Here is a 48,410-nt window from a genome sequence, read left to right as displayed (position 1 = left end):
ATGGTGCGTTCCGGTTACCCGCAGGCGTTCGGCGCCGGCATCGTGTGTAACGCCGGTACCCTGGGCATCCTGATTCCACCGTCGATCGTGATGGTGGTGTACGCCGCTGCCACCGAGCAGTCGGTGGGCAAGCTGTTCATGGCCGGTGTGATCCCCGGCATCATGCTCGGCCTGGTGCTGATGATCGCGATCTACATCGTCGCGCGCATCAAGAAGCTGCCGGCCCTGCCGCGTGCCAGCTTCCGCGAGTGGCTGCGTTCCGCCCGTGAGGCGTTCTGGGGCCTGCTGCTGATGGTGATCATCCTCGGCGGTATCTACACCGGCATGTTCACCCCGACCGAGGCTGCGGCCGTGGCGGCGGTATACGCCGGCTTCGTCGCCCTGTTCGTGTACAAGGACCTGACCATCCGCGAGTGCCCGAAGGTGCTGCTGGAGTCCGGCAAGCTGACCATCATGCTGATGTTCATCATCGCCAACGCCATGCTCTTCGCTCACGTGCTGACCACCGAGCAGATTCCCCAGCAGATCACCGCCTGGGTGGTGGAGCTGGGCCTGCAGCCATGGCAGTTCCTGCTGGTGGTGAACATCGTGCTGCTGGTCGCCGGTGCCTTCATGGAGCCGTCGGCGATCATCCTGATCCTGGCGCCGATCCTGTTCCCGATCGCCATGCAACTGGGCATCGACCCGATTCACCTGGGCATCATCATGGTGGTGAACATGGAGATCGGCCTGATCACGCCGCCAGTGGGGCTGAACCTGTTCGTGACCTCGGCGGTAACGGGAATGCCGCTGACGGCAGTGATCCGCGCGGCGATGCCATGGCTGATGCTGCTGCTGAGCTTCCTGATGATCATCACCTACATCCCAGCGGTATCTATGGCGTTGCCGAACTGGTTGGGGATGAGCTGAGCAATTATGTCTACCTCTGTGCCCGGCCTTGTGCCGGGTTTTTTTATCTGCGTGCCTCGACGTATCCATGACGCTGTCGAATTGGCTCGCCATATGCCAGGCAGGGCTTCAAGACCATGGTCTTAGAGCGGTAAGACCATGGTCGAATGGCCTCACGAAGGGTCGGGGGATACAAAAGGCACCATACAAAAACAACTCCCCGTCGAGGTGATTTCATGAGTGCTGCGTCCCTTTACCCTGTGCGTCCCGAAGTGGCCGCGCGGACCCTCACTGACGAGGCCACCTACAAGGCCATGTACCAACAGTCCGTGGTCAACCCCGAGGGTTTCTGGCGCGAGCAGGGCAAGCGCATCGACTGGATCAAGCCCTACAACAAGGTCAAGCAGACCACCTTCGACGATCACCATGTCGACATCAAGTGGTTCGCCGATGGCACCCTGAACGTCTCCTACAACTGCCTCGACCGTCACCTGGAAGAGCGCGGCGACCAGGTCGCGATCATCTGGGAGGGCGACGATCCGTCCGAGCACCGGGAAATCACCTACCGCGAGCTGCACGAGCAAGTGTGCAAGTTCGCCAACGCCCTGCGTGGCCAGGACGTGCACCGCGGCGACGTGGTGACCATCTACATGCCGATGATCCCGGAAGCCGTGGTAGCCATGCTGGCCTGCGCGCGCATCGGTGCAATCCACTCCGTGGTGTTCGGCGGTTTCTCGCCGGAAGCTCTGGCCGGGCGCATCATCGATTGCCAGTCCAAGGTTGTTATCACCGCTGACGAAGGGCTGCGTGGCGGCAAGAAAGTACCGCTCAAAGCGAACGTCGACGACGCCCTGACCAACCCCGAGACACGCAGCATCCAGAAGGTCATCGTGGTGCAGCGCACCGGTTCCGAAATCAAGTGGAACCAGCATCGTGACATCTGGTACGAAGACCTGATGAAGGTGGCTGGCAGTGTCTGCGCGCCGAAGGAAATGGGCGCCGAAGAAGCCCTGTTCATCCTCTACACCTCCGGTTCCACCGGCAAGCCCAAGGGCGTGCTGCACACCACCGGCGGCTACCTGGTATACGCCTCGCTGACCCATGAGCGCGTGTTCGACTACCGTCCGGGCGAAGTCTTCTGGTGCACCGCCGACATCGGTTGGGTCACCGGCCACACCTACCTGGTCTACGGGCCGCTGTCCAACGGTGCCACTACCGTGATGTTCGAAGGCGTACCGAACTATCCGGACGTTTCGCGCGTGGCCAAGATCGTCGACAAGCACAAGGTCAACATCCTCTACACTGCCCCGACCGCCATTCGCGCCATGATGGCCGAGGGCAAGGCCGCGGTCGAAGGCGCCGATGGTTCCAGCCTGCGTCTGCTTGGATCGGTCGGTGAGCCGATCAACCCGGAAGCCTGGCAGTGGTACTACGAGAACGTCGGTCAGAGCCGTTGCCCAATCGTCGACACCTGGTGGCAGACCGAGACCGGTGCCTGCCTGATGACCCCGCTGCCGGGTGCCCATGGCCTAAAGCCGGGCTCCGCTGCACGTCCGTTCTTCGGCGTACAGCCGGCGCTGGTGGATAACCTGGGCAACATCATCGAAGGCGCTGCCGAAGGCAACCTGGTGATCATCGATTCCTGGCCGGGCCAGGCGCGCACCTTGTACGGCGACCATGACCGCTTCGTCGACACCTACTTCAAGACCTTCCGTGGCATGTACTTCACTGGTGACGGTGCGCGCCGCGACGAAGACGGCTACTGGTGGATCACCGGCCGTGTCGACGACGTACTCAACGTCTCCGGCCACCGCATGGGTACCGCCGAAGTGGAAAGCGCCATGGTCGCCCACCCGAAAGTGGCCGAGGCCGCGGTGGTCGGTGTACCGCACGACATCAAAGGGCAGGGCATCTACGTCTACGTCACCCTCAATGCGGGCGAAGAAGCATCGGAACAACTGCGTCAGGAACTGCGCAACTGGGTGCGCAAGGAGATCGGTCCGATCGCCACGCCGGACGTGATTCAGTGGGCTCCGGGCTTGCCGAAGACCCGCTCGGGCAAGATCATGCGCCGTATCCTGCGCAAGATCGCCACCGCCGAATACGATTCCCTCGGCGACATCTCCACGCTGGCCGATCCTGGCGTGGTGCAGCACCTCATCGACACGCATCGCCAGATGCAAGCCGCCTGCGCCTGATCGGTAACGGCAAACGAAAACCCCGCCCGGCCAAAAGCCCGGCGGGGTTTTTCATTTCTGGGAGGAGTGAAAGCCAGCAGGGTGGATCTTGTTGTACGTTTTATTTATTTGTACAAGTTTTGTATAGGTATGCATAATGGCGCTGCGCCATGTCTCTCGGGGCATCACTTCCTTGTGCGTGTCGCCGCTATCCCATAGTCAATGCCTACCTTTGCGCTCCGAGGACGTCTTCATGTTTGCCAATCTCAGCATTTCTCAAAAGCTGTATGCGGGTTTCGGCGTTGTTCTGCTGATCATCCTGATCCTTGTGTTATCTACCTGGCGTGGTTTCAGTGAGGTCGACAGTACGGTCAAGCGCAACATCCATACCTACGATGTGATCAACGAGTCAGCCGATCTGTTGGCGAGCCTGATCAATATCGAGACCGGTATGCGTGGTTTCGTCATCACCGGCCGCGAGCAGTTCCTCGCCCCCCTAACCGAAGGTGAGCACGCATTTCAGGAACATTTCGCCAAGTTGCGCAATCTGACCGCCGACAACCCGGCTCAACAGCAGCGTCTCAATCAGTTGCTGAGCGCGCATGACCAGTGGATGCGGGAAGACATCGACAGCAATGTCGAATTGCGCCGCAAGGTGAGCGCCGGTTCGCAGCCCATCGAGGCAGTAATCGAGCAGGTCAGTGCGGGCCGCGACAAAGCCAAGATGGATGGCATGCGCCTGTTGCTCAAAGACCTGCAGGCCGAGGAGAGCGCATTGTTGGAGCAACGCTCGGCATCCATGCAATCGGCCAAGTCTTCGTCGCTGGTGATTCTCCTGCTGGGTGGGCTGGCCGCTGTAGTACTGGCCCTGAGTGTTGCCTTCGTGCTGTCTCGAAGCATTGCCGGGCGCTTGCAACAGGTCGTCGACGTCGCCCGCAGCATCGCCCAGGGGCGCCTGGATTCGAGCATCAGCCGTGCCGGTGGTGACGAGATCGGCGTGCTGCTGGATGCCTTCGCTACCATGCAGGAGCGTCTGCGCGAGATGATCGGGCAGATTCGCTCTGGCGCCGAGCAACTGGTCGCCTCGGCGCAGAACATCTCCAGCGCGTCAACGCAGCTGTCGGTGTCGACTCAGGAGCAGTCACAGGCAGCGTCCAGCATGGCGGCGACGGTCGAGGAGCTGACGGTTAGCATCAATCATGTCGCTGACAACGCCAACGAGGCCCATGGCCTGTCGAGTGAGTCGGGACGGCAATCGGCCGATGGCGGTACGGTGATTCAGAGCACGTTGTCGAGCATGCAGCGCATTGCCGATACCGTGCAGGGCGCCGCTGTGCAGATTAGCGAGCTGGGCCAGCATTCGGACCAGATTTCCTCGATCGTCAACGTGATCAAGGAGATTGCCGATCAGACCAACCTGCTGGCCCTAAACGCGGCGATCGAGGCCGCGCGTGCCGGTGAGCAGGGCCGTGGCTTTGCCGTGGTTGCCGACGAGGTGCGTCTGCTGGCGCAGCGTACTGCCAATTCCACCCAGGAAATCACCGAGATGATCAAGAAGATCCAGACCGGTACGCGCAATGCGGTGGGCAACATGGAGATCGGCGTGCAGCAGGTCAGCAGCGGGGTGGAGCAGGCCAACCAGGCAGGCGATGCCATCGTCACTATCCGTCAGGCCTCCGAGCGCGTGGTTGGTGTGGTCGATCAGATTTCTCTGGCACTGCGTGAGCAGACGGTGGCCAGCCAGGACGTGGCGCGCAACGTCGAACGCATCGCGCAGATGTCGATGCAGAACAGTGAGGCAGTGGCCGATACGGCAAGCACTGCGAGAGATCTGCAGCAGCTCGCCCTGTCTCTGGAAAGACAGGTGGATTACTTCAAGCTCTGATTCGTTAGCAGCCGGTGTCGTCTCCTGGTCAGGACCCGTTCAATGGACATTGTCAGCCCCAGTATTTTCCCTGAACCCTTTCGTTCGGTTGGCTGTAACGAGTGCCGCAATCCCGAAGCGCTGGGGTTCGATTTCACCATGGCGTTCCAGCTGATTCTGGATGTCGAGGAACAGCGGCCATTCGCCTACGAGGCATTAGTGCGTGGTCTCAATGGCGAGTCTGCGGGGGAAATACTCGGGCGGGTCAACGACGGCAATCGCTATCGCTTCGATCAGGCGTGCCGGGTCAAGGCCATCGAGTTGGCGGCTGGCCTCGGCCTGCACAAGATTCCCGACTGTCTGCTCAGCATCAATTTTCTGCCTAATGCGGTTTACCGGGCCGAGACCTGTATTCGCGCCACCTTGGAGGCAGCCAGGCGCTTCGACTTTCCACGCGAACGGCTGATGTTCGAGGTGACCGAGGGAGAGCAGATCCACGATGCGGAGCACCTCAAGCGAATCTTCGCCGAGTACGGCAAGCAGGGCTTCACCACCGCCATCGACGATTTTGGCGCGGGCTATTCCGGGCTCAATCTGCTGGCCGAGTTTCAACCGCACCTACTCAAGCTGGACATGGCCCTGACCCGCGGCATCGATCAGGACCCGGTGCGCCAGGCCATCGTCGCCGGTATCGTGCTGGTCGCACAGCGTCTAGGCATTCGCATCATCGCCGAGGGCATCGAAAGTGTTGGTGAGCGTGATGCGTTGATCGAGCTTGGTATCCGCTACATGCAAGGCTTTTTCTTCGCCAGGCCTGCGTTGGACAGGCTCTGCTGCGTCTGATGAAGCGTGAGGTGGGCATGGGTAGGTATTGTGGCACCCACCCGGCCATTTGGCTTTCGTCTTGCAAGTTGATGGGGCTGCAGTGCTTCACCCGTCGAGATTAGCCGGTGGCGGCACGCGTCGGCTGTGCAGAATCATCCAACGCAGCAGATCAGTTAGCCTGACCTGGTGATGGCTGACCATTTCCCATTGCGTGCATTCGTTGACGTAGAGTTCGACGTAACGACTGAGCACCAGATGGCAGCGGTCATCGCTCAGACGCAAATCGACCTCCCGGCAATGCAGCGATAGCGAGTCGGGATTCCTGATCCGCTGATAGAGCAGCAGCGAGTCTTCAGTTCTACTCATCGGCCGTTTCCGCTTCGCAGTTAACCGACGCTTCCAGTGCCGCGCCGAGCTTGCCTTCCGCGACGAACTGCGCGCGGCGTTCGGCCACGGTATCGCGCAGTGCAGCGTAGTAGTCAGGCTGCCGTTGCAGCGCGTCGGTCATGGGCAGACGCTGCGCACGACCGTCGATCGTGCCGCCGACAGTGCTGATGGTGCCGAGCGTATCCAGGGTATCGCTGTTGCTGCCGAACGGGTCTATGGCAAAACCCAGCACACGGCCGGTGGCGTCGCGCAGGTTGGACGTACCGAACAGCGGCAGTTCGACGATAGGGCCGTCGGCAATGTTCCATACGCTGAAGGTCTGGCCGAAGTCGGCTCGGTGACGCTCCAGGCCAAAGCGGCTCGATACGTCGATCAACCCCACCACACCCACTGTGCTGTTGGTAATGAAGCGCGTGGCCGTGACCATCGAGCGCTTGGGGTTGCCTTGCAGCAGATCGTTGATGAACACCATCGGTTCGCCAAAATTGGCCGAGAAGTTGTGCACGCCGCTCTGAGCGAATTCGGGCAACTGTCGATAGCCGCGGGCAGCGGGGGCGAGCAGGTAGTCGTCGAGTGCTCGGTTGACCACGAATATGCCACGGTTGATCGATTCGGCTGGGTCGTTCACCACATAGTCCGGCGTAGCGACGCAGCCCGCCGAATCGATGACAGGCGGCGGGTTACTGGCACAACCACTGGCTAGCAGCATGGTCATGGCGAGCGTGAGAGGGCGCGCGGCAGGGGGTACAAATGTTGTGACGGACATGCGGAACACCTCGATAGGAAACTGCGCCGAGGCTGCCAAGATATTTTTGCCCGTGAATGTCCGCTCTGTTGCCAACAGGAAGCTTTGTTGCCGGATTGAAATATATGACGGCAGGCGTTCGATGGTTTTAGATAGGCGCTCGCAAACGTATCGAGGGTGTGCTGACCGTGAGTCGCTTGTTGCTGGTGGACGACGACACCGAAGTTCTTGCTTTGCTGAAGAAGTTTCTCGAACAGCATGGCTACAGCGTGGACGTTGCCACTGACGGGCAGGCGTTGTGGCGTGCGCTCGAGCGGCAACTGCCGGATCTGGTGATTCTCGACGTGATGCTGCCGGGCGACAGTGGCCTGGTATTGTGTCAGCGCCTGCGCACCGAGCATTCGATGGCGATCATCATGCTGACGGCGATGAGCGAGCTGAGTGACCGCGTAGTGGGGCTGGAACTGGGCGCTGATGACTACCTCAGCAAGCCTTTCGATGCCCGCGAATTGCTGGCGCGGGTGCGTGCGGTTTTGCGCCGTACGGGCGAGGTACGCAGCGTGCTGCATGAGCGGCCACGATCGATTCTGGAATTCGCTGGCTGGCAGCTCGACGTGACCCGCCGTGAGCTGCGCTCACCGGACAAAGTTCTGATTCCACTGTCGGCTGGCGAGTTTGAACTGCTGTTGGTCCTCGCCGAGCATCCGCAGCGTGTGCTCAGTCGCCAGCAACTGCTCGACATGGCACGCGGTGAAGCCTATGACGCTTTTGATCGTAGCGTCGACGTGCAGGTCAGTCGGCTACGGCGCAAGCTCGATGCCGAACCCTCGCGTAGTTCGATGATTCGTACCATCCGTCATATCGGCTATCTCTTCACGCCCAGCGTGGTAGTGAAACGATGAGATGGCTGACGCGACTCAAGGGTGGTGTCTGGCTGACGCGTGACACCGTCGCACGCTGGATCGCCCTGACTACCCTGGCATCGATGCTCACCGCCTTGCTGCTGAGTTCACTGCTCAGTCTGCTGGCGGGCGTATGGGCGCGACCGCCGTTGCAGGAGGCGGGCCTGATGGAACGCATGGCCAGTATTGCCCGGATTGCCGATGCGCTGCCGCCCGAGCAGCGGCAGAAGGTGGCTGATGCCGCTAGCGATGAAGCCTTCAACGCCCGATGGTTACGGCAGCATAGTGACGCTCAGCTGCCGGCGATCGATGACTCTGCTTTCCGTTACGGTGCTGAGCTTTTGCTGCAGTTGTTGCAGCGGCCGCAAGCCAGGATCGAGGCCTATGAGCCGAAGGACTGGCCGTCGCCGCGTGATGAAAGCCGTTACGTGTTGATGATCGAACTGGCCGATGGCAGCTGGATGGAGTTCTCCACACCGTCACGCGTCTGGGGGCTGGAGAGGGTGCCACGCAGTTTGGTGTATCTGGTCTTGATGATGATCTCGACCATCATCGTGGCACTGGTTGCCACACGCTATCTGGCTGCTCCGCTGGAGCGCTTCGCGCAGGGAGCAAGGCGCTTCGGCGTGGACTTCAGGGCGCCGCCGATAACCCCAGAGGGGCCTCAGGAAATCCGTCAGGTCATCGTTGCGTTCAATGCCATGCAGTCGCGGCTACGGCACTTTCTCGATGATCGTACGCAGATGCTGGCGGCCATTTCCCATGATCTTCGAGCGCCGCTGACGCGCATGCGGCTGCGCGCTGAGTTCATCGAGGATGCGCAGCAGCAGGCGAAGCTGTTCAGCGACGTCGACGAAATGCAGACCATGGTCAACTCGGCGCTGGATTTCTTTCGTGACGAGGCTCGCCTCGAAACGGCGACAGCTTTCGACCTGAGTGAGTTGTTGCACACCATCGTCGACGACTTCAAGGATGCCGGCGAACAGGTGGTGATACAGGTACCTAGGCGCCAGGTGTATGTCGGTCGGCCAATCGCGATCAAGCGCATGCTGGTCAACCTGCTGGAGAACGCCGTCAGATACGGACGTGAGGCGCAGGTGACGCTGCAGGCCGATGACGAGGGCGTCGAAATCCGCGTGCTCGACCGTGGGCCGGGTATCCCCGTGGAACAGCAGGAGGCGGTATTTGCGCCGTTCTACCGTCTGGAGGCCTCACGCAACAAACACACTGGCGGCGTTGGCCTGGGGTTGTCGGCTGCGGGTGCCACGGTGCTGGAGCATGGTGGTCGGCTGAGTCTGGGCAATAGAACGGAGGGCGGGCTGGAGGTGCGGGTGGTGCTGCCATTCGCCTAGCAGGCTGTTGAAAAACTACCTACGTTGCCATTGCTACGTTAAAAACAGGCTCAAAATGCTCATTTACAGCTCGTAAATTCCGCTTTTTCGCCTGCTTTTGCCTTGCACTGGCTGCCTCGCCTACGTTTTTCAACGGCCTCCTAGCGTGGCGACGGAGAGCATCCGCCGCCATGGCATTCAGAGTGCGCCAAATACCTTCTTCGCCAGGCTGGTAGCAGCGCCGGCCGGGTTCTGGCGGATATTGGCCTCCTGCTTGGCAATCATCTCGAACAGGCCATCGAGCGCCTGTTCGGTGACGTAGCTTTCTACCGTGCTGTTCTTGGCATCGCCCACGCCAAAGCTGGCGGCTTGGCCGGCGAAGGCGTTGTATTGCTGGGCCAGGCCGACCTGATCGGTGGCCTGCTTGACGATGGGTAGGAACTTGGCGCGGATCTGCTCGCGGCTGCTCTTGTTCAGGTACTGGGTGGCCGAGTCCTGTGGGCCGCTGAGAATCGACTTGGCGTCTGCCACGGTCATCTTCTTCACCGCGTCGACCAGCAACGCCTGAGCTTGAGGCACGGCGGCCTCGGCGGCCTTGTTCATGCTCGCTTCGAGCTGATCGACCTGGGCGCCCATGCCCATCATTTTCATGGTCTTGGCGGCTTTGCCGAGTTTGCCGGGCAGTTCGATGCGTACGTCCGGGTTGTTGCTGAAACCGCCGGGCGTGCCCAATTGCTTGACGGCCACCTGGGCGCCCTGGATCAGCGCATCCTTGAGGCCGCCGCTGGCGTCCTGCTGGCTCAGATCGGAGAGGGACAGTGCGAAGACGTTGGCCGATAGCAGCAAGCTAGCGGCGAGAGTAGTGAGGCGCAGCATGATGATGATCCTTGCATCGGGGGGAAATGCTGTGAGCTTAACGGAGTCTGCAGCGTAGACAAGCCAACCGATAAGCGTGGATGGGCAGCACGCTCAGCTATGGCTATGATCGGCGCCATGAATTCACCGCTTCCCCTCCGAAACTCTTGCCCTCCGGGTGCCTGCGACAGCCAGCGCGATGAGCTGCTGGGGGTGCCGGGTGCCGACACGCGCGTGCTGTTACTAACGCGTAACGAGGAGCAGCGCCTTCTGGAGCGTCTGGAAAGCCTGCAGAGCCTGGAAGACCTCGAGCGTATGCAGCAGCGTATGTTCGAAAACCTGGGCATTCGCCTGCATATCGAACCCGCACATGGCGAGGTACGCAGCATGCGCGGCATTCACATGCGCTTCGACGCGCATCCTGGTTTGTGTCGTAAAACGCGGCAAAGCATCCCGGCAGCGATCCGCCGGGCCATGGAGAAAAGACCGGAAATCGCCTGGCGCCTGCTCGATGCCAACGATTTGCTGGGAGCCGGCTAGGTCGAATACGCATTGATCGAAAACGACAACGCCACGCATAAGCGTGGGGTTGTCGTTTGTAGCGGGTGAGCAGATTAGGGTTTGTACGAAAAGTCGTCGAGCGAAGGTCAGGCGAGGCAAAAACGGGTGAGGAAGCGGAGTTTACGTGCTGTAAATGAGCATTCCGAACCCGTTTTTAACGAAGCATCACCGAGCGCAGGCACTTTTCGTACAGAGCCTAGCGCTGCCAGCCACCGCCTAGCGCCCGGAACAGATCGGCCAGCGCCAGTTGGCGGTCGGTGCTGATCTGGATCAGCGTGGTCTGGTCGTTGAAGCTGCTGCGTTGCGCATCCAGGTAGCGCAGATGGTCATCCACACCGCCTCTGTAGCGGGCTTCAGCCAGGGCTTCGGCCGCTCGGCTGGACTCGGCCAGGGCACGCCGCGCGGTTTCCTCACGGCGCAGTGTGTCGGTGGCGGCAAGAGCGTCGGCGACTTCGCGGAAGGCGGTCTGGATGGTGCCTTCGTAGTTGGCCACGGCGGCGTCCTGGCGGACTTCGGCGAGATCCAGATTGGCGCGATTGCGACCGCCAGCGAAGATCGGCAGCGACAGCGTCGGGGCGAAGCTCCAGGCCCGCGAGCCGCCCTCGAACAATCCGGATAGCTCGGTGCTGGAACTGCCGACCGAACCGGTCAGGGTGATGCGCGGGAAGAACGCCGCGCGCGCCGCACCGATATCGGCATTGCGTGCCTTGAGACGGTGCTCGCTGGCAACAATATCGGGACGGCGCTCGATCAGTTCCGAGCTGGTGCCGGGGGCGATGTCTTGCAGCACCATCAGCTCGTCGCGTGGAGTCGACGGCAAGAATTGCCCGGCGTCTGGCGTGCCGAGCAGTAGTGCCAGGGCGTTGTCCGCCTGGCGCAGCTGGCGTTCGGTGCTTTCCCGTTCGGCCTTGGCCTGCTCGGCGAGGCCGACCGCTTCTTGGTAATCCAGGGCGGTGGCGGCGCCAACTTCACGGCGTTTGCTGACCAGTTCCAGCGAGGCCAGGCGGCTTTCCAGGGTCTGCTCCACCAGCGCTTGGCGGCGCAGCGCGCCATCGCGGGTCAGGTAGGCCTGGATCACTTCGGCGATCAGGCTGATCTGCGTGGCGCGGGTCGCTTCCTCGGTGGCCAGGTAGGTTTCCAGGGCAGCCTCGGACAGGTTGCGCACGCGGCCGAACAGGTCGACCTCGTACTCGGCCAAACCCAGGCCTACCTGATACACGCTGGCGACCTCCGAACGGCCGGTCTGCGACTGGTCGGCCGGCAGGCGCTGGCGGTTGCCCGTGGCGTTGGCGTTGATCGACGGCAAACGGTCGGCACGCTGGATGCGGTACTGCGCACGCGCCGCCTCGATGTCCAGCAGGGCCTGACGCAGGCTGCGGTTGTTGTTCAGCGCGGTATCCACCGCGCGGCGCAGGTCGGCATCGACGATGAAGGTCTGCCAGTCCAGCGCTTGCGCACGGGTGCCATTGGCGTTGGCCACCTGCCAGTCTGCCGCCACCGGCGCAGCCGGGCGTTCGTAGGTCGGCGCCAGGGAGCAGCCGCCTAGGGCGATGGCCAGTGTCAGCAGAGCGGGGCGGAGCATGAGGTGAGAGGTCATCGCATTACTCCGCTTTGTGCAGGGGATGGTTGTCGGTTTGCTGAGGTTTGGCACGCATTAGCGACAGCACCCAGACGAAGAAGATCGGCACGAAAATCACCCCGAGAAGCGTCGCGCTGAACATGCCGCCCAGCACACCGGTACCGATGGCGCGCTGGCTGGCGGCGCCGGCGCCGGACGCGATCACCAGTGGCACCACGCCGAGCATGAACGCCATGGAGGTCATCAGGATCGGGCGGAAACGCATGCGCGCTGCCTCGATGGCGGCGTCACGCAGTGAGTAGCCGTCTTCCCACAAGTCCTTGGCGAACTCGACGATCAGGATGGCATTCTTCGCTGCCAGACCGATCACGGTGATCAGGCCGACCTTGAAGTACACATCGTTGGGCAGGCCGACGGCGGTCACTGCCAGCACCGCGCCGAGTGCGCCGACCGGTACGATCAGCATCACCGCCAGCGGAATCGCCCAGCTCTCGTAGAGTGCGACCAGCAACAGGAACACCACCACGATGGCCAGCGCGAACAGCATCACCGCCTGGCCGCTGGCAACCCGCTCCTGATAGGACAGCCCCGTCCATTCGTAGCCGATACCTTCCGGCAACTCGGCGGCGATGCGCTCCAGTTCGGCCATGGCGTCACCGGTGCTGACTCCGGGGGCGGCGTCGCCGGAGATGCGGATCGACGGGTAGCCGTTGTAGCGGGCGATCTGTACCGGGCCTTCTTCCCACTGGGTGGTGACGAAGGCGCTCAGCGGCACCAGGCTGCCGCTGTCGTTGGGCACATGCAGCTTGAGCACGCTTTCCGGGGTCATCCGCGCGGCCTGTTCGGCCTGCACGACGACCCGCTGCTGGCGACCCGCGTTGGCGAAGTCGTTGATCACCGCAGAGCCGAAGGCGGTGGACAGCGCGGTGCTGATCGAGTCGAAGGCGACGCCCTGGCTACGCGCTTTCTCGCGGTCGATGACCAGGCGCAATTGTGGCGCTTCGGCCAGGCCCTCCATCATGCCGTAGAGGAACAGCGGGTTGCCGTTGACCTCGCCGAGCAGTTGGTCGCGGGCGGCGAGCAGCGCTTCACGGCCCAGGCTGCCACGGTCTTGCAGGCGCAGCGAGAAGCCGCCGGAATTACCCAGGCCTTCGATAGGCGGAGGCGGCACGGCCATCATCGCGCCGTCATCGAGGTTGGCGAAGTGAGCGTTGACCGCCTCGGTTTCCGCCTGCACGGATTGCGAGCTATCGCGCTCGGACCAGTCCTTGAGCAGGGGGAAGGCAATGGCGGCGTTTTCGCCCATGCCCGAGAAGCTGAAGCCCATCACCAGGAAGGAGGTGGCTACCGCTTCGCGAGACGCGAGGAAGGCTTCCAGTTCTTCGCCTGCTGCCGACGTACGCTCGCGGGTGGCGCCCGGTGGCAGTTGGATATCGACGATCATGTAGCCCTGGTCTTCCACTGGTACGAAGGATTCCGGCAGGCGCAGGTAGAAGAAACCCATCAGCACGACGATGCCGATATAGATGAACATGAAGCGCCCGGCGCGCGGCACCAGGGTCTTGTTCACAGCGGTATAGCGGCCAGTCAGTCGGGTGAACTGGCGATTGAACCAGCCAAAAAAGCCGGTTTTTTCATGGTGACCCTGAGGGATCGGCTTGAGCAGGGTGGCGCACAAGGCCGGGGTGAAGGTCAATGCCAGGAAGCCGGAGAACAGGATCGATACCGCCAGCGACAGTGAGAACTGCTGGTAGATCACCCCGACCGAACCGGCCATGAACGCCAGTGGCAGAAACACCGCCGACAGCACCAGGGTAATACCGATGATCGCCCCGGATACCTGGCCCATCGCCTTGATGGTTGCCGGCAGCGGCGCCAGACCTTCTTCGGCCATGATCCGCTCGACGTTCTCCACCACCACGATGGCGTCGTCGACCAGAATGCCGATGGCCAGCACCATGCCGAACATGGTCATCATGTTCACCGAGAAACCCAGCAGGTACATGAAGGTCAGTGTGCCGAGCAGGCACACCGGCACCACGATGGTGGGAATCAGCGTGTAGCGCAGGTTCTGCAGGAACAGGAACATCACCAGGAACACCAGCACCATGGCTTCGGCCAGGGTGGTGATGACTTTCTGGATGGCCACGTCGACGAAGCGTGAGGTGTCGTAAGGCACCGAAAATTCGACATTGTCCGGGAAGTTCGCCGACAGCTCGGTCAGACGCTCTTTGACAAGCTTGGCGGTCTGGATGGCGTTGGCGCCAGGCGCCAGCTGCACGGCTGCGGCGACGGAGGGCTTGCCATCCTGGCGCGAGCCGAAGTTGTAATCCTGGCGGCCGACTTCGATGCGTGCGACATCGCCCAGGGTCAGTTGCGAACCGTCCTGGTTGGCGCGCAGCACGATGGCGGCGAACTCCTCCGGGTTGTCCAGCGTGCCCTTGACAGTCAGCGTTGCGGTCAGCTCCTGCTCGCTGGAGCCCGGTGTGCTGCCGAAGGCGCCGGCCGGCACCTGAACGTTCTGGGTGCGGATCGCTTGATTGACGTCGTCGATGGACAGGCCATAACCGACCAGTTTCTGCGGGTCGATCCACACGCGCATGGCGGCTTCGGAGTCGAAGAACTGCAGCTTGCCGACGCCGGGCAGGCGGCGAATCTCGTTGTTGACGTTACGCACGGCATAGTCCGCCAACGCCGTGGTGTTGGCGTTCTTGTCGCCGTCCTTGTAGCGCAGCGAGTAGACCAGCAGGAAGCCGGCGGTGGCCTGCTCGGTCTGAATACCGAGGGTGAGTACCGCCTGCGGCATGCGTGACTCGGCCTTCTTCAGGCGGTTCTGCACATCGACCTGGGCCAGATCCGGGTCGGTGCCAGGCTGGAAGGTCACGGTGATTTCGGCGATGCCGTTGGCGTTGCTGGTCGACTCGAAGTACAGCATGTTCTTCGCGCCGTTGAGCTCGTCCTCGATAACGCTGGTCACAGAATCGGTCAGTACCTGAGCCGAGGCACCGGGGTAGGTGGCGGTGACGGTGATTTGCGGTGGCGCCACGTTGGGGTATTGGGCCACCGGCAGAAACGGGATGGCCAACAAGCCTGCCATCGAGATGAACAGCGCGACCACCCAGGCAAAGCGCGGGCGTTTGATGAAAAACTGGGGCGTCATGTCATGGACTCCGGCTTATTGCGCCTTGGGTTGGCTGGCGGCGTCGGACGCGGGCGCGCCTTCTTCGCGGGGCACCACCTTGGCACCGGGGCGGATCGCCGACAGCGAGCTGACGATGACCTTGTCACCCGGCTTGAGGCCTTCACTGATCTGCCAGCGCGAACCCTGCATGGCGCCAGTGGTGACCGGGCGTGACTCGACGGTATCGTCAGCGCCCAGCAACATCACGCTGGCCTGGCCATCGGCAGAGCGCTGAACGGCGCGTTGCGGCACCAGAATGGCGTTCTGGTCGAGGCCTTGCGGGGTGCGCACACGTACGTACATACCGGGCAAAAGCACGCCTTGCGGGTTGTCGAAGCGCCCGCGCAGAGCGATCTGGCCGGTGCTGCGATCTACCGAGATATCGGTGAACAGCAGGGTGCCGTTGCTCTCGATGTCGGTGCCGTCGACGCGCAGCGACAGCTGCTTGTCGGCCTCACCGGAGACCTTGCCATCGGCGATAGCGGCACGCAGGCGCAGGGCATCGGCGGCTGGCTGGGTGAAGTCGGCATACACCGGGTCGAGCTGCTGGATGCGCGCGAGCAGGGTGGCTTCACCCTGGCCAACCAGGGCGCCTTCGGTCACCTGGGCACGGCCAATGCGCCCGGCAATCGGCGCGCGCACTTCGGCGTAACCCAGATCAAGGCGTGCCGTTTCCACGCTGGCTTGTGCCGAGCGCTTGTCGGCCTGGGCGCTTTGCAGGGCGGCCTTGGCTACATCGAAGTCCTGCTTGCTGACGGCATCGATCTTCACCAGCGGCTCGTAGCGCTTGACCGTGGCCTGAGCCTGGAACAACTGTGCCTCGGCACGCGCCAGTTCGCCTTGAGCACGGGACAGGGCGGCCTTGAACGGCGCCGGGTCGATCTGGAACAGCAGGTCGCCGGCCTTGACGTCGCTCCCTTCCTCGAAGGTGCGCTTGAGCACGATGCCGGCGACCCGGGCGCGTACTTCAGCGGTGCGCACCGGTTCGATACGGCCTGGCAGTTCGGCGATCACGGTGAACGGCTCGGGCTTGACGGTCAGTACGTCGACTTCGCGTGGCGGTGCCTCGCCCCAGCCTTGCTCACCTTTGTCGCAGCCGGCCAGGCCGATTGCCGCCAGCAGAGTGACCACTGAAAAAACGTAACGTCCGCGAATTCTGCTCATGCCTGTCACCTGGATTGAGATTCATTTTCCCTGAAAGGCGCGAATGATCGTACTTTGGCTTAAATGAGTCAATATTGACTCATGTGGGTCTTCTGTGAGCAAAATTGTAAGTCCCCGTTGAGTCTGGGGACTTTTTCTGCACAATGCGCGCTGCTCAAGCTGGAGGCCTTCGATGTCCAATGATGAAAAGCTGCTCAAGGCCCTGGCTGTTGCCATCGTCGATCGCCCGCGGGCGACGCTGAAAGACCTGGCCGAAGCCGCGGGCGTCAGCAAGGCCACCTTGCATCGTTTCTGTGGCACGCGTGACAGCCTGGTCGAGCGCCTGATGAATCACAGCCAGGCAGCGCTCAATAAGGTGATCGAAGACGCCAACCTGCAGGTCGCCGATGTGGCGCAGGCATTGCGCGACCTGATCGAGAACCACCTCAGACACCGCGAATTGCTGGTGTTCATGATCTTCCAGTACCGCCCGGACAGCCTCGATCCGGACCAGGACGGGGCGCGCTGGATCGCCTATACCGATGCGTTGGACCGCTTCTTCCTGCGTGGCCAGCAGGAGGGGTACTTCCGCATCGACATCACCGCCGAGCTGCTGACCGAACTGTTCGTATCGCTTGTTTATGGCATGGTCGATGCCGAGCGACGTGGCCGCGCCACCAGTGCGCGTTCGCTGGCGGTGCTGGAGCAGTTCTTTCTCAAGGGTGCCGGGCAGCAACGGCCCTGATGCTCAAGCCTGTCACCACGGCAGGGGCTGGCCGTCGTAGGCGTGAAAGCTGCCGCTGTGCTCGGGCCCCAATGCATCGATCACCCGCAGCATTTCCGCTGCTGCCTGTTCGGCCGGTCGTGCGGCTGCGGCGCCGCGAAAGGGCTGTGACAGGGGCGAAATCACTGTGCCGGGATGCAGGCTGAGCAGTCGAGCTTTGGGCTTGCTGCGTGCCAGCTCGATGGCGGCGGTCTTGATCAGCATGTTCAGCGCCGCCTTGGACGCACGGTAGGCGTACCAACCACCGAGACGGTTGTCGCCGATGCTGCCGACCTTGGCCGAGAGCATGGCCATGGCGCCCTGTTTGTCCAGCAGAGGCAGAAAGTGGCGCAGCACCAACGCCGGTCCCAGTGCGTTGACCTGGAATACCGCCTGCAGTGCATCGGCTTCGATGGCAGCCAGGCTCTTCTCCGGTTCGATTCCGTCGCGGTGCAATAGCCCGGCCGTATGCAGGATCAACTGATACGGCCCTTCGTCGGTCAGTGCCGCTGCGGCTTCGACGATGCTGGTTGGAAGCTCCAGATCGAGTGACGGCGAGCTGCTGCGGCTCAGCTCGCGCACACTGGCGCAGTTGGGGTCGGCACGCAGCGCCTGGCAGAAGGCCTGACCGATGCTGCCGCTGGCGCCAATCACCAGCGCCTTGTAGCCGCTACCGAGGCTGTGCAGGGTCATGGTGTGGCAGCGCCCCGGCGGAAGAACAGCGTGACCTGGCCCAGTTCGATGCCGAACTTGCTCATGGCCGAGCGGTTGATCAGGGTGTCGTCATCCATCAGGTACATCCAGTCGTCGAAGTAGACGACGTAGGTGCTGTCATCCACCGGCAGGTTGAGGTGATAACGCCAGCGCAGAGCATTGCCAGCCACTTCACCGATGGCTTCGCCGACCACGTCGTCGGCGGTGCCGATCCAGCGTCCGTCACCGTCCGGGGTCAGGGTCCAGACCCGGCGCTGGCGGGTGCCGTCGCTGTAAAGAAAACGCTCGTCGAGGATCAGCTTGTCGCCCTCGCGGCGGCTCTGGATATCGACGTGGAAGCGCTTGATCACCTCACCGGAGCGATCCTGGAACATGCCCCAGGCCTGCACCGGCCCGGAGAAGTAAGTGGGCAGATCCAGCACGGGTTTCTCGTTGGCGTAACGCTCGACCGGGACCTGGCCGCAGCTGATCAGCAGCAGAGTGCTCAGCACGATCAATAGGGCTTTCATGTAGTACCTCACGGGTTAAGGCCAAGCAGAGCGGCACGCAGTTTCGGGCTGCGGGTCTGCGGGTCGAGCCAGATGGAGAAGAAGGCACGGGCGAACTCTTGATCATTGATGACGTGTTGCAGCTTGCCATCGACATAGAAACGGCAGCCCTCGCCGGGCAGGAATACGCCGGTGATGCGCGTGCCATCCTTCACGTCGACGAAAGCCTGGCTCATCTGTTTCGTCCAGACGATCTGCTGTTCGCTGTCGAGGGGCTCGCCGTTGATCCGGCGAATTTCGTCGAGGCTGGTATCGACCAGGGTTTCCCGGCTGATGGTGCGCCGGTAGGTTAGCTCCAGAGCGAAGGGCTGGGAGAAATCCACGCGCTGCACTGGGCTCCACAGCTTGGCGTTGTAGACCGAGAAACCGAACCAGCTGAAGTCGCCGCTGCCCACCAGACTGGCCTGCGGTAGTTGTTCACGCCAGCCGTCCTGGATGGTGGCCTGCACTGGCTGGCCGAGCAGCAGCAAAAACAGCAATACGGCAGGGGGCAGAGGTCGAATCAGGGTGGCCATGGTCGTTGCCTCTGAGGCGGCTGACGGGGGCCGCGTCCAGCCGTTGATTCGGCGCCCGGCGGCGACGGGCATTGAGTAAAAAAATCCGGCAACCAAAAAAGGGGAGAGAGTGTTGCCGGATTGCGCAGCTTGTTTGGGCTGTCGTCGGTCGTGGCAAGCAGGCCTGGAGCAAGGTGTGCAAGCGTTGTACGAGCCCTGTTTGAATCTAATATATGTACAAAAAATGAAGTTGTACAGCTTTTGTATAGATATGGGGCGCGAAGGTCGGCCTTACCGTTCATATGCGCGGCGCGTCTGGCGCGGCGGTAGGTGGGGCAATAGCAGCGCACGGAGGCGCTGTAGGCGGTGGGAGGGGTATCACTATGGCGGAGACCGATGGACTTGATGGCCGAACGCTTGGCCAGTGAGGCGCACTGGCAGCATTAATCGCCTGTTAAAAGCTGCGCCGGAAACTTGCATTCGGCCAGGCAGCTTCAAGAATGAAGTGATCGAATCAGGATTTCATCATGCCATCACTCTCCAGCTTCGGCAGACGCGTTCGCAAACTCTGGCATGGTGCAGACCTGGCTCTGGTCGGCCAGCGACGTGAGCGCCGGATGCGCATGCTGTCGAGCGTGGTGATGATCGTGATGGGCCTGCTCTGGGGGCTGTTCTTTTCCTCTCGCGGCTACTGGGCCATCGTCATCATGGATGTGGCTATCGTCTGCAGCGGTGTGGCGGTTTTCGCGCTGACCCTGCGCAACCAGGCGCGCAGCGCCAACCTGATTCTGTTCGGTGCGCTGATCCTTATCGTCGTCGCCTCGACCCTGCTGCTCGACCCGCCGACGCTCACGGCGCCGCGTGCGACTCATCTCTATCTGCTGCCGGTGGCCGTCGGTGCGTTGATGGCCTTCCGCGATGAGCCCTTGTGGCTGCGTTACGGCATGTGCCTGTTCTGTCTACTGCTGTTCGTTGCACTGGCCGCGTCCAACTGGCGGCCCACCGATCTTTATGCGCTGCCGGACGATGTGCGCATCGTCGGCTCCTGGGTGCAGGGCGTTGCCGCCATGGCGCTGTTTTTCCTGCTCCTGCACATCCTGCAAAGCGATACCGCCGAGCGCTCGGAGCTGGATCGTGACTTGCGCGCGGCCGTGCGTGAGCGGCAGTTCGTGCTGTATTACCAACCGCAGCTCAATGACGCGAACCGGGTGATCGGTGCCGAATTGCTGATTCGCTGGCAGCACCCACAGCGTGGTTTGCTGGCGCCGGGTGAGTTCATCGACCACGCCGAGAACACCGGGTTGATCATCCCCATTGGCCAGTGGGTGCTGGAGCAAACGGCCGCGCGCTTGCGGCAATGGAAGGATGACCCGCTCTTTGGCGATGTAGGGCTGGCGGTGAACATCAGTCAGAAGCAATTCTCACAGAGCAGTTTCGTCGCCGAAATCCTCGGCCTGATCGAGCGTCACGGTATCGATGCCCAGCGCCTGGAACTGGAGTTGACCGAGACGCTGATCGTCCGTGACATGGAGGACCTGACGCGCAAGATGGCGGCGCTGGTCGAGCAGGGCGTGCGCTTCTCGCTGGATGACTTTGGTACCGGTTTTTCTTCCCTCAGCCACCTCAAGCGTCTGCCGCTGAGCAAACTGAAAATAGACCGGTCGTTCATCTGCGACGTGCTCACCGATGCCAACAGCGAAACCATCGTGCGTACGGTGATTGCCCTGGGGCAGAGCATGGGCATGACGGTGATCGCCGAGGGCGTGGAAACCGAGGCGCAGCGGCGGTTTCTGGCTGATAACGGCTGCAGCCAGTTCCAGGGCTACCTGCTTGGCCGGCCGATGCCGTTGGCGGACTTCTGCTCCTTCGTGCAGCGCCACAGCGCCTGAGAAACTGTTCACGATCTGCTGCGCGTCGGCCATGCTGCGTTGAAACCACGCTCAAAATGCTCATTTACAACTCGTAAAGTCGAACGCGACTCCGAGCGTTATTCGCCTGGTTTCGCCTTGCCTGGCTCTAGCTCGCGAGATCGTGAACAGGTTCTGAGACGACGATCCGTCCATCTACCATCTCTTGCTGCGAGTGAACTCGAAGCAAGTGGCCAATGTCTGTCTGCTGTCGGCCCGTACCGGCAGGAATTGATGGCTATTGGCCGTTAGTGTGGCGTCTACGTCGCGGATTCTGCCTGAATCGTGCTTGAGCATGTGCTCGTGCGTGTGGCCGGCATCGTTCATCCCGTTCGCCGGGTTCGTCTGACTGCCATGTGAAGATCGCCCCATGTTTTTATCTCGTCATGCTCCACTCCAACCCCGCATTCTCGGTGCCTGCCTGCTGCTCGGTGGCCTGCTCGGCGGCGTGCAGCCGTCACTGGCGGAAGAGGCCGCCAGTAACCAGCGCTGGGTCAGCGACAGCCTGAATACCTACGTACGCAGCGGCCCCACCGATGGCTACCGTATCGTCGGCACGCTGGTTTCCGGGGAGAAAGTGGAGCTGCTGCGCACTCAGGGCGACTACAGCCAGGTACGCAGCGCCAGTGGCAGCACGGTGTGGATTCCCAGCCGCGACCTGCAATCGGTGCCAGGCCAGACCGAACGTCTGCCGCAACTGGAACAGAAAGTCGCCGACCTCAGCGCTGAGCTCAAAGGCATCGACGATGCCTGGAAGGCTCGTGTGCAAGGCATGCAGGAAACCCTCGACACGCGCAAGAACCTGATCGACGAACTGCAGGCCGCCCGCGGCGCGCTGGACGCCGAGCTGACCACCACCCGTTCGCAGCTGCGTGATGCCCAGGCGCAACTGGGTGAGGAGCAGCAGCAGGTACTGATGCGCTACATGGCCTATGGCGGCAGCATCGCCGGCGCCGGGCTGCTGCTCGGGCTGATCCTGCCGACCATGCTGCGGGTCAAGCGCAAGCGTAATGATCAGTGGGTCTGAGCGCCCTCAGAACTCCTGCTGTCCCTGATGCTCGCAGCTCCCGCTGCACGTACCGGGGCAGGCGCAGCCGCGGGTGCTGCGCCCGGTATCGCGCTCGACCCGTCGGGCCACTTCGGGATCGTCGGCAAACGGCAGCATGGTGGCTTCGTTGAGGTCACGCTGGCTGCCGCGCCCGAGGCTCAGTTGCACGCCGAGGAAGAACACCGCCAGGGCGATCATCCACCAGGCTTCAGCTAGCATGAGCGGCCTCTGCGGCATCGTGCGACTCGGTGGCCGGGCGACGCAGCGTCAGCCAGGTGTTGAGCGCCATCAGCAGCATGCCGGCGAGGAAGCACAGACCGCCGACCAGGCGTACCACGAAGCCGGGGTGACTGGCCTCCAGCGCCTCGACGAAGGAGTAGGTGAGGGTGCCGTCCTCGTTCACCGCGCGCCACATCAGGCCCTGGGTGATGCCGTTTACCCACATCGAGGCGATGTACAGAACGGTGCCGATGGTCGCCAGCCAGAAGTGCGCGTTGATCATGCCGGTGCTGTACATGCTGTCGCGAGCGAAGACTTTCGGGATCAGGTGATAGAGCGAGCCGAAGGTGATCATCGCCACCCAGCCGAGGGCGCCGGCATGCACGTGGCCGATGGTCCAGTCGGTGTAGTGGGACAGGGCGTTGACCGTCTTGATCGCCATCATCGGGCCTTCGAAGGTGCTCATGCCGTAGAACGCCAGGGACACCACTAGAAAGCGCAGGATCGGGTCGGTGCGCAGCAGGTGCCAGGCACCGGACAGCGTCATCATACCGTTGACCATGCCGCCCCAGCTTGGCGCCAGGAGGATGATCGACATCACCATACCCAGGCTCTGCGCCCAGTCCGGCAAGGCGGTGTAGTGCAGGTGGTGCGGGCCAGCCCAGATGTACAGGGTGATCAGCGCCCAGAAGTGGACGATCGACAGGCGGTAGGAATACACCGGCCGGTTCACCTGCTTGGGCACGAAGTAATACATCATCCCCAGGAAACCGGTGGTGAGGAAGAAGCCCACCGCGTTGTGCCCATACCACCACTGCACCATGGCATCGGTGGCACCGGAGTAGATCGAGTAGGACTTGAACCAGCTCACCGGCACCGACAGGTGGTTGACGATGTGCAGCATGGCGATGACCACGATGAAGGCGCCGAAGAACCAGTTGCCGACGTAGATATGGCGGGTCTTGCGCTGCGTCAGGGTGGTGAAGAAGACGATGCCGTAGGCGACCCAGACGATGGCCATCCACACCGCGCCGGTGAATTCGATCTCGGCGTATTCCTTGGTGGTGGTCAGGCCCATGGGCAGGGTCACCAGCATGATCAGGATGGTCGCCTGCCAGCCCCAGAAGGTGAAGGCGGCCAGTTTGTCGGAAAACAGTCGTGTCTGGCAGGTGCGCTGCACGGCGTAGTAGCTGGCGGCGAACTGCGCGCTGCCGGCGAAGCCGAAGATCACCAGGCTGGTATGCAGTGGGCGCAGGCGGCCGAAGCTCAGCCAGGGCGTGTCGAAATTGAGCTCCGGCCAGACCAGTTGGGCGGCGATGAACACGCCGTTGCACATGCCCACCACGCCCCAGAAGAGGGTCATGATGGTGAATTGGCGAACGACCTTGTAGTTGTAGGCCGGGTGGGGAGCAGCAGATTGCATCGCGGTAACCTTCCATACAGTAATGCGGGCGAAGCCGCGCGAATGGCGAAACTGTATGGAGGCTGGGGAAAACAAAACAGACTCAGAAACTGCTGTCTGATGCGTATCAGATGGAGCGGCAGGTGACGCGCGCCACGTTCGGCGCGCGCTTGCAGGGCTCAGGCCTGGGCGGTCAGGTGGCGAGCAATGCCCTTCTTCAACGGCAGCAGACCCTGCGCCACACGCAGGCCGGCGCCGCGCAGCAGCCGGGCGGGCAGGTGGTCGTTGGTGTACAGCTCCACCAGCAGGTTGGTGGCCTGGTACAGCGGCCAGGTGGCCAGGCGCAGCTGGCGCTCGTAGCGGGCCAGCGCTGATGTTGAACCGATGTCCTGGTGTTTGCCATGGGCGGCCAGTAGCGCCTCGCTGAGCAGCTGCACGCCAATCAGACCGAAGTTGAAGCCATGCGCGGTGACCGGGTGCATGCCCACGGCGGCATCGCCGAGCAGGGCGCAGCGATTGCCGACCATGCGCCGCGCATAGGCGCCCACCAGCGGGTAAACGTGGCGGCTGCTGAGCAGTTGCATGGCGCCCAGGCGGCGGTCGAAGCGTTGCTCCATCTCGCGGGCAAAGGTGGCTTCGTCCAGCTTCTGCAGACGTTCGATCTCGCGCGGCGGCAAGGTCAGCACCACGGACGATTGCCGGCCATTGAGCGGCAGCAGGGCCAGGGTCTGGCCATAGCCGAACCATTCCCAGGCCACTTGCTGGTGATCCTGTTCATGCTGCATGCGGCACACCAGCATGCTCTTGCCGAAGTCCTTGAGCTGCGCACCGATGCCTAGCTGACGGCGGGTTTCCGAGAAACGGCTGTCGGCGGCGACCAGCAAGCGTGGTTGCAGCACCTGGCCGTCCTGCAGTACCAGCTTCACTTCATGCTCGCCTTGTTGGATGGCGCGCACGCTGGTTTCGCACAGCAATTGCACATCGGCGCATTCGCTCACGGCTTGATAGGCAGCGCGGCGAATGGCCTGGTTGGCTACCAGATGGCCGAGGCGTTCGGCGCCGGCCTGCTCGGCGCGGATCTTCAATGCGAACAGTGAGGGGCCGTTGAATACCTGGGCGTCGCGCAGTACGGCAACGTCTTCGCTGGGCAGGCGTGCCCACAGGCCGAGGCGTTCGAGCAGCGCCTGTGAGCCATGAGTGAGGGCGATCTCGCGGCCGTCGAAGGCCGGTTCGGCCAGGGCCTGCTCGGCCTGGCGTTCCAGTACCACGATGGACAGGCCATGCCCGGACAGGGCGCGTGCCAGGCACAGGCCCGTCGGGCCGGCGCCGACGATGACGATATCGGGTGACATGCTGCAGCTCTCCGTGCGGATGACCAATGGGGCGGTTGATACCCGCCATGCGCCGGTGCGAGTCTAGGTCGCCGCAACGCCGCCGATATTGTCCGGGATCATGCCGAGGGCTGAATCCGTTGAGCGGGTCGATGGCTATGGGTTGGCATTTAATATTGTTGTTATTACTACTTTGGCCGGCTTGATAGGCGTAATTTTCGGGTTTACTGTGGTGTGCGTTGTTTGAACTACAAAAATAATTCGAGTTTGGAGTCGATGCCATGCATCCTCACTTTTCTGCAGTTGCCGATCATCGAACGGCCTTCGCTCCGGAGGCGTTCAAGTGAAACTGGCTCTGGTCGGCGATATCGGTGGTACCAACGCACGCTTCGCACTCTGGCGTGACGAGCAACTGGAGGCGGTGCAGGTTCTGCCGACCGCCGATTTCGCAGGGCCGGAGCATGCTATTGCCGCCTATCTGCAGGCTCAGGGCCTGCAGCCGGGGGCCATCGGCTCGGTGTGTCTGGCCTGCGCCGGGCCGGTCAGCGGCAACCTGTTTCGCTTCACCAACAATCACTGGCGTATCGACCGCACGGCGTTCTGCGAGGCGTTGCAGATCGACCGCTTGCTGATGATCAACGACTTCTCTGCCATGGCCCTGGGCATGACCCGCATCGCCGAGCACGAGCGTGTGCAGGTGTGCCCGGGCGAGCCGCAGGCCGACCGTCCAGCCCTGGTGATCGGCGCCGGCACCGGTCTCGGTGTCGGCACGCTGCTGGAGCAGGCGCAGGGGCGCTGGCTGGTGCTGCCAGGTGAGGGTGGCCATGTCGACCTGCCCATCGGTAGCCCGCGCGAAGCCGAGCTCTGGCAGGCTCTCTATCGACAGCTGGGCCACGTGCGCGCCGAAGATGTGCTCAGTGGCAACGGCCTGCTGGTGCTGTATCGGGCCATCTGCGAGCTCGACGGTCAGCCGCTGCAGCACGCGACGCCGGCGGCCATCACCGCTGCCGGCCTGGCGGGCGAGCCTGTTGCTGGCGAAGTGCTGGAGCAGTTCAGTTGCTGGCTCGGGCGCGTGGCCGGTAACAACGTACTGACGTTGGGCGCGCGCGGCGGGGTGTACATCGTCGGCGGTGTGGTGCCGCGTTTTGCCGAACGTTTTCTCGCCAGCGGTTTTGCCAAGAGCTTCAGCGACAAGGGCTGCATGAGCGATTACCTTCACGGCATTCCAGTGTGGCTGGTGACGGCCGAGTATACCGGCCTGACCGGCGCTGGCGTGGCCTTGCAACAGGCATCGGAACGTAGCCCGGATACCATCCGGGAGAAGCATTGATAGCCCCCCGGATTTGATCCGGGCTATACAGTCATAACAAGAAAGGTGGCGGACCATGAGCCAGCCCGGCAAATCGATTCTGCTGGTCGATGACGACCAGGAAATTCGCGAACTGCTCGATACCTACCTGAGCCGCGTTGGCTTTCAGGTGCGCGCCGTGGCCGATGGCGCCGCCTTCCGCCAGAGCCTGTGTGCGGAGTCGGCCGACCTGGTGATTCTCGATGTGATGCTGCCCGACGAGGACGGCTTCAGCCTGTGCCGCTGGGTGCGCGAGCACCAACGCTTCGCCCAGGTGCCGATCATCATGCTCACCGCCAGCTCCGACGAAGCCGACCGCGTGATCGGCCTGGAGCTGGGCGCCGACGACTACCTCGGCAAGCCATTCAGCCCGCGCGAATTGCTGGCGCGGATCAAGGCCTTGCTGCGCCGCGCGCAATTCACCCAGGAGCGCAGCGGCGAGGTGCTGGCCTTCGAGGACTGGCGCCTGGACATGGTCAGCCATCGGTTGTTTCACCGTGACGGCGAGGAGGTGATTCTGTCCGGCGCCGACTTCGCCTTGCTCAAGCTATTTCTCGACCACCCGCAGCAGATTCTCGACCGCGACACCATCGGTAACGCCACCCGTGGCCGCGAGGTGATGCCGCTGGAGCGCATCGTCGACATGGCCGTCAGCCGCCTGCGCCAGCGCCTGCGCGATACCGACAAGCCGCCGCGGCTGATTCGCACCGTGCGTGGCAGCGGCTATCAACTGGCGGCCACGGTCAGCCTGCAGGCCGGCGATGGGCGTTAACCCGCGGCGCTGGCTGCCGCGCTCGCTGCTCGGGCGCATGCTGCTGCTCACCTTGCTGGCGATATTGGCGGCGCAGACGCTGTCCAGCGTGATCTGGCTGTCGCAACTGCGCGCCACCCAGCTCGAAGGCCTGGTCACCACTGCGCGCAGCCTGGCGCATTCGATGTCCGCCAGCGTGCGTTACTTCCGCTCGCTGCCGGTGGCGTATCGGCCGCTGGTGCTCGATCAGTTGCGTAGCATGGGTGGCACGCGCTTCGTGGTAAGCCTCAATGATCGTCCGCTGCAGATGGAGTTGCTGCCGGCCACGCCGCGCAAGCAGGCGGTGACCGAGGCGGTGGCCGAGGTGCTGCACCAGTCGCTGGGCACTGCCGCGGACATCTCGGTGACCTTCGTCAGTCCGGATGACCTGCGCATCTTCAACGGCGGCCTGAAACTCGACGAGCTGCCACGTTCCTGGGCGCATTACGCGCTGACTCTGGAGCCGGTCAATCCGCCCGTGTTGGTGACGCAGATCCAGCTGGCGCCGGGGGAGTGGCTGTACATCGCCTCGTTGCTGCCCGAACCCTACACCAGCCTGGAAGAACCCATACTGCCGACCCAGCAGCTGTGGTTCATCCTGCTGACCACGGCTTTCCTGCTGCTGTTCATCGGTTTGCTGGTGCACCTGCAGAGCCGTCCGCTCAAGCGCCTGGCGCGCACCGCGCGGCATATGTCGCTGGGCGCCGAGGTGGAGCCGGTGGCCGAGGGCGGCGGCCGTGAAGTGGTCGAGGTGGCCCGCGCCTTCAACGCCATGCGCGAGCGTATCAGCCGCTACCTGACCGAGCGCAGCCAGTTGTTCAGCGCCATTTCCCATGACCTGCGCACGCCCATCACGCGCCTGCGCCTGCGCGTCGAACTGCTCGACGATGAAAGTCTGCAGACCAAGTTCGGTCGTGATCTGGATGACCTCGAGCTACTGGTCAAAGGCGCGCTGCAGTGCGTGAAGGACACCGACATTCACGAGAACATCGAGCCGGTGGACCTCAACCACTTGCTGCATTGCCTGGTCGAACCCTGCCTGGCGCCGGCGGGCAATGGCCGCGTGACCCTCGATGGCGAAGCCTGCGCGCCGTATCCGGGCAAGCCGCTGGCGCTGCGCCGCTGCATTGGCAACCTGATCGACAACGCCTTGAAGTACGGGCACAACGCGCATCTGCATATCGAGGACGACAACGCAGCCTTCGTCCTGCATGTCGATGACGACGGCCCAGGTGTGCCGGAGCAACGCCTGGAGCAGGTGTTCGAGCCGCATTTTCGCCTGGCCGGGCAGCAGCAGGGCTACGGCCTGGGCCTTGGCATCGCGCGCAACATCGCCCACAGCCATGGCGGTGAAGTCAGCCTGCGTAACCTGCGCGAGGGCGGCTTGCGCGTCACCCTGCGTCTGCCGCGTACGCCAGAGTGAATGTCACCGAACGGTGACAAAGGCGCGCGCTTTCGTGACCGGAGCCACGGATGGCACTGACTAGAATCCGGCTTCGACCCAGCGGCATCACGCCGCGCTGCGTATGGAGCACAACCGTGAAAGCACCTGCCTGGCGCCCCGACAGCTGGCTATGCCAGCCCGCTCACCTCACCTGGCTGAATGACGAAGGCCTGCGCCTGCTGCCGTTCGCACGTGGGGCGAAGGTCGAGCAGGGCTTCGCCGCGCTCGATGCGCACGGGCGCTTGCCCGAGGGCGCGATTGCCGAGCTGATTCACACCACGCGCATGACTCACTGTTTCGCCCTGGCACATATCCAGGGCATTCCCGGCCATGCCGCGCTGGTCGACCATGGCCTTGCTGCACTGCGCGGCGCGCTGTGGGACGAGGAGCACGGCGGCTGGTTCGCCGATGCGACGCGCAGCGGCAAGTCCGCCTACCTGCATGCCTTCGTCGCGCTGGCGGCCAGCTCCGCCAGGGTCGCTGGTCGTCCTGCCGCGCAGGCGTTGCTCGATGACGCTATCGAGATCATCGAGCGGCATTTCTGGAGCGAAGAGGAGGGCGCGCTGCGCGAGAGCTTCAACCGTGACTGGCGTGATGAGGAGGCTTACCGCGGCGCCAACAGCAACATGCATGGCGTGGAAGCCTTTCTCGCCCTGGCCGATGTCACCGGCAATGCGCTCTGGTTGCAGCGCGCGCTGCGTATCGCCGAGCGCCTGATCCATCGGCACGCCGCCGCATGCGGGCACGTCGTGGTCGAGCACTTCGATGCGCACTGGCAGGCGCTGCCGGAGTACAACGCGGATAACCGCGCCGACCCCTTTCGTCCCTACGGCAGCACGCCTGGTCATGCTTTCGAGTGGGCGCGCCTGCTGCTGCATCTGGAAGCGGCGCTGGCCCAGGCCGGGCTCGCCGCGCCAGACTGGCTGCTGGCCGATGCCAAGGGTTTGTTCGCCAGCGCCTGCCAGCATGCCTGGCAGGCTGACGGTGCGCCGGGGTTGGTCTACAGCCTCGACTGGAACCAGCAACCGGTGGTTCGCGCACGTCTGCACTGGGTGCATGCCGAGGCCGTTGCGGCGGCGGCGGCGCTTGTGCAGCGAACCGGCGAAGCGGCCTACGAGCAGTGGTATCGACAGGGCTGGGCGTTCATCGCAGAGCATTTCATCGACCTGCACGGCGGTAGCTGGCACCACGAACTCGATGAACACAACCAGCCGGCCGCCCGGATCTGGGCGGGCAAACCCGATCTCTACCACGCCTACCAGGCATTGCTGTTGCCGCCTCTGGCGCTAGCGCCGAGCCTGGCCACGGCGCTTGCCGCCGATGTAACGAGGCGGTGACATTCATGCATCCTTTCGTTACCCGAGCCGGCAACGACCCTGATTACACTCCATGTTAACGCAAGCGCCACGACTTGCCCGATAACAACAAGAAAGGTACTCCGATGAACGCTATTACTCGCCTCGCTACCGCCGTTTCTCTCGCCTCCCTGTTCCCCTTCGCCGCGCTGGCCGCCGACTCCAAAGGTACGGTGGAAGTGGTGCATTGGTGGACCTCCGGTGGTGAAGCTGCTGCGGTGAAGGTTCTGCGTGACCTGGTCGAGAAGGATGGTTTCACCTGGAAGGACGGCGCCGTGGCCGGTGGCGCCGGTTCCGCCGCCATGACCGTGCTGAAGACCCGTGTGGTGTCCGGCAACCCGCCGGGGGCGGCGCAGATCAAAGGTCCCGACCTGCAGGAGTGGGGCGCGCTGGATCTGCTCGCTCCACTGGATGAAGTGGCCCAGACCAACGACTGGGATGGCCTGCTGTCGAAGACCGTTGCCAAGACCATGCAGTACGACGGTCACTACGTCGCGGTGCCGGTGAACATCCACCGGGTCAACTGGCTGTGGATCAACCCGCAGGTGTTCGAGAAGGCCGGTATCGACAAGGCGCCGACCACCCTCGACGAACTCTACGCTGCCGGTGACAAACTCAAGGCTGCCGGCTTCATCCCGCTGGCTCACGGCGGCCAGCCCTGGCAGGACAGCACCGTGTTCGAAGGCCTGGTGCTGAGCATCATGGGCGCCGAGGGCTTCCACAAGGCGTTCGTCGAGAACGACGAGGCGACCCTGACCAGCGCGCAGATGACCGAGGTGTTCACCGCGCTGAAAAAACTCTCCACCTACATGGACGACAACCGCGCCGGGCGCGACTGGAACCTGGCCACCGCCGAGGTGATCGACGGCAAGGCTGGCATGCAGATCATGGGCGACTGGGCCAAGAGCGAATGGACGGCCGCCGGCAAGGTGGCAGGCAAGGACTACCAGTGCGTGCCGATGCCGGGCACCGCCGGCAGCTACACCTACAACATCGACTCCATGGCCATGTTCAAGCTCAAGAACGAAGGCGACATCGCCGCCCAGCATGCCCTGGCACGCATCGCCCTGGAGCCTGAGTTCCAGTACGTGTTCAACGAGAACAAGGGCTCGATTCCGGTACGCTCGGACCTGGACATGAGCAAGTTCGACAGCTGCGCCCAGGCCTCGATGAAGGATTTCCAGGAGGCCGACAAGAACGGCAAGCTGGAACCGAGCATGGCCCACAGCATGGCCACCAACCTCGCCGTGCAGGGCGCCATCTTCGATGTGGTGACCAACTTCATGAGTGAGAAGAACGCCGACCCGAGCAAGGCCGGCGCGCAGATCTACGCAGCGATCAAGGCCGCTCAGTAGCGCCACCGGGCCGGCGCGGCCGGCCCAACTCCCAAGCACCGCCTCGCACGACAGGGCTCTGGCCCCGTCAGGGCGGCGCTCGGCCCGGATTTCACTTCGCCAACTGGTAATGTCCGATGAGTGTCACCACGGTAATGACCAAGACCTCCCCACTCGATGTACTGCAACGCTGGCTGCCCAAGTTGGTGCTGGCGCCGAGCATGCTGGTGGTACTGGTCGGTTTCTACGGCTACATCCTCTGGACCCTGGTGCTGTCGTTCACCAACTCCAGTTTCATGCCCAGCTACAAGTGGGTCGGACTGCAGCAGTACATGCGCCTGATGGACAACGACCGCTGGTGGGTCGCGAGCCAGAACCTGCTGGTGTTCGGTGGGCTGTTCATCGGCATCAGCCTGGTGATCGGCGTGTTCCTGGCGGTGCTGCTGGACCAGCGCATCCGCCGCGAAGGTTTCATCCGCACCATCTACCTGTACCCCATGGCGCTGTCGATGATCGTAACCGGCACCGCCTGGAAGTGGCTGCTCAACCCCGGCCTGGGTCTGGACAAGATGCTCCGTGACTGGGGCTGGGAAGGCTTTCGCCTCGACTGGCTGGTGGATCAGGACCGGGTCATCTACTGCCTGGTGATCGCAGCGGTGTGGCAGGCCTCGGGCTTCGTCATGGCGCTGTTCCTGGCCGGGCTGCGCAGCGTCGACCAGTCGATCATCCGCGCTGCTCAGGTGGATGGGGCAGGGCTGCCGACCATCTACCTGCGCATCGTCCTGCCGAGCCTGCGCCCGGTGTTCTTCAGCGCGGTGATGATCCTCGCGCACATCGCCATCAAGAGCTTCGACCTGGTGGCGGCGATGACCGCAGGCGGCCCCGGCTACTCCTCCGACTTGCCGGCGATGTTCATGTACTCCTTCACCTTCAGCCGCGGCCAGATGGGCATCGGTTCGGCCAGCGCGATGCTGATGCTGGCCGCGATCCTCACGCTGCTGGTGCCGTACCTCTATTCGGAACTGCGAGGCAAACGCCATGAATGATGCGAGCGTCGCGCAGCGACGATCTGCCGCTGACCTTCTGCCTTCGGGAGACGGTGGCGCGAAGCGCCGAATGAGGGCGATCAGCCCGAGCCGCCTGGCCATCCACGCCACCCTGCTGTTTGCCGCCGCGCTGTACCTGGTGCCGCTGGTGGTGATGCTGCTGACCAGCATCAAGACGCCCGAGGACATTCGCACCGGCAACCTGCTGTCCTGGCCCGATACCGTCACCCTGATCGGTTGGGTCAAGGCCTGGAGCGTGGTCGACGGCTACTTCTGGAATTCGGTGAAGATCGCCATTCCCGCCGTGCTGATTTCCACCGCCGTCGGGGCGTTGAACGGCTACGTGCTGTCGATGTGGCGCTTTCGTGGTTCGCAGCTGTTCTTCGGCCTGCTGCTGTTCGGCTGCTTCCTGCCATTCCAGACCGTGCTGCTGCCGGCTTCGTTCACCCTCGGCAAGCTGGGCCTGGCCAATACCACGGCCGGCCTGGTGCTGGTGCATGTGGTCTACGGCATCGCCTTCACCACGCTGTTCTTCCGCAATTACTACGTCACCGTGCCCGATGCCCTGGTGCGCGCGGCACGGCTCGATGGCGCCGGGTTCTTCACCATCTTCGGGCGGATTCTGCTGCCCATGTCGGTGCCGATCATCATGGTCTGCCTGATCTGGCAGTTCACCCAGATCTGGAACGACTTCCTCTTCGGCGTGGTGTTCGCCAGTGGCGACTCGCAACCGATCACCGTGGCGCTGAACAACCTGGTCAACACCAGCACCGGCGCCAAGGAATACAACGTCGACATGGCCGCCGCGATGATCGCCGGGCTACCGACCCTGCTGGTCTACATCGTGGCTGGAAAGTACTTCCTGCGCGGCCTGACGGCCGGCGCGGTGAAAGGCTGACGCCTCAGAGATTGGAGAACGCAACATGGCTACCCTCGAACTGCGCAACGTCAACAAGTCCTACGGCAGCGGCCTGGCCGACACGCTGAAGAACATCGAACTGTCGATCGATTCCGGCGAGTTCCTGATCCTGGTCGGCCCGTCCGGCTGCGGTAAATCCACCCTGATGAACTGCATCGCCGGGCTGGAAAGCATCAGCGGCGGCGCGATCCTGGTGGACGGCGCCGACATCAGCGGCATGAGCCCCAAGGATCGCGACATCGCCATGGTGTTCCAGTCCTACGCGCTGTACCCAACCATGAACGTGCGCGACAACATCGCCTTCGGCCTGAAGATGCGCAAGATGGCCCCGGCTGACATCGACGAAGAAGCGGCGCGGGTGGCCAAGCTGCTGCAGATCGAGCACCTGTTGCAGCGCAAGCCCGGCCAACTGTCCGGCGGCCAGCAGCAGCGCGTGGCCATGGGCCGGGCGCTGGCGCGGCGACCGAAGATCTACCTGTTCGACGAGCCACTGTCGAACCTCGACGCCAAGCTGCGCGTGGAGATGCGTACCGAAATCAAGCTGATGCACCAGCGCCTGAAGACCACCACGGTGTACGTCACACACGACCAGATCGAAGCCATGACCCTGGGCGACAAGGTGGCGGTGATGAAGGACGGCATCATCCAGCAGTTCGGTACGCCACAGCAGATCTACAACGACCCGGCCAACCTGTTCGTCGCCAGTTTCATCGGTTCGCCGCCGATGAACTTCATCCCCGTGCGCCTGCAGCGTCGCGATGGTCAGTGCTGGGCCGTGCTCAGCGCGTCGCTCGGCGGCGCCGGGCAGGCGCGCTGCGAACTGCCGTTGGGCGAGCTGGAGGCAGGCATGGAGAACCGCGACCTGATCCTCGGTATTCGTCCCGAGCAGGTCCAGTTGGCTGCCGACGATGGTGCTGAGGCACCGAGTATCTGCGCCGAAGTGGAGGTCACCGAGCCCACCGGACCGGACACCCTGGTGTTCGTCAACCTCAACCAGACCAAGGTCTGCTGCCGCCTGGCGCCGGACATGACGCCGCAGGTGGGTAGCACGCTGTCGCTGCGTTTCGAGCCGAGCCGGGTGTTGCTGTTCGATGCCCAGAGCGGCGAGCGCCTGCTGGCAAAAAAGCGCCAGGCCACTGACAACAAGGTGGCGCAATTGAAGCGCGGTTAGCCGTGTAGCCCGGGTGAAATCCGGGCTCTGCCGAAACAACCTTCCGCATTGCATCCGCGCTACGCGACGCACCCAGTCACGTAGTAGGTGCCGTGCGCACCAGGGAAACGAAAAACCGTCGCTGCGGCGGCTATTCCGCAGCATCGCTCAATAAAAACAATCAGGAGCAACGATGAAGACCACACAGCAAACCCTCACCTGTTCGCTCGGCGCGCCCTGCTTGCTGGCACTGGCTTTGGCCACCCCGCAGGTGCAGGCCGTCGAGTTCACTGGCTACGTGCGCAGCGGTATCGGTGGCGCGGACACCGGCGGCACGCAGCAGTGCTTCCAGTTACCGGGGGCGCAATCGAAGTACCGCCTGGGTAACGAGTGCGAGCAGTACATCGAGCTGGATTTGCGTCAGGACCTGTTTCGCCTGGACGACGGCTCGGTGATCAGCGTCGAGGGCATGGCCCAGCTCTACAACCAGTACGGCCACACACCGAAGTTCACTGGTGACTATGGCTCCGCGCGGATGAACCAGATGTACGCGGAGTGGAGCAACATGCCGGCGCTGAACGGTGGTTCGCTGTGGGCCGGGCGGCGTTTCTACAAACGTAACGACATCCATATCTCCGACTTCTACTACTGGAACCAGAGCGCCACCGGTTTCGGTATCGACGAGATGAAGATCGGCGACCTCAAGTACAGCTACGTGTTTTCGCGTAAGGACAACTACGACCAGGAGCCCTATATCAACCGCCACGATTTCAACGTTGGCGGCTTCCAGGTCAACCCCGGCGGCGAGCTGGAAGTGGGCGTCAGCTACATCGACAAACCGGACAGCACCGACAGTCACAGTGGCTGGGCGGTGACCGCGCAGCACAAGCAGCAGGAGTTCCTCGGCGGGGTCAACACCGTTGCCCTTCAATACGGTCGCGGGCCGGGCACAGCTCTGGGCTACACCGGTGATCCGACCCTCGACAGCAGCAGTAGCAGCTGGCGTCTGGTGGAGTTCTTCGACTTCCAGATGACCCCGCGTCTTGGCGGTCAGGTGCAGCTGGTTTATCAGCGTGACAAGCGCCCGGACGGCGCCAATCAGAACTGGCTGTCCGTCGGTGGCCGTACCAGCTATGCCTTCACCGAGCAGTTCAAGCTGGTCGGCGAGATCGGTCGCGATCAGGTCGAGGCGCCTGGCGGTACGCGCAAGCTGACCAAGTTCACCATCGCGCCGACCTGGTCACCATCCGGCCCCGGTTTCTGGGAACGCCCGGAAATTCGCCTGTACTACACCTACGCCAGCTGGAACCGCGCCGCGCAGCAGGCCGCCAACCTGTTGGCCGATGGCTCGGCGTTGTCCGAGAACGGCGCCTTCGGCAGCGCACGTAACGGCTCCAACTTCGGCGTGCAGGTGGAGTACTGGTGGAAGTAGAGCGCTACTAGGATGTGCCCGCTTTAAATCAGTCGGTGCGCATGGCGTACCCTACGTAGGTGGCGCAGGTCATCCGTAGGGTGCGCTGTGCGCACCAGGCGTCAGAGCAACCCCGCCACCAGGCGCCCGAGCACTTCCATGGCCTGTTCGCTGCGCGGGCTCCAGGGGTGGCCGTAGTTGAGCCGTGCGCAGTGGCGAAAGCCCTGGCTGGCGGAGAAGATCGGCCCCGGCGCCAGGCTGATTCCCTGGGCCAGCGCCAGGCGCAGCAGTTGCAGCGAGTCCAGACGCTCGGGGAATTCGAACCAGAGGAAGTAGCCACCCGAAGGCCTTGTGACCCGCGTGCTGGCGGGAAAGTGTCGGGCGGCGGAGGCGAGCATGGCGCTCTGTTGCATTTCCAGCGCGTGGCGCAGCTTGCGCAGGTGACGGTCGTAGCCGCCGTGCTGCAGGTAGTCGGCCAGCGCCGCCTGGGCTGGCACCGAGGGCGAGATGGTGGTCATCAGCTTGAGCCGGGCGATCTGTTCGGCATAGCGCCCGCCGGCCACCCAGCCGATGCGATAACCCGGCGCCAGACTCTTGGAGAAGGAGCTGCAATGCATCACCAGCCCTTCGCGGTCAAAGCTCTTCACCGGTTTGGGCGGGTGGCTGCCGAAGTACAGCTCGGCGTACACGTCGTCCTCGATCAACGGCACCTGATGCTCGACCAGCAACTCATACAGCGCCTGCTTCTTGGTCTCGCTCATGCTGGCGCCGAGCGGGTTCTGCAGGCTGCTCATGAACCAGCAGGCCTTGATCGGCAGTTGCTTGAGGCTATCGGACAGGGCGCCCAGGTCGATGCCCTCGCGCGGGTGCACGGGGATTTCCACGGCCTTGAGCTGCAGGCGCTCCAGCACCTGCAGGCAGGCGTAGAAGGTGGGGGACTCGATGGCCACCAGGTCGCCCGGTTGGGTCACGCACTGCAGGCAGAGGTTGAGCGCCTCCATGGCGCCGTTGCTGATCACCAGCTCCTCCATCGGCAGCATCACGCCGCTGACCATGTAGCGCAGGGCGATCTGCCGGCGCAGGTCGGCGTTGCCGGCGGTCATGTCGGCGATGATCTCGTGTGGCGATAGCATGCGCAGCGCGTGCGCCATGCTCTTGGCCAGACGCGGCAGGGGGAACAGGTCGGGGCTGGGGAAGGCCGAGCCGAAGGGCACGGTGTGCGGGTCCTTCAGCGAGGCGAGCACGGAGAACACCAGCTCGCTGACGTCGACCTCGGTGGTCTGCGCCGCGTGGGCGGTCAGTTCCGGTTCGTGCAGCGGGCGTTTGGCGTGTTCGCGGACGAAGTAACCGGAGCGGGCGCGCGCCTGGATCAGGCCACGATCCTCCAGCAGGTAGTAGGCCTGGAACACGGTGGACGGGCTGACGCCGTAGGTGCGGCTGGCATGGCGCACCGAGGGCACTTTCTCACCGGGGCCGAGCACGCCGGTACGGATCAGCTCGGCGATCTCGTCGGCAAATTTTTCGTAGCGTTTCATCCTGTCCTGGTTCACCGCCGCAAAGGGTACGGGCGAACACTTTACGGGGTGAGCGGCAGACATGGCAGTGCCTCGTGAGTGGGAGGGCATACATCGGATGTAGGAGCGGATATATCCGCGATGAATGCGGCGCAGCGGTTTCGCGGCTGAAGCCGCTCCCACAGGTTCGGGCTACGCTACATGCCCATTCGCCGCGGGGCGCGGCTCCTACACGGATATCTGTAGGAGCCCCGCCGCGGGGCGAAGCGCTAGCGCAGCGGTGCCAAGAAGGTGCTCTTGGTGCTCACATGGCTCTGCGAATCGGCCTTGTCGCGCACTTCGAAACGCAAGGTCTGCGGCCCAGCAGCGTTGTGCGAGGCCGTCAGCGCGACGCTTACCGGCAGGTCGCGAATCTCCCCCGGCGCCAGGTTCAGCGTGCTCGGGCCATGCAGCTCGAAGTCGCCGGGCTCGACCAGACTGATGGCATAGCTGCGCGGCTGCTGGGTCTTGTTGATGATCTTCAGGCTGTAGATGTTCTCGATCTGGCCCAGAGCGTTCTCGCGGAACAGGCCACGGTCGCGGGTCACGTCCAGCGAGATCAGCGGGCGTTCGGCCAGCGCCCAGACGAAGGCGCCGATCATCACTGCCAGCATCGCCGCGTAGCCGATCAGGCGAGGGCGCAACCAGTGGGTCTTGCCGCCGGCCAGCTCGTTCTCCGAGCTGTAGCGCACCAGGCCACGGTCATAGCCGAGCTTGTCCATGATGCTGTCGCAGGCATCGACGCAGGCGCCGCAGCCGATGCACTCCAGTTGCAGGCCGTCGCGGATGTCGATGCCGGTGGGGCAGACCTGCACGCACATCGTGCAGTCGATGCAATCGCCCAGGCCTTCGGCCTTGTAGTCGGCGTCCTTGCGGCGCGGGCCACGGTTCTCGCCGCGGGCGGCGTCGTAAGAGATGACCAGCGTATCGCTGTCGAACATCACGCTCTGGAAGCGCGAGTAGGGGCACATGTCGCGGCATACCTTTTCGCGCAGCCAGCCGGCGTTGATATAGGTGGCAGCCGTGAAGAACAGTACCCAGAACGCCGTGGTGGCACCGACTTCGAGGGTCGCCAGGTCAAGCGTCAGTTGGCGCACCGGAGTGAAGTAGCCGACGAACGCCAGGGCAGTGACTAGGCTGACCGCGAGCCACAGGCCGTGCTTGGCGCTGCGCCGGGCCAGTTTCTGCAGCGACCAGGGCGCGGCGTCGAGCTTGATGCGCTGGCCGCGGTCGCCCTCGGTGATCTGCTCCACGCGCATGAAGACCCATGTCCACACGCTCTGCGGGCAGGCGTAGCCACACCAGACGCGGCCAGCCAGCACGGTGATGAAGAACAGGCCAAAGGCGGCGATGATCAGGATCGCCGAGAGCAGGATGAAATCCTGGGGCCAGAAGGTCGCGCCGAAGATATGGAACTGGCGGTTATCCAGATCCCAGAGCACGGCCTGGCGGCCGTGCCAATCGATCCAGGCGGTGCCGAAGAACAGCAGGAACAGCAGGCCGGCACCGAGCAGACGCAGGTTGCGAAAGCGTCCGGTGAAGCTGCGCGTATGGATCGGTCCGCCGGCCTGGGCCGGTGTCAGGCGGATGGGTTTGCTCGGGTCGATGGTCTCGACGCTGCGCACGGGGATCAGATCGGTCATTTAGTTGCCCTCATCAGGCGTTTATCAGGCTGGCGCCATGATCCGGGGGCAACTGATCGCAAAACAGACTCAGGTTTTCGATAAAAAAGCGGATCAGATGACCGCGTTGGACGTAGGGAGAAATGTCAGAAAGGTCGCCAGGCCCTGCCATTTCTGGCGTCTGGAGCTTTGCCGTCTGGCTATGCAGCGTACGCCCTGCGACATCGCGCCGCGCCAATCAGTGACCTGCGCTGGTCACTGTCGTGTCTATCTGATCCGCTTTTTTAAGGCTTTTCTGGCGCTGTTTTCGGTGCACGCCTGGCAGGCATAGTCGACGCCCCGTGATCAGGAGGCCTACCTGCATGTACCAATACGACGATTATGACCGCGCGCTGGTGCGCGAGCGCGTCGCCCAGTTCCGCGACCAGGTACAGCGGCGCCTGGCCGATGAACTGAGCGAGGAGGAGTTTCTGCCGCTGCGCCTGCAGAACGGCCTGTACCTGCAAAAGCATGCCTACATGCTGCGCGTGGCCATCCCTTACGGCACCCTGTCGGCCAAGCAGATGCGTGCGCTGGCGCATATCGCCCGCGAGTATGACCGCGGTTACGGCCACTTCACCACGCGGCAGAACATCCAGTTCAACTGGATCGAGCTGGAACGTGTGCCGGACATCCTCGACTGGCTGGCCGATCACGACATGCATGCCATCCAGACTTCCGGCAACTGCGTGCGCAACGTCACTACCGAGGCTTTCGCCGGCGTCGCTGCCGACGAGTACCTCGACCCACGGCCACTGGCCGAGATCCTCCGTCAGTGGTCGACGGTCAATCCGGAATTCCTCTTCTTGCCGCGCAAGTTCAAGATCGCCCTGTGCGCGGCTGAGCAGGACCGCGCAGCCGTTCAGGTGCATGACATCGGCCTGCAGCTGTATCGCGACCAGGCCAACGAGCTGCGTCTGCGTGTGCTGGTCGGCGGCGGCCTCGGGCGTACGCCGATCATCGCCCAGACCCTGCGCGAGGGTCTGCACTGGCAGGACTGCCTGTCCTACGTCGAGGCCATCCTGCGCGTGTACAACCGCCACGGCCGACGCGACAACAAGTACAAGGCGCGGATCAAGATCCTGGTCAAGGCCCTTGGCATCGAGGCCTTCGCTAATGAGGTGGAGCGCGAGTGGCAGCCGATCAAGGACGGCCCGGCGCAACTGACCGAGGACGAGTACCAGCGCGTCGCGGCCTCCTTCCACAAGCCGGACTACGTGCCGCAGGACGCCCTCGACCTCGACTTCGGCACCCACCTGGCGCGCGACGAGGCCTTCGCCCGTTGGGTTTCGCGCAATGTCATGGCACACCAGGTGCCCGGTTACCTCAGCGTGGTGCTGTCGACCAAGCCCGGCATCAGCGCTCCGCCCGGCGACGTCACGGCCGAGCAGATGGAGGCCGTGGCCGACTGGAGCGAGCGCTACGGCTTCGGCGAGATTCGCGTCGCCCACGAACAGAATCTGGTGCTGCCCGATGTACGCAAGGCCGACCTCTACGCGCTATGGCGGGAGGCCGAAGCGGCCGGGCTGGGCACGGCCAACGCCGGGTTGCTCACCGACATCATCGCCTGCCCCGGTGGTGATTTCTGCTCGCTGGCCAACGCCAAGTCGATCCCCATTGCCCAGGCCATCCAGCAGCGTTTCGACGATCTCGACTACCTGCATGATCTGGGCGAGCTGAGCCTGAACATCTCCGGCTGCATGAACGCCTGCGGCCATCACCATATCGGCAACATCGGCATCCTCGGCGTCGACAAGAACGGGAGCGAGTGGTACCAGCTCACCCTCGGTGGTAGCCAGGGCCAGCAGGCGGCGCTGGGCAAGGTGATCGGCCCGTCGTTCGCTGCCGAGCAGGTGCCCGAAGTGATCGAGCGCATCGTGCGCACCTATGTCGATCAGCGGCAGGTCAACGAAGGCTTTCTCGACACCTTCCAGCGCATCGGCCTGGAGCCATTCAAGGCGAGCGTTTACAGCCGCGAGGAGGTGGCATGAACAACCTGATTCGCCTGGTCGAGGGCCAGGCCTGCATCGTCGACGACGATCCCTGGCAGCTCGATGTGGAGGCTGACGCGCCATTGATCCTGCCGCTGACGGCCTGGCGTGAGCGGCAGTCTGTGGAGGTGCTGGAGGGTAGGGCGATGAGCGACGATGGCTTGCTGCTGCAGGTGGATGACGAGCCGGAGGCGCTGCAGCCGTTTCTTTTCAGCCTGCCGCTGATCGCCATCGACTTCCCCAGCTTCCGCGATGGCCGTGGCTACAGCCAGGCCTACCTGCTACGTACCCGACTGGGCTGGCGCGGCGAGTTGCGCGCGGTGGGCGATGTGCTGCGCGACCAACTGGCGCACATGCGCCAGTGCGGCTTCGATGCCTTCGCCGTGCGCGCCGACAAATCGCTGGAAGATGCACTCAAGGGCCTGCAAGGGCTCAGTGTGTTGTATGGTCGCTCGGTTATCGAGCCGCGTCCGCTGTTTCGTCGGGGGCGCCAGAAGGAGGAGTCGAGATCATGATGGTGCGTGGCCTGTTCTGGCTGGTATTGCTGCAATTGTTCGGCGTGGCGCTCAATCACTGGCTGTTGCCGATGCTGCCGGCCTCGATCATCGGCCTGCTGCTGCTCTCGGTCTGGCTGATGTGGCGCGGCGCCGTGCCCGAGCCGCTGCAGCAGGCCGCCGGTGGTTTACTGCCGTATCTGCCGCTGCTGCTGGCCGTACCGGCCTCTGGGATCATGACCAGCAGCGATCTGCTGCTCGGTGAGCTGCCGGTGATTGTCACCGCGTTGGTGCTGTCGCTGCTGGTGACCGTGCCGTTCTGTGGCTGGCTGTTGCAGACGCTGATCCGCCGTCAGGAGCGCAAGGGATGACATTGCTGACTCATCACCCGCTGTTCGCCATCGCCCTGACGCTGGCCGCCTTTCTGATCGCCGCCTGGCTCCATCGCCGCAGTGGCTGGCTGCTGCTGCAGCCGGTTCTGGTGTCGGTCACACTGATCGTAACCACCTTGCTGCTGTGCGGGGTGGACTATGCCACCTACCGCGCTGGCGCCGAGCCCGTTGCCTGGCTGCTGGGGCCGGCCACCGTGGCCCTGGCGGTGCCGCTGCAGCACAACATCAAGCGCATCCGCCAGTTGTTCTGGCCGGTGCTGATCACCCTTACGGCCGGCGGCGTGCTGTCGGTGGCGTTGACCCTGGCCATCGGCTGGGCGCTGGGGGCCGACTGGAGCGTGGTGATGAGCCTGGCGCCGAAATTCGCGACCATGCCGATTGCCATGCCGGTGGCCGAGCAGATTGGCGGCGTGGCGTCGCTGGCGGCGGTGATGGTCATGCTCACCGGTGTGATCGGTACGGCCATGGGGCCGCTGCTACTGCGTTGGGCGGGCGTCGACCACCCGGCGGCGCGTGGCCTGAGCTATGGCATCAACGCCCATGCCATTGGCACCGCCCATGCCTTGCAGGAAGGGGAGGAGTGCGGCGCCTTCGCCGCCCTGGCGATGAGCCTGCTGGGCATCGGCACTGCCTTGCTGCTGCCGCTGCTGCTGGCCTGAATCGGGCGGGATTCCGCCATTTCCAAAGGGCTCTTCACGGGGTGCTGGCGAGTTCCCGCCAGCATCGAGCCTGCTGTGTGGCAGAAAGCCGCATTCGACCTGCTGAATCCATTCAGCGGCACGCATATTGCTCTAGCACGCGGCGCGATCGGAATACGCCCGCCAAGAGGCCTGGAACCCCCTTCCTTTTGCCCTGTCGCAGATCTGCGGCTATCGCTCATGTGCGGCCCAAACGGCCGCTGCCCGAAACCTTGCCTGCACGGCCCTTGCCGTCGTGCGACGAATAGGACTGTCCCATGAAAAAAATCCTGCTGACGCTGCTTTGTCTCAGCGTGATCGGTTGCTCCAAGCCCCGCGAGCCCGAGAAAACCGTCGACGTGCTGCTGATCGGCGCTGGCGTGATGAGCGCCACCCTCGGCACCTACCTCCACGAGCTGCAGCCGGACTGGAGCATCGAAATCTACGAGCGCCTCGACAAGGTAGCCGCTGAAAGCTCAAATGGCTGGAACAACGCCGGCACCGGCCACTCGGCTTTCTGCGAGCTGAACTACACCCCGGAAACCGCCGACGGTGGCATCGATATCAGCAAGGCCATCGCGATCAACGAATCGTTCGAGATCTCCAAGCAGTTCTGGGCCACCCAGATCGAGCGCGACGTGCTGAGCAAGCCCAAGAGCTTCATCAACATCACTCCGCACATGAGCTTCGTCTGGGGCGACGACAACGTCGAGTACCTGCGCAAGCGCCACGCCGCCCTGCAGCACAGCAACCTGTTCCGCGGCATGGAGTTCACCGAGGACCACGCGCAGATCGCTCAGTGGGTGCCGCTGATCATGCAGGGTCGTGATCCGCAGCAGAAGGTTGCCGCCACCCGCATGGCCATCGGTACCGACGTCAACTTCGGCGAGATCACCCGTCAGCTGATCGACTCGCTGATTGGCAAGGAGCAGGCCAGCCTGCACCTGGAACACGAAGTTCGCGACCTGCAGCGCAACGATGACGGCACCTGGCGCGTGACCGTGGCCGACCTGGCCAAGGGCGGCGCCGAGCAGAGCATCAATGCACGCTTCGTGTTCATCGGCGCCGGTGGTGGCGCGCTCAAGCTGCTGCAGAAGTCCGGCATCGAAGAAGCCAAGGGCTACGCCGGCTTCCCGGTCGGCGGCCAGTTCCTGATGACGCGTAACCAGGAGGTGGTTGCCCAGCACCTGGCCAAGGTCTACGGCAAGGCTTCGGTCGGCTCGCCGCCCATGTCCGTGCCGCACCTGGATACCCGCGTGATCGACGGCGAGAACGTGCTGCTGTTCGGCCCGTTCGCCACCTTCTCCACCAAGTTCCTCAAGAATGGCTCGCTGCTCGACATGTTCAGCAGCATGACCACCGACAACTTCATGCCGATGGTCAATGCCGGCATGGACAACTGGTCGCTGAGCACCTACCTGATGGGCCAGCTGATGCTCAGCCAGGAAGACCGCATGGCGTCGCTGCGTGAGTACTTCCCGGAGGCGCAGGACGCCGACTGGGAGCTGCTCACCGCCGGCCAGCGCGTGCAGATCATCAAGAAGGATGCCGAGAAGGGCGGCGTACTGCAGTTCGGTACCGAAGTGGTGACCGCTGCCGACGGCAGCATCAGCGCGCTGCTGGGCGCCTCGCCGGGTGCCTCCACTGCCGCGCCGATCATGCTGCAACTGATCGAGAAAGCCTTCGCTGACAAGGTCGCCACTCCTGAGTGGCAAGCGCGCCTGAAGGAGATCATCCCGTCCTACGGGCAGAAGCTGAACGACGACCTGGCGCTGACCAACCGTATTCGTCAGTGGAGCAGCGAGCGTCTCGAGTTGCAGCACATCGAAGTGGCGCCGGACGTGGAAATGGCTGTCGAGCCCGAGCCGACGCCCGTGACGCTGTAAGGCTTTAACCGCTGTAGAAGCACCCGCCCTGCGTGATGCGCAGAGCGGGTTTTTTCTTGGGTCGCTGATATTCGTGAGCTGAATCTTTCGCGGCTGAAGCCGCTCCTACAGGTATTCACCCGTACCGTAGGAGCGGCTTCAGCCGCGATGTTCCATCCATGCTTCGTAGCCCGGGTGAAGTCCGAGGCCGGTCGAACGTCAGAAAAGCTATCGCGGCTGAAGCCCCCCCACAGATCCGCCGTGCCTGTGGGAGGGGCTTTAGCCGCGACTGGGTAGAGGGTGATTGCTCGGTTTACGTCCGGGCGATGGGCAGGCTGATCACTCCGTCAGCGTCATCAGAATATCGGCATACCAGGTGCAGTTCAGGCCCAGCGCCTCGTCCTGATCCTCGTCGCGATTGCCGAGCAGGCGGGTCGAGTGGATGCCGAGCAGATGCCAGGGCAGGTCGCCATCGACGCTGGCGCGCTTGACCACGGGTGCGCCACTGATGCCGCGATGGGTGCGGCCGTCGGTGAGAAAGTAGCCCAACCCCTGAAAGCGCAGGCCGAAAGAGGAGGCTAACCCGGCGTGACGCGCCACCGGCATACGGTGCAGGGTGTCCTGAAATCCCAGCGGGAAGCCCACCACCAGCAGCGTCGAGCCAATTTCTACATGCTCGTCGGCTTGTAGCAGGTGCTGCGGGGTGAAGGCCTGGTAGGCGCCGCCGTTGGGAAGAGCGGCCTGATCCAACTCGATCACCGCCACATCGATCTCGCCCGCGCCATCCATACCCTGACGCCACAGGTGCTGGTCGCCGTCATACAGCGGGATGGAGAAGCTGACGGTGCTGGCCAGGTTGTTCGCGTCGGTATGCAGCTCGATCTGCAGACTATCCGGCTGATGGCCGCTGGGTTTGTCAAGGACGACATGGCGGCTGGTGACGAGAAACAGCCGTTGCTCCCGGCGGAAGAAGAAACCACTGGCGTTGGTCAGTATCTGCCCAGCGGCCAGGGTGGTGATGCGTGCAGCGCTCAACATCAGGGAGTCGATCATGGCCAGGGCCTCCTGCCGGTATGTGGTCTATCACTGACTGCCAAACCCGTGACAGGTTCGTCTGTTTGTTCTGAGCCTCCGCCATAGTGCACGTGACATCCATCCGAGGCGGTAGCGGGGCGGTAGGGTGCGCTGTGCGCACCGGTGGCTACGGTGATTCGAAGGTGCGCACAGCGTACCCTACACACATCACGGCGCGGCCGGCTCGTCCTCGTTGCGATCCAGCGCCACCTGGCGGATCGACAGGCGAATCTCCGCTGGCAGCACGCGCTTGGCGGCGCCTTCGGCCAGCTCGCTGAGCAGTGGGTGATGGCTGAGCTTGCCGGCTTCGTCCTGGCGCAGCACGCCCTGGTCCAGCAGGCTCTGGATGAAGTGGCGGAACAGGCTCTTGTCGAAGAACTCCGGCGCGTTCAGGCCATGCAGGATCGACAGGCGCTGAGCCATGACCGTACACAGGTCTTCCAGCTCCTCGGCGCTGATCGCGTTCTGCCCGGCATTGAGCAGCAGGGCGATGGCCATGTAGAAGCGCTGCAGGGTCTGCGCCACCGAGCGCGACAGCAGCGTCAGCAGCACGAACTGGCGCGAACTCGGCGCCGGGCGCACGTACACATCGCCCTCGACCTTGAGCAGGCCCTGTTCTACGAACGCCGCCAGCCACTGGTCGATCACGCCTTCCAGCTCGCTCTGCTCCCAGCGGATGAACAGCTCGGACTGCAGATACGGATACAGCGCGCCGGCGTAGCGCAGGATCTGCTCGCGGCTGATCCGTGCGCTGCTCTGGAAGAAGCTCGCCAGCAGCGCTGGCAGGGCGAAGATGTGCAGCACGTTGTTGCGGTAGTAGGTCATCAGGACGGCGTTCTGCTCGTCCAGATAGAGAATCTTGCCCAGTGCATCCTTCTGCTCGGCCAGCAGGTCCATGCCCTTGACGTGCTCGATCAGCGCCGCGCCGTCACCCTCAGGCAGGGTGGTGTGCGGCGAGTAGGGCACCGCGCGCAGCAGGGCCAGGTACAGGTCGAGCACACGGGCCAGGGCGCGGTCATCCAGGGCCAGCTTGCTGGTGGACAACAGTGCCAGGGCCACCAGGTTGACCGGGTTGATCGACGCCGCCTCGTTGAGGTGACGCGCCACGCGCTCACCCAGGCGATTGGTGGTGTCGTTGAGCCAGGCCGGGCGGTACTGCGGGCCCAGCTCCTGTTCACGCCAACCGGGCTGCTGCTGGTCGAGGAATTCGGCCAGCTTGATCGGCTCGCCAAAGTTCACCGAGACCTGGCCAAAGCGCTGCTTGAGCGCGCCGAGCACCTTGAACAGGTCGAAGATCGACTCCTTCTTCTTGCTCGCGCCACGCAGTTCGCCCAGGTAGGTGCGGCCTTCCAGCACGCGTTCGTAGCCGATGTACACCGGCACGAAGACGATGGGCAGGCGGTTGCTGCGCAGGAAGCTGCGTAGGGTGATGGCCAGCATGCCGGTCTTCGGCCGCAGCATGCGCCCGGTGCGCGAACGGCCGCCCTCGACGAAGTACTCGACCGGGAAACCCTTGCTGAACAGGGTGTGCAGGTATTCGTTGAACACCGCCGTATACAGCGGGTTGCCCTTGAAGGTGCGGCGCATGAAGACGGCGCCGCCACGGCGCAGCAGGCCGCCAATCACTGGCATGTTGAGGTTGATGCCGGCGGCAATGTGCGGCGGCGTCAGGCCATTGCGGAACAGCAGGTAGGACAGCAGCAGGTAGTCGATGTGGCTGCGGTGGCAGGGCACGTAGATCACCTCGTGGCCCTGGGCGATGTCGCGCACGCCTTCGACGTTGTGCACCTTGATGCCGTCGTAGATTTTGTTCCAGAACCAGCTCAGTACCAGTTCGAGGAAGCGGATCACCGTGTAGGTGTAGTCCGAGGCGATCTCGTTGCCGTAGCGCAGCGCCTGGGCTTCAGCCTTCTCCAGGCTGATCTTCTCGCGCTCGGCTTCCTCGGCAATCGCCTGGCGCACCATCGGGTCGTGCACCAGGCCCTTGACCAGGTTGCGTCGGTGCGACACGTCCGGGCCGATCACCGCGGCCTTCTGGTTGCGGAAGTGCACACGCAGGATGCGGTGCACCATGCGCAGGGTGCGCTCCTTGCCCTTGTCCTGCTCGACCAGCTCGCGCAGGTGAATCGGCGTGGAGAACTGCACGCGGGTCTTGCGCCCGAGAATCAGGATGCTGACCAGCCGGCGCAGGCGCCCGGTGACTGCCCAGCTGTCTGCGAACAGCAGTTTCCAAGGGCTGGTTTCGCGATCCGGCGACTGGCCCCAGAACACGCTGACTGGCACGATCTGCGCGTCGTCTACGGCATGCTGGCTGAGGGCAGTGACCACGCGATCGAGGGTCGGCGAGATGCCGCGCTTGTCCTGACGGCCGAACCAGTCCGGCTCCGGCGTCAGGTAGAAGAAGGCGGCGGGTTCGATATGTTCCCCAACCGCCACTGGCAGTACCGGGCGCGGCAGGCCGGCCTTGGTGCACTCGCGGTCGACCACCGCCAGGTCGCTCACCGAGGGCTGCTGCAGCACGTAGAACACCGGCTTGCTGCGGTCGAGCTTGAGGGTGAAGGCGGACTGGTTGATGGTTTCCGAGCGTACCCAGAGGTACAGCAGGCGGCGCAACGATCCGAAGACGAGGCGGCGGAAGGGGGAACGGGTCATACGGACTCTGCTTGTATGGCAAAACGAGCGGTGGCTCGGGAAGGGCGCTAGTGTGCCGCAAGCCGCGACTGGCGGGCAAAAAACTCGTGCGTCCAGGCGGTCAGCCCGGCCAGCATGCAGGCGGCGTATGACGAAAAAACGGTCAATGACTCAGCACCCGTTGATCAACAGAACCGTAAAGCGGGTCCCGGGTTCCCGATCAGAATGCCGAGTCAGCCGTACCCGATGGTGCGGCTCGCCTCCTGGCGCTGGTTGCGTTGGTGTACCGGGTAGGGGGGGGGGCGGGGCGCGGCGGGGGGGGGGGGGGGGGGTGGGGGGGGGGGGGGGGGGCCAAAAGTGGTGGAGGTGTGTGGGGGGGGGGCGGCCCGCCCCCGGCGGGGCGGGGTGGGG

41 protein-coding genes are annotated in these 48,410 nt (G+C 63.5%); 25 read left to right on the top strand and 16 right to left on the bottom strand.

The genetic code is table 11. The features are described from left to right. The 4 genes from dctM to EGJ86_RS18360 all read left to right on the top strand — a co-directional run. Nucleotides 1-909: C4-dicarboxylate TRAP transporter large permease protein DctM (dctM, locus tag EGJ86_RS18375; protein WP_148100090.1), on the top strand; the 909-nt coding region annotated here is incomplete at its 5' end. Nucleotides 910-1,124: 215 nt separating this feature from the next. Continuing rightward, the gene (acs, locus tag EGJ86_RS18370) at nucleotides 1,125-3,086 is read left to right on the top strand and encodes an acetate--CoA ligase (RefSeq protein WP_125836095.1); all 1,962 of its coding nucleotides are present in this window, start codon (nucleotides 1,125-1,127) and stop codon (nucleotides 3,084-3,086) included. A 232-nt stretch (nucleotides 3,087-3,318) separates the two neighbouring features. Beyond that, nucleotides 3,319-4,950 (top strand): methyl-accepting chemotaxis protein, encoded by a 1,632-nt coding sequence (locus tag EGJ86_RS18365; RefSeq protein WP_125836094.1) that lies wholly within the window; start codon nucleotides 3,319-3,321, stop codon nucleotides 4,948-4,950. Nucleotides 4,951-4,992: 42 nt separating this feature from the next. After that, the gene (locus EGJ86_RS18360; protein ID WP_125836093.1) at nucleotides 4,993-5,772 is read left to right on the top strand and encodes an EAL domain-containing protein; all 780 of its coding nucleotides are present in this window, start codon (nucleotides 4,993-4,995) and stop codon (nucleotides 5,770-5,772) included. Nucleotides 5,773-5,859: 87 nt separating this feature from the next. Here EGJ86_RS18360 and EGJ86_RS18355 read toward each other — a convergent pair whose 3' ends face one another. Next, complete coding sequence (locus EGJ86_RS18355) at nucleotides 5,860-6,120, bottom strand: hypothetical protein (protein ID WP_125836092.1); 261 nt, start codon at nucleotides 6,118-6,120, stop codon at nucleotides 5,860-5,862. After that, nucleotides 6,113-6,907 carry a VacJ family lipoprotein gene (locus EGJ86_RS18350; protein ID WP_372237974.1) on the bottom strand — a complete coding sequence of 265 codons (795 nt, stop codon included), beginning with the start codon at nucleotides 6,905-6,907 and terminating at the stop codon, nucleotides 6,113-6,115. Before EGJ86_RS18350 ends, EGJ86_RS18355 begins: the two co-directional genes overlap by 8 nt. 167 nt (nucleotides 6,908-7,074) lie before the next feature. On the opposite strand from EGJ86_RS18350, the gene EGJ86_RS18345 reads away from it, so the two are divergent. Continuing rightward, nucleotides 7,075-7,788, top strand: coding sequence for a response regulator (locus EGJ86_RS18345; RefSeq protein ID WP_125836090.1), 714 nt, complete (start codon nucleotides 7,075-7,077; stop codon nucleotides 7,786-7,788). After that, nucleotides 7,785-9,140 (top strand): ATP-binding protein, encoded by a 1,356-nt coding sequence (locus EGJ86_RS18340; protein WP_125836089.1) that lies wholly within the window; start codon nucleotides 7,785-7,787, stop codon nucleotides 9,138-9,140. Before EGJ86_RS18345 ends, EGJ86_RS18340 begins: the two co-directional genes overlap by 4 nt. A 177-nt stretch (nucleotides 9,141-9,317) precedes the next feature. On the opposite strand, the gene EGJ86_RS18335 is transcribed toward EGJ86_RS18340, so the two are convergent. Continuing rightward, on the bottom strand, nucleotides 9,318-9,995 hold the full coding sequence (locus EGJ86_RS18335) for a DUF4197 domain-containing protein (protein ID WP_125836088.1): 678 nt from the start codon (nucleotides 9,993-9,995) through the stop codon (nucleotides 9,318-9,320). Between the two features lie 117 nt (nucleotides 9,996-10,112). Here EGJ86_RS18335 and EGJ86_RS18330 point away from each other — a divergent pair, with 117 nt between their 5' ends. Then, nucleotides 10,113-10,514, top strand: a complete 402-nt coding sequence (locus EGJ86_RS18330; protein ID WP_125836087.1) for a hypothetical protein — start codon at nucleotides 10,113-10,115, stop codon at nucleotides 10,512-10,514. A gap of 217 nt (nucleotides 10,515-10,731) precedes the next feature. Here the strand turns inward: EGJ86_RS18330 and EGJ86_RS18320 are convergent, their stop codons facing one another. From EGJ86_RS18320 to EGJ86_RS18310, 3 genes are read right to left on the bottom strand one after another with little or no spacing between them, the layout of a single operon-like run. Beyond that, on the bottom strand, nucleotides 10,732-12,132 hold the full coding sequence (locus EGJ86_RS18320) for an efflux transporter outer membrane subunit (protein ID WP_218565889.1): 1,401 nt from the start codon (nucleotides 12,130-12,132) through the stop codon (nucleotides 10,732-10,734). 4 nt (nucleotides 12,133-12,136) lie between these two features. Beyond that, on the bottom strand, nucleotides 12,137-15,274 hold the full coding sequence (locus EGJ86_RS18315) for an efflux RND transporter permease subunit (protein ID WP_125836086.1): 3,138 nt from the start codon (nucleotides 15,272-15,274) through the stop codon (nucleotides 12,137-12,139). Between the two features lie 15 nt (nucleotides 15,275-15,289). Next, nucleotides 15,290-16,459, bottom strand: a complete 1,170-nt coding sequence (locus EGJ86_RS18310) for a MexC family multidrug efflux RND transporter periplasmic adaptor subunit (RefSeq protein ID WP_125836085.1) — start codon at nucleotides 16,457-16,459, stop codon at nucleotides 15,290-15,292. A 172-nt stretch (nucleotides 16,460-16,631) separates the two neighbouring features. Here EGJ86_RS18310 and EGJ86_RS18305 point away from each other — a divergent pair, with 172 nt between their 5' ends. After that, nucleotides 16,632-17,183 (top strand): TetR/AcrR family transcriptional regulator, encoded by a 552-nt coding sequence (locus EGJ86_RS18305; protein WP_125836084.1) that lies wholly within the window; start codon nucleotides 16,632-16,634, stop codon nucleotides 17,181-17,183. A gap of 12 nt (nucleotides 17,184-17,195) precedes the next feature. On the opposite strand, the gene EGJ86_RS18300 is transcribed toward EGJ86_RS18305, so the two are convergent. Genes EGJ86_RS18300 through EGJ86_RS18290 form a run of 3 tightly spaced genes read right to left on the bottom strand, consistent with a single transcriptional unit; the run spans nucleotide 17,196 to nucleotide 18,978 of the window. After that, nucleotides 17,196-17,894: an SDR family NAD(P)-dependent oxidoreductase gene (locus EGJ86_RS18300; protein WP_125836083.1), complete on the bottom strand. Its 699-nt coding sequence runs from the start codon at nucleotides 17,892-17,894 to the stop codon at nucleotides 17,196-17,198. Beyond that, a complete protein-coding gene (locus tag EGJ86_RS18295) occupies nucleotides 17,891-18,424 on the bottom strand; it encodes a DUF3833 domain-containing protein (RefSeq protein WP_125836082.1) in 534 nt (177 codons plus the stop codon). The genes EGJ86_RS18300 and EGJ86_RS18295 overlap by 4 nt, the downstream gene beginning before the upstream one ends. 8 nt (nucleotides 18,425-18,432) lie before the next feature. Then, nucleotides 18,433-18,978, bottom strand: coding sequence for a chalcone isomerase family protein (locus EGJ86_RS18290; protein WP_125836081.1), 546 nt, complete (start codon nucleotides 18,976-18,978; stop codon nucleotides 18,433-18,435). A 506-nt stretch (nucleotides 18,979-19,484) separates the two neighbouring features. Between EGJ86_RS18290 and EGJ86_RS18285 the strand changes: the two genes are divergently transcribed. Together EGJ86_RS18285 and EGJ86_RS18280 are read left to right on the top strand one after the other, a co-directional pair. Continuing rightward, entirely contained in the window at nucleotides 19,485-20,846 is a 1,362-nt protein-coding gene (locus EGJ86_RS18285) for a bifunctional diguanylate cyclase/phosphodiesterase (protein WP_125836080.1), read from the top strand. Between the two features lie 388 nt (nucleotides 20,847-21,234). Further along, the gene (locus EGJ86_RS18280) at nucleotides 21,235-21,891 is read left to right on the top strand and encodes a TIGR04211 family SH3 domain-containing protein (RefSeq protein ID WP_092376699.1); all 657 of its coding nucleotides are present in this window, start codon (nucleotides 21,235-21,237) and stop codon (nucleotides 21,889-21,891) included. 6 nt (nucleotides 21,892-21,897) lie between these two features. Here EGJ86_RS18280 and EGJ86_RS18275 read toward each other — a convergent pair whose 3' ends face one another. The 3 genes from EGJ86_RS18275 to ubiM form a co-directional block, all read right to left on the bottom strand. After that, the gene (locus EGJ86_RS18275) at nucleotides 21,898-22,131 is read right to left on the bottom strand and encodes a cbb3-type cytochrome c oxidase subunit 3 (RefSeq protein ID WP_092380398.1); all 234 of its coding nucleotides are present in this window, start codon (nucleotides 22,129-22,131) and stop codon (nucleotides 21,898-21,900) included. Further along, a complete protein-coding gene (ccoN, locus tag EGJ86_RS18270; protein WP_092376695.1) occupies nucleotides 22,121-23,554 on the bottom strand; it encodes a cytochrome-c oxidase, cbb3-type subunit I in 1,434 nt (477 codons plus the stop codon). Before ccoN ends, EGJ86_RS18275 begins: the two co-directional genes overlap by 11 nt. A gap of 158 nt (nucleotides 23,555-23,712) precedes the next feature. Beyond that, nucleotides 23,713-24,885: a 5-demethoxyubiquinol-8 5-hydroxylase UbiM gene (gene ubiM, locus EGJ86_RS18265; protein WP_092376692.1), complete on the bottom strand. Its 1,173-nt coding sequence runs from the start codon at nucleotides 24,883-24,885 to the stop codon at nucleotides 23,713-23,715. Nucleotides 24,886-25,207: 322 nt separating this feature from the next. On the opposite strand from ubiM, the gene EGJ86_RS18260 reads away from it, so the two are divergent. The 9 genes from EGJ86_RS18260 to EGJ86_RS18220 all read left to right on the top strand — a co-directional run bounded on the left by EGJ86_RS18260 (nucleotide 25,208) and on the right by EGJ86_RS18220 (nucleotide 35,682). Further along, nucleotides 25,208-26,194, top strand: a complete 987-nt coding sequence (locus EGJ86_RS18260; protein ID WP_092376689.1) for a glucokinase — start codon at nucleotides 25,208-25,210, stop codon at nucleotides 26,192-26,194. A gap of 55 nt (nucleotides 26,195-26,249) precedes the next feature. Next, the gene (locus tag EGJ86_RS18255; protein WP_092376686.1) at nucleotides 26,250-26,984 is read left to right on the top strand and encodes a response regulator; all 735 of its coding nucleotides are present in this window, start codon (nucleotides 26,250-26,252) and stop codon (nucleotides 26,982-26,984) included. Further along, nucleotides 26,974-28,425 (top strand): ATP-binding protein, encoded by a 1,452-nt coding sequence (locus EGJ86_RS18250; protein WP_099523555.1) that lies wholly within the window; start codon nucleotides 26,974-26,976, stop codon nucleotides 28,423-28,425. Before EGJ86_RS18255 ends, EGJ86_RS18250 begins: the two co-directional genes overlap by 11 nt. A gap of 116 nt (nucleotides 28,426-28,541) precedes the next feature. Next, nucleotides 28,542-29,783 carry an AGE family epimerase/isomerase gene (locus EGJ86_RS18245; RefSeq protein ID WP_256672473.1) on the top strand — a complete coding sequence of 414 codons (1,242 nt, stop codon included), beginning with the start codon at nucleotides 28,542-28,544 and terminating at the stop codon, nucleotides 29,781-29,783. Nucleotides 29,784-29,887: 104 nt separating this feature from the next. Then, a complete protein-coding gene (locus EGJ86_RS18240) occupies nucleotides 29,888-31,156 on the top strand; it encodes an ABC transporter substrate-binding protein (protein WP_125836078.1) in 1,269 nt (422 codons plus the stop codon). 116 nt (nucleotides 31,157-31,272) lie between these two features. After that, nucleotides 31,273-32,181, top strand: a complete 909-nt coding sequence (locus EGJ86_RS18235; RefSeq protein WP_106734938.1) for a carbohydrate ABC transporter permease — start codon at nucleotides 31,273-31,275, stop codon at nucleotides 32,179-32,181. A 70-nt stretch (nucleotides 32,182-32,251) separates the two neighbouring features. Next, on the top strand, nucleotides 32,252-33,079 hold the full coding sequence (locus EGJ86_RS18230; protein WP_125836077.1) for a carbohydrate ABC transporter permease: 828 nt from the start codon (nucleotides 32,252-32,254) through the stop codon (nucleotides 33,077-33,079). Between the two features lie 25 nt (nucleotides 33,080-33,104). Next, on the top strand, nucleotides 33,105-34,271 hold the full coding sequence (locus EGJ86_RS18225; RefSeq protein WP_125836076.1) for an ABC transporter ATP-binding protein: 1,167 nt from the start codon (nucleotides 33,105-33,107) through the stop codon (nucleotides 34,269-34,271). 172 nt (nucleotides 34,272-34,443) lie between these two features. Further along, nucleotides 34,444-35,682 carry a carbohydrate porin gene (locus EGJ86_RS18220; RefSeq protein WP_125836075.1) on the top strand — a complete coding sequence of 413 codons (1,239 nt, stop codon included), beginning with the start codon at nucleotides 34,444-34,446 and terminating at the stop codon, nucleotides 35,680-35,682. A gap of 101 nt (nucleotides 35,683-35,783) precedes the next feature. On the opposite strand, the gene mapR is transcribed toward EGJ86_RS18220, so the two are convergent. Together mapR and ccoG are read right to left on the bottom strand one after the other, a co-directional pair. Then, nucleotides 35,784-37,196, bottom strand: coding sequence for a GntR family transcriptional regulator MpaR (gene mapR, locus EGJ86_RS18215; RefSeq protein ID WP_125836074.1), 1,413 nt, complete (start codon nucleotides 37,194-37,196; stop codon nucleotides 35,784-35,786). Nucleotides 37,197-37,444: 248 nt separating this feature from the next. After that, nucleotides 37,445-38,857 carry a cytochrome c oxidase accessory protein CcoG gene (gene ccoG, locus EGJ86_RS18210; protein ID WP_106734943.1) on the bottom strand — a complete coding sequence of 471 codons (1,413 nt, stop codon included), beginning with the start codon at nucleotides 38,855-38,857 and terminating at the stop codon, nucleotides 37,445-37,447. Between the two features lie 37 nt (nucleotides 38,858-38,894). Here ccoG and EGJ86_RS18205 point away from each other — a divergent pair, with 37 nt between their 5' ends. The 6 genes from EGJ86_RS18205 to EGJ86_RS18180 all read left to right on the top strand — a co-directional run bounded on the left by EGJ86_RS18205 (nucleotide 38,895) and on the right by EGJ86_RS18180 (nucleotide 44,315). Further along, nucleotides 38,895-39,167: a hypothetical protein gene (locus EGJ86_RS18205; protein WP_125836073.1), complete on the top strand. Its 273-nt coding sequence runs from the start codon at nucleotides 38,895-38,897 to the stop codon at nucleotides 39,165-39,167. A 31-nt stretch (nucleotides 39,168-39,198) separates the two neighbouring features. Then, the gene (locus tag EGJ86_RS18200; protein WP_125836072.1) at nucleotides 39,199-40,866 is read left to right on the top strand and encodes a nitrite/sulfite reductase; all 1,668 of its coding nucleotides are present in this window, start codon (nucleotides 39,199-39,201) and stop codon (nucleotides 40,864-40,866) included. Further along, nucleotides 40,863-41,381: a DUF934 domain-containing protein gene (locus tag EGJ86_RS18195; RefSeq protein ID WP_125836071.1), complete on the top strand. Its 519-nt coding sequence runs from the start codon at nucleotides 40,863-40,865 to the stop codon at nucleotides 41,379-41,381. The genes EGJ86_RS18200 and EGJ86_RS18195 overlap by 4 nt, the downstream gene beginning before the upstream one ends. Continuing rightward, entirely contained in the window at nucleotides 41,378-41,731 is a 354-nt protein-coding gene (locus EGJ86_RS18190) for a CidA/LrgA family protein (protein WP_003462101.1), read from the top strand. Before EGJ86_RS18195 ends, EGJ86_RS18190 begins: the two co-directional genes overlap by 4 nt. Next, nucleotides 41,728-42,411, top strand: a complete 684-nt coding sequence (locus EGJ86_RS18185) for an LrgB family protein (RefSeq protein ID WP_125836070.1) — start codon at nucleotides 41,728-41,730, stop codon at nucleotides 42,409-42,411. Before EGJ86_RS18190 ends, EGJ86_RS18185 begins: the two co-directional genes overlap by 4 nt. Nucleotides 42,412-42,707: 296 nt before the next feature. Then, on the top strand, nucleotides 42,708-44,315 hold the full coding sequence (locus EGJ86_RS18180; RefSeq protein WP_125836069.1) for a malate:quinone oxidoreductase: 1,608 nt from the start codon (nucleotides 42,708-42,710) through the stop codon (nucleotides 44,313-44,315). A 318-nt stretch (nucleotides 44,316-44,633) separates the two neighbouring features. Here EGJ86_RS18180 and EGJ86_RS18175 read toward each other — a convergent pair whose 3' ends face one another. Together EGJ86_RS18175 and plsB are read right to left on the bottom strand one after the other, a co-directional pair. Then, nucleotides 44,634-45,347, bottom strand: coding sequence for a serine protease (locus EGJ86_RS18175; RefSeq protein WP_125836068.1), 714 nt, complete (start codon nucleotides 45,345-45,347; stop codon nucleotides 44,634-44,636). 189 nt (nucleotides 45,348-45,536) lie between these two features. Beyond that, nucleotides 45,537-48,020, bottom strand: coding sequence for a glycerol-3-phosphate 1-O-acyltransferase PlsB (gene plsB / locus EGJ86_RS18170; protein WP_125836067.1), 2,484 nt, complete (start codon nucleotides 48,018-48,020; stop codon nucleotides 45,537-45,539). Nucleotides 48,021-48,410: the final 390 nt, after the last annotated feature.

Source organism: Pseudomonas sp. o96-267 (assembly GCF_003935465.1).
GTDB classification, from domain to species: domain Bacteria; phylum Pseudomonadota; class Gammaproteobacteria; order Pseudomonadales; family Pseudomonadaceae; genus Aquipseudomonas; species Aquipseudomonas sediminis.
This window is presented reverse-complemented; position numbering and strand designations above follow the sequence as displayed.

Excerpts from the sequence above, each read along its gene's own strand:
- EGJ86_RS18300 (WP_125836083.1), bottom strand. The coding sequence starts at position 17,894 with ATGACCCTGCACAGCCTCGGTAGCGGCTACAAGGCGCTGGTGATTGGC.
- EGJ86_RS18230 (WP_125836077.1), top strand. The coding sequence starts at position 32,252 with ATGAGGGCGATCAGCCCGAGCCGCCTGGCCATCCACGCCACCCTGCTG.
- EGJ86_RS18255 (WP_092376686.1), top strand. The coding sequence starts at position 26,250 with ATGAGCCAGCCCGGCAAATCGATTCTGCTGGTCGATGACGACCAGGAA.
- EGJ86_RS18285 (WP_125836080.1), top strand. The coding sequence starts at position 19,485 with ATGCCATCACTCTCCAGCTTCGGCAGACGCGTTCGCAAACTCTGGCAT.
- EGJ86_RS18190 (WP_003462101.1), top strand. The coding sequence starts at position 41,378 with ATGATGGTGCGTGGCCTGTTCTGGCTGGTATTGCTGCAATTGTTCGGC.
- EGJ86_RS18295 (WP_125836082.1), bottom strand. The coding sequence starts at position 18,424 with ATGAAAGCCCTATTGATCGTGCTGAGCACTCTGCTGCTGATCAGCTGC.
- EGJ86_RS18175 (WP_125836068.1), bottom strand. The coding sequence starts at position 45,347 with ATGATCGACTCCCTGATGTTGAGCGCTGCACGCATCACCACCCTGGCC.
- plsB (WP_125836067.1), bottom strand. The coding sequence starts at position 48,020 with ATGACCCGTTCCCCCTTCCGCCGCCTCGTCTTCGGATCGTTGCGCCGC.
- EGJ86_RS18250 (WP_099523555.1), top strand. The coding sequence starts at position 26,974 with ATGGGCGTTAACCCGCGGCGCTGGCTGCCGCGCTCGCTGCTCGGGCGC.
- EGJ86_RS18200 (WP_125836072.1), top strand. The coding sequence starts at position 39,199 with ATGTACCAATACGACGATTATGACCGCGCGCTGGTGCGCGAGCGCGTC.
- mapR (WP_125836074.1), bottom strand. The coding sequence starts at position 37,196 with ATGAAACGCTACGAAAAATTTGCCGACGAGATCGCCGAGCTGATCCGT.
- ccoN (WP_092376695.1), bottom strand. The coding sequence starts at position 23,554 with ATGCAATCTGCTGCTCCCCACCCGGCCTACAACTACAAGGTCGTTCGC.
- EGJ86_RS18185 (WP_125836070.1), top strand. The coding sequence starts at position 41,728 with ATGACATTGCTGACTCATCACCCGCTGTTCGCCATCGCCCTGACGCTG.
- EGJ86_RS18205 (WP_125836073.1), top strand. The coding sequence starts at position 38,895 with ATGATCCGGGGGCAACTGATCGCAAAACAGACTCAGGTTTTCGATAAA.
- EGJ86_RS18320 (WP_218565889.1), bottom strand. The coding sequence starts at position 12,132 with ATGACCTCTCACCTCATGCTCCGCCCCGCTCTGCTGACACTGGCCATC.
- EGJ86_RS18220 (WP_125836075.1), top strand. The coding sequence starts at position 34,444 with ATGAAGACCACACAGCAAACCCTCACCTGTTCGCTCGGCGCGCCCTGC.
- EGJ86_RS18365 (WP_125836094.1), top strand. The coding sequence starts at position 3,319 with ATGTTTGCCAATCTCAGCATTTCTCAAAAGCTGTATGCGGGTTTCGGC.
- EGJ86_RS18360 (WP_125836093.1), top strand. The coding sequence starts at position 4,993 with ATGGACATTGTCAGCCCCAGTATTTTCCCTGAACCCTTTCGTTCGGTT.
- EGJ86_RS18280 (WP_092376699.1), top strand. The coding sequence starts at position 21,235 with ATGTTTTTATCTCGTCATGCTCCACTCCAACCCCGCATTCTCGGTGCC.
- EGJ86_RS18180 (WP_125836069.1), top strand. The coding sequence starts at position 42,708 with ATGAAAAAAATCCTGCTGACGCTGCTTTGTCTCAGCGTGATCGGTTGC.
- ccoG (WP_106734943.1), bottom strand. The coding sequence starts at position 38,857 with ATGACCGATCTGATCCCCGTGCGCAGCGTCGAGACCATCGACCCGAGC.
- EGJ86_RS18240 (WP_125836078.1), top strand. The coding sequence starts at position 29,888 with ATGAACGCTATTACTCGCCTCGCTACCGCCGTTTCTCTCGCCTCCCTG.
- EGJ86_RS18275 (WP_092380398.1), bottom strand. The coding sequence starts at position 22,131 with ATGCTAGCTGAAGCCTGGTGGATGATCGCCCTGGCGGTGTTCTTCCTC.
- EGJ86_RS18290 (WP_125836081.1), bottom strand. The coding sequence starts at position 18,978 with ATGGCCACCCTGATTCGACCTCTGCCCCCTGCCGTATTGCTGTTTTTG.
- EGJ86_RS18310 (WP_125836085.1), bottom strand. The coding sequence starts at position 16,459 with ATGAGCAGAATTCGCGGACGTTACGTTTTTTCAGTGGTCACTCTGCTG.
- EGJ86_RS18340 (WP_125836089.1), top strand. The coding sequence starts at position 7,785 with ATGAGATGGCTGACGCGACTCAAGGGTGGTGTCTGGCTGACGCGTGAC.
- acs (WP_125836095.1), top strand. The coding sequence starts at position 1,125 with ATGAGTGCTGCGTCCCTTTACCCTGTGCGTCCCGAAGTGGCCGCGCGG.
- ubiM (WP_092376692.1), bottom strand. The coding sequence starts at position 24,885 with ATGTCACCCGATATCGTCATCGTCGGCGCCGGCCCGACGGGCCTGTGC.
- EGJ86_RS18335 (WP_125836088.1), bottom strand. The coding sequence starts at position 9,995 with ATGCTGCGCCTCACTACTCTCGCCGCTAGCTTGCTGCTATCGGCCAAC.
- EGJ86_RS18305 (WP_125836084.1), top strand. The coding sequence starts at position 16,632 with ATGTCCAATGATGAAAAGCTGCTCAAGGCCCTGGCTGTTGCCATCGTC.
- EGJ86_RS18235 (WP_106734938.1), top strand. The coding sequence starts at position 31,273 with ATGAGTGTCACCACGGTAATGACCAAGACCTCCCCACTCGATGTACTG.
- EGJ86_RS18315 (WP_125836086.1), bottom strand. The coding sequence starts at position 15,274 with ATGACGCCCCAGTTTTTCATCAAACGCCCGCGCTTTGCCTGGGTGGTC.
- EGJ86_RS18225 (WP_125836076.1), top strand. The coding sequence starts at position 33,105 with ATGGCTACCCTCGAACTGCGCAACGTCAACAAGTCCTACGGCAGCGGC.
- EGJ86_RS18350 (WP_372237974.1), bottom strand. The coding sequence starts at position 6,907 with ATGTCCGTCACAACATTTGTACCCCCTGCCGCGCGCCCTCTCACGCTC.
- EGJ86_RS18330 (WP_125836087.1), top strand. The coding sequence starts at position 10,113 with ATGAATTCACCGCTTCCCCTCCGAAACTCTTGCCCTCCGGGTGCCTGC.
- EGJ86_RS18195 (WP_125836071.1), top strand. The coding sequence starts at position 40,863 with ATGAACAACCTGATTCGCCTGGTCGAGGGCCAGGCCTGCATCGTCGAC.
- EGJ86_RS18355 (WP_125836092.1), bottom strand. The coding sequence starts at position 6,120 with ATGAGTAGAACTGAAGACTCGCTGCTGCTCTATCAGCGGATCAGGAAT.